At 63.6% G+C, this 52,126-nt stretch carries 69 protein-coding genes (1 of these 69 only partly in view); 42 read left to right on the top strand and 27 right to left on the bottom strand.

Annotated elements, in window-relative coordinates; genetic code table 11:
- Window positions 1-23, bottom strand: partial view of an IS5 family transposase gene (locus H8F27_RS11300; protein ID WP_197148175.1) — the start only. It extends 1,483 nt beyond the left edge of the window; only the first 23 of its 1,506 coding nucleotides appear in the window; its start codon is at window positions 21-23; its stop codon lies off the left edge, out of view.
- 188 nt (window positions 24-211) lie between these two features.
- Between H8F27_RS11300 and H8F27_RS11295 the strand changes: the two genes are divergently transcribed.
- The 3 genes from H8F27_RS11295 (at window position 212) to H8F27_RS11285 (ending at window position 2,520) form a co-directional block, all read left to right on the top strand.
- Window positions 212-466 (top strand): type II toxin-antitoxin system HicA family toxin, encoded by a 255-nt coding sequence (locus H8F27_RS11295; protein ID WP_197148174.1) that lies wholly within the window; start codon window positions 212-214, stop codon window positions 464-466.
- The gene (locus H8F27_RS11290; RefSeq protein WP_197148173.1) at window positions 463-795 is read left to right on the top strand and encodes a type II toxin-antitoxin system HicB family antitoxin; all 333 of its coding nucleotides are present in this window, start codon (window positions 463-465) and stop codon (window positions 793-795) included. The genes H8F27_RS11295 and H8F27_RS11290 overlap by 4 nt, the downstream gene beginning before the upstream one ends.
- A gap of 426 nt (window positions 796-1,221) precedes the next feature.
- Window positions 1,222-2,520, top strand: coding sequence for an IS110 family transposase (locus H8F27_RS11285; protein ID WP_231596222.1), 1,299 nt, complete (start codon window positions 1,222-1,224; stop codon window positions 2,518-2,520).
- A gap of 62 nt (window positions 2,521-2,582) precedes the next feature.
- On the opposite strand, the gene H8F27_RS11280 is transcribed toward H8F27_RS11285, so the two are convergent.
- Together H8F27_RS11280 and H8F27_RS17630 are read right to left on the bottom strand one after the other, a co-directional pair.
- On the bottom strand, window positions 2,583-3,620 hold the full coding sequence (locus H8F27_RS11280; RefSeq protein ID WP_231596221.1) for an IS3 family transposase: 1,038 nt from the start codon (window positions 3,618-3,620) through the stop codon (window positions 2,583-2,585).
- Window positions 3,621-3,667: 47 nt separating this feature from the next.
- Window positions 3,668-4,105 carry a hypothetical protein gene (locus H8F27_RS17630; protein WP_231596220.1) on the bottom strand — a complete coding sequence of 146 codons (438 nt, stop codon included), beginning with the start codon at window positions 4,103-4,105 and terminating at the stop codon, window positions 3,668-3,670.
- 197 nt (window positions 4,106-4,302) lie between these two features.
- On the opposite strand from H8F27_RS17630, the gene H8F27_RS11275 reads away from it, so the two are divergent.
- From H8F27_RS11275 to H8F27_RS18295, 6 genes are all read left to right on the top strand, one after another.
- Entirely contained in the window at window positions 4,303-4,536 is a 234-nt protein-coding gene (locus tag H8F27_RS11275; protein ID WP_197148172.1) for a DUF4160 domain-containing protein, read from the top strand.
- A complete protein-coding gene (locus H8F27_RS11270; RefSeq protein WP_197148171.1) occupies window positions 4,529-4,789 on the top strand; it encodes a DUF2442 domain-containing protein in 261 nt (86 codons plus the stop codon). Before H8F27_RS11275 ends, H8F27_RS11270 begins: the two co-directional genes overlap by 8 nt.
- Before the next feature lie 164 nt (window positions 4,790-4,953).
- On the top strand, window positions 4,954-5,799 hold the full coding sequence (locus tag H8F27_RS11265) for a GIY-YIG nuclease family protein (protein WP_197148170.1): 846 nt from the start codon (window positions 4,954-4,956) through the stop codon (window positions 5,797-5,799).
- A gap of 144 nt (window positions 5,800-5,943) precedes the next feature.
- Window positions 5,944-6,192, top strand: a complete 249-nt coding sequence (locus H8F27_RS11260; RefSeq protein WP_231596219.1) for an AbrB/MazE/SpoVT family DNA-binding domain-containing protein — start codon at window positions 5,944-5,946, stop codon at window positions 6,190-6,192.
- A complete protein-coding gene (locus H8F27_RS11255; RefSeq protein WP_197148169.1) occupies window positions 6,186-6,521 on the top strand; it encodes a type II toxin-antitoxin system PemK/MazF family toxin in 336 nt (111 codons plus the stop codon). The genes H8F27_RS11260 and H8F27_RS11255 overlap by 7 nt, the downstream gene beginning before the upstream one ends.
- Window positions 6,522-6,647: 126 nt before the next feature.
- A complete protein-coding gene (locus tag H8F27_RS18295) occupies window positions 6,648-6,740 on the top strand; it encodes a VOC family protein (RefSeq protein WP_370594408.1) in 93 nt (30 codons plus the stop codon).
- Between the two features lie 51 nt (window positions 6,741-6,791).
- Here the strand turns inward: H8F27_RS18295 and H8F27_RS18040 are convergent, their stop codons facing one another.
- Window positions 6,792-6,926 (bottom strand): hypothetical protein, encoded by a 135-nt coding sequence (locus H8F27_RS18040; RefSeq protein WP_255517692.1) that lies wholly within the window; start codon window positions 6,924-6,926, stop codon window positions 6,792-6,794.
- Window positions 6,927-7,131: 205 nt separating this feature from the next.
- Window positions 7,132-7,284, bottom strand: a complete 153-nt coding sequence (locus tag H8F27_RS11245) for a hypothetical protein (RefSeq protein WP_197148168.1) — start codon at window positions 7,282-7,284, stop codon at window positions 7,132-7,134.
- A 177-nt stretch (window positions 7,285-7,461) separates the two neighbouring features.
- Between H8F27_RS11245 and H8F27_RS11240 the strand changes: the two genes are divergently transcribed.
- From H8F27_RS11240 to H8F27_RS11210, 7 genes are all read left to right on the top strand, one after another.
- Complete coding sequence (locus H8F27_RS11240) at window positions 7,462-7,896, top strand: hydrogenase maturation protease (RefSeq protein ID WP_197148167.1); 435 nt, start codon at window positions 7,462-7,464, stop codon at window positions 7,894-7,896.
- A 178-nt stretch (window positions 7,897-8,074) separates the two neighbouring features.
- The gene (locus H8F27_RS11235) at window positions 8,075-8,812 is read left to right on the top strand and encodes a carbonic anhydrase (RefSeq protein WP_231596218.1); all 738 of its coding nucleotides are present in this window, start codon (window positions 8,075-8,077) and stop codon (window positions 8,810-8,812) included.
- Between the two features lie 151 nt (window positions 8,813-8,963).
- On the top strand, window positions 8,964-9,269 hold the full coding sequence (locus H8F27_RS11230) for a hypothetical protein (RefSeq protein WP_197148165.1): 306 nt from the start codon (window positions 8,964-8,966) through the stop codon (window positions 9,267-9,269).
- Between the two features lie 41 nt (window positions 9,270-9,310).
- Entirely contained in the window at window positions 9,311-11,107 is a 1,797-nt protein-coding gene (locus H8F27_RS11225) for an adenylate/guanylate cyclase domain-containing protein (protein WP_197148164.1), read from the top strand.
- Between the two features lie 2 nt (window positions 11,108-11,109).
- On the top strand, window positions 11,110-11,745 hold the full coding sequence (locus H8F27_RS11220; protein WP_197148163.1) for a mechanosensitive ion channel family protein: 636 nt from the start codon (window positions 11,110-11,112) through the stop codon (window positions 11,743-11,745).
- Between the two features lie 27 nt (window positions 11,746-11,772).
- Window positions 11,773-12,057: a mechanosensitive ion channel gene (locus tag H8F27_RS18290; protein ID WP_197148162.1), complete on the top strand. Its 285-nt coding sequence runs from the start codon at window positions 11,773-11,775 to the stop codon at window positions 12,055-12,057.
- 12 nt (window positions 12,058-12,069) lie between these two features.
- The gene (locus H8F27_RS11210; RefSeq protein WP_197148161.1) at window positions 12,070-12,264 is read left to right on the top strand and encodes a hypothetical protein; all 195 of its coding nucleotides are present in this window, start codon (window positions 12,070-12,072) and stop codon (window positions 12,262-12,264) included.
- A 104-nt stretch (window positions 12,265-12,368) separates the two neighbouring features.
- Here the strand turns inward: H8F27_RS11210 and H8F27_RS11205 are convergent, their stop codons facing one another.
- A complete protein-coding gene (locus H8F27_RS11205) occupies window positions 12,369-13,907 on the bottom strand; it encodes an IS5 family transposase (RefSeq protein ID WP_197148160.1) in 1,539 nt (512 codons plus the stop codon).
- Between the two features lie 88 nt (window positions 13,908-13,995).
- Here H8F27_RS11205 and H8F27_RS11200 point away from each other — a divergent pair, with 88 nt between their 5' ends.
- From H8F27_RS11200 to H8F27_RS11185, 4 genes are all read left to right on the top strand, one after another.
- Window positions 13,996-14,373, top strand: a complete 378-nt coding sequence (locus tag H8F27_RS11200; RefSeq protein WP_197148159.1) for a Crp/Fnr family transcriptional regulator — start codon at window positions 13,996-13,998, stop codon at window positions 14,371-14,373.
- Window positions 14,374-14,416: 43 nt separating this feature from the next.
- On the top strand, window positions 14,417-14,758 hold the full coding sequence (gene hypA / locus H8F27_RS11195; RefSeq protein WP_197148158.1) for a hydrogenase maturation nickel metallochaperone HypA: 342 nt from the start codon (window positions 14,417-14,419) through the stop codon (window positions 14,756-14,758).
- 90 nt (window positions 14,759-14,848) lie between these two features.
- Entirely contained in the window at window positions 14,849-15,046 is a 198-nt protein-coding gene (locus tag H8F27_RS11190; RefSeq protein ID WP_197153524.1) for a hypothetical protein, read from the top strand.
- Complete coding sequence (locus H8F27_RS11185; protein ID WP_197148157.1) at window positions 15,043-15,447, top strand: PIN domain-containing protein; 405 nt, start codon at window positions 15,043-15,045, stop codon at window positions 15,445-15,447. Before H8F27_RS11190 ends, H8F27_RS11185 begins: the two co-directional genes overlap by 4 nt.
- A 97-nt stretch (window positions 15,448-15,544) precedes the next feature.
- Here H8F27_RS11185 and H8F27_RS11180 read toward each other — a convergent pair whose 3' ends face one another.
- Window positions 15,545-15,712, bottom strand: a complete 168-nt coding sequence (locus H8F27_RS11180) for a hypothetical protein (RefSeq protein WP_231596217.1) — start codon at window positions 15,710-15,712, stop codon at window positions 15,545-15,547.
- 76 nt (window positions 15,713-15,788) lie between these two features.
- Between H8F27_RS11180 and hypB the strand changes: the two genes are divergently transcribed.
- The 8 genes from hypB (at window position 15,789) to H8F27_RS11140 (ending at window position 26,129) form a co-directional block, all read left to right on the top strand.
- Window positions 15,789-16,508 (top strand): hydrogenase nickel incorporation protein HypB, encoded by a 720-nt coding sequence (hypB, locus tag H8F27_RS11175; protein WP_197148156.1) that lies wholly within the window; start codon window positions 15,789-15,791, stop codon window positions 16,506-16,508.
- Window positions 16,505-18,865 carry a carbamoyltransferase HypF gene (hypF, locus tag H8F27_RS11170; RefSeq protein WP_197148155.1) on the top strand — a complete coding sequence of 787 codons (2,361 nt, stop codon included), beginning with the start codon at window positions 16,505-16,507 and terminating at the stop codon, window positions 18,863-18,865. The genes hypB and hypF overlap by 4 nt, the downstream gene beginning before the upstream one ends.
- A complete protein-coding gene (locus tag H8F27_RS11165; protein WP_197148154.1) occupies window positions 18,865-19,092 on the top strand; it encodes a HypC/HybG/HupF family hydrogenase formation chaperone in 228 nt (75 codons plus the stop codon). The genes hypF and H8F27_RS11165 overlap by 1 nt, the downstream gene beginning before the upstream one ends.
- Window positions 19,089-22,691, top strand: a complete 3,603-nt coding sequence (gene nifJ / locus H8F27_RS11160; protein WP_197148153.1) for a pyruvate:ferredoxin (flavodoxin) oxidoreductase — start codon at window positions 19,089-19,091, stop codon at window positions 22,689-22,691. Before H8F27_RS11165 ends, nifJ begins: the two co-directional genes overlap by 4 nt.
- The gene (locus H8F27_RS11155; RefSeq protein ID WP_197148152.1) at window positions 22,688-23,719 is read left to right on the top strand and encodes a dihydroorotate dehydrogenase-like protein; all 1,032 of its coding nucleotides are present in this window, start codon (window positions 22,688-22,690) and stop codon (window positions 23,717-23,719) included. Before nifJ ends, H8F27_RS11155 begins: the two co-directional genes overlap by 4 nt.
- 53 nt (window positions 23,720-23,772) lie before the next feature.
- The gene (gene hypD / locus H8F27_RS11150; RefSeq protein WP_231596669.1) at window positions 23,773-24,786 is read left to right on the top strand and encodes a hydrogenase formation protein HypD; all 1,014 of its coding nucleotides are present in this window, start codon (window positions 23,773-23,775) and stop codon (window positions 24,784-24,786) included.
- A gap of 9 nt (window positions 24,787-24,795) precedes the next feature.
- Entirely contained in the window at window positions 24,796-25,791 is a 996-nt protein-coding gene (gene hypE / locus H8F27_RS11145; RefSeq protein ID WP_197148150.1) for a hydrogenase expression/formation protein HypE, read from the top strand.
- 104 nt (window positions 25,792-25,895) lie between these two features.
- The gene (locus H8F27_RS11140; RefSeq protein ID WP_197148149.1) at window positions 25,896-26,129 is read left to right on the top strand and encodes a DUF3136 domain-containing protein; all 234 of its coding nucleotides are present in this window, start codon (window positions 25,896-25,898) and stop codon (window positions 26,127-26,129) included.
- On the opposite strand, the gene H8F27_RS11135 is transcribed toward H8F27_RS11140, so the two are convergent.
- The 11 genes from H8F27_RS11135 to H8F27_RS11085 all read right to left on the bottom strand — a co-directional run bounded on the left by H8F27_RS11135 (window position 26,126) and on the right by H8F27_RS11085 (window position 36,926).
- Window positions 26,126-26,635 (bottom strand): hypothetical protein, encoded by a 510-nt coding sequence (locus H8F27_RS11135; RefSeq protein ID WP_197148148.1) that lies wholly within the window; start codon window positions 26,633-26,635, stop codon window positions 26,126-26,128. The two genes, H8F27_RS11140 and H8F27_RS11135, sit on opposite strands and share 4 nt — an antisense overlap.
- A gap of 48 nt (window positions 26,636-26,683) precedes the next feature.
- Complete coding sequence (locus H8F27_RS11130) at window positions 26,684-28,150, bottom strand: methyl-accepting chemotaxis protein (protein WP_197148147.1); 1,467 nt, start codon at window positions 28,148-28,150, stop codon at window positions 26,684-26,686.
- A 607-nt stretch (window positions 28,151-28,757) separates the two neighbouring features.
- Entirely contained in the window at window positions 28,758-29,153 is a 396-nt protein-coding gene (locus tag H8F27_RS11125) for a cupin domain-containing protein (RefSeq protein WP_197148146.1), read from the bottom strand.
- Window positions 29,154-29,372: 219 nt separating this feature from the next.
- Entirely contained in the window at window positions 29,373-30,047 is a 675-nt protein-coding gene (locus H8F27_RS11120; RefSeq protein ID WP_197153523.1) for a cupin domain-containing protein, read from the bottom strand.
- A 116-nt stretch (window positions 30,048-30,163) separates the two neighbouring features.
- Window positions 30,164-31,042 (bottom strand): DDE-type integrase/transposase/recombinase, encoded by an 879-nt coding sequence (locus tag H8F27_RS11115; RefSeq protein ID WP_231596216.1) that lies wholly within the window; start codon window positions 31,040-31,042, stop codon window positions 30,164-30,166.
- The gene (locus H8F27_RS11110) at window positions 30,988-31,947 is read right to left on the bottom strand and encodes an IS1595 family transposase (protein ID WP_197148145.1); all 960 of its coding nucleotides are present in this window, start codon (window positions 31,945-31,947) and stop codon (window positions 30,988-30,990) included. Before H8F27_RS11110 ends, H8F27_RS11115 begins: the two co-directional genes overlap by 55 nt.
- Before the next feature lie 71 nt (window positions 31,948-32,018).
- Entirely contained in the window at window positions 32,019-32,540 is a 522-nt protein-coding gene (locus tag H8F27_RS11105) for a hypothetical protein (RefSeq protein ID WP_197148144.1), read from the bottom strand.
- 4 nt (window positions 32,541-32,544) lie between these two features.
- Window positions 32,545-32,925: a hypothetical protein gene (locus tag H8F27_RS11100; protein WP_231596215.1), complete on the bottom strand. Its 381-nt coding sequence runs from the start codon at window positions 32,923-32,925 to the stop codon at window positions 32,545-32,547.
- A 122-nt stretch (window positions 32,926-33,047) separates the two neighbouring features.
- The gene (locus tag H8F27_RS11095) at window positions 33,048-33,734 is read right to left on the bottom strand and encodes a hypothetical protein (protein ID WP_197148143.1); all 687 of its coding nucleotides are present in this window, start codon (window positions 33,732-33,734) and stop codon (window positions 33,048-33,050) included.
- Window positions 33,735-34,025: 291 nt separating this feature from the next.
- On the bottom strand, window positions 34,026-36,716 hold the full coding sequence (locus tag H8F27_RS11090) for a primase-helicase zinc-binding domain-containing protein (protein ID WP_197148142.1): 2,691 nt from the start codon (window positions 36,714-36,716) through the stop codon (window positions 34,026-34,028).
- A 15-nt stretch (window positions 36,717-36,731) separates the two neighbouring features.
- On the bottom strand, window positions 36,732-36,926 hold the full coding sequence (locus tag H8F27_RS11085) for a hypothetical protein (RefSeq protein WP_197148141.1): 195 nt from the start codon (window positions 36,924-36,926) through the stop codon (window positions 36,732-36,734).
- A 102-nt stretch (window positions 36,927-37,028) separates the two neighbouring features.
- On the opposite strand from H8F27_RS11085, the gene H8F27_RS11080 reads away from it, so the two are divergent.
- Entirely contained in the window at window positions 37,029-38,447 is a 1,419-nt protein-coding gene (locus H8F27_RS11080; protein WP_197148140.1) for a DEAD/DEAH box helicase, read from the top strand.
- Here H8F27_RS11080 and H8F27_RS11075 read toward each other — a convergent pair.
- Both H8F27_RS11075 and H8F27_RS11070 read right to left on the bottom strand, forming a co-directional pair.
- Window positions 38,444-38,890 carry a type II toxin-antitoxin system VapC family toxin gene (locus tag H8F27_RS11075; protein WP_197148139.1) on the bottom strand — a complete coding sequence of 149 codons (447 nt, stop codon included), beginning with the start codon at window positions 38,888-38,890 and terminating at the stop codon, window positions 38,444-38,446. The genes H8F27_RS11080 and H8F27_RS11075 overlap by 4 nt on opposite strands.
- Entirely contained in the window at window positions 38,890-39,126 is a 237-nt protein-coding gene (locus H8F27_RS11070) for a type II toxin-antitoxin system Phd/YefM family antitoxin (protein ID WP_197148138.1), read from the bottom strand. Before H8F27_RS11070 ends, H8F27_RS11075 begins: the two co-directional genes overlap by 1 nt.
- Before the next feature lie 203 nt (window positions 39,127-39,329).
- On the opposite strand from H8F27_RS11070, the gene H8F27_RS11065 reads away from it, so the two are divergent.
- Window positions 39,330-39,569 carry a plasmid stabilization protein gene (locus H8F27_RS11065; protein ID WP_197148137.1) on the top strand — a complete coding sequence of 80 codons (240 nt, stop codon included), beginning with the start codon at window positions 39,330-39,332 and terminating at the stop codon, window positions 39,567-39,569.
- Here H8F27_RS11065 and H8F27_RS11060 read toward each other — a convergent pair.
- Together H8F27_RS11060 and H8F27_RS11055 are read right to left on the bottom strand one after the other, a co-directional pair.
- Window positions 39,566-40,066 carry a GNAT family N-acetyltransferase gene (locus H8F27_RS11060; protein ID WP_197148136.1) on the bottom strand — a complete coding sequence of 167 codons (501 nt, stop codon included), beginning with the start codon at window positions 40,064-40,066 and terminating at the stop codon, window positions 39,566-39,568. The two genes, H8F27_RS11065 and H8F27_RS11060, sit on opposite strands and share 4 nt — an antisense overlap.
- On the bottom strand, window positions 40,063-40,377 hold the full coding sequence (locus H8F27_RS11055) for a DUF1778 domain-containing protein (protein ID WP_197148135.1): 315 nt from the start codon (window positions 40,375-40,377) through the stop codon (window positions 40,063-40,065). Before H8F27_RS11055 ends, H8F27_RS11060 begins: the two co-directional genes overlap by 4 nt.
- A 107-nt stretch (window positions 40,378-40,484) precedes the next feature.
- Between H8F27_RS11055 and H8F27_RS11050 the strand changes: the two genes are divergently transcribed.
- The 10 genes from H8F27_RS11050 to H8F27_RS11005 all read left to right on the top strand — a co-directional run bounded on the left by H8F27_RS11050 (window position 40,485) and on the right by H8F27_RS11005 (window position 45,220).
- Window positions 40,485-40,727, top strand: a complete 243-nt coding sequence (locus H8F27_RS11050; RefSeq protein WP_197148134.1) for a type II toxin-antitoxin system Phd/YefM family antitoxin — start codon at window positions 40,485-40,487, stop codon at window positions 40,725-40,727.
- A 130-nt stretch (window positions 40,728-40,857) separates the two neighbouring features.
- On the top strand, window positions 40,858-41,238 hold the full coding sequence (locus H8F27_RS11045) for a VRR-NUC domain-containing protein (protein ID WP_197148133.1): 381 nt from the start codon (window positions 40,858-40,860) through the stop codon (window positions 41,236-41,238).
- Entirely contained in the window at window positions 41,238-41,402 is a 165-nt protein-coding gene (locus H8F27_RS11040) for a hypothetical protein (protein WP_197148132.1), read from the top strand. The genes H8F27_RS11045 and H8F27_RS11040 overlap by 1 nt, the downstream gene beginning before the upstream one ends.
- 80 nt (window positions 41,403-41,482) lie before the next feature.
- On the top strand, window positions 41,483-42,202 hold the full coding sequence (locus H8F27_RS11035) for an XRE family transcriptional regulator (RefSeq protein WP_197148131.1): 720 nt from the start codon (window positions 41,483-41,485) through the stop codon (window positions 42,200-42,202).
- Between the two features lie 90 nt (window positions 42,203-42,292).
- A complete protein-coding gene (locus tag H8F27_RS11030) occupies window positions 42,293-43,057 on the top strand; it encodes a hypothetical protein (RefSeq protein WP_197148130.1) in 765 nt (254 codons plus the stop codon).
- Complete coding sequence (locus H8F27_RS11025; RefSeq protein ID WP_197148129.1) at window positions 43,054-43,299, top strand: hypothetical protein; 246 nt, start codon at window positions 43,054-43,056, stop codon at window positions 43,297-43,299. Before H8F27_RS11030 ends, H8F27_RS11025 begins: the two co-directional genes overlap by 4 nt.
- On the top strand, window positions 43,292-43,879 hold the full coding sequence (locus H8F27_RS11020) for a hypothetical protein (RefSeq protein WP_197148128.1): 588 nt from the start codon (window positions 43,292-43,294) through the stop codon (window positions 43,877-43,879). Before H8F27_RS11025 ends, H8F27_RS11020 begins: the two co-directional genes overlap by 8 nt.
- Window positions 43,879-44,187, top strand: a complete 309-nt coding sequence (locus H8F27_RS11015; RefSeq protein ID WP_197148127.1) for a hypothetical protein — start codon at window positions 43,879-43,881, stop codon at window positions 44,185-44,187. Before H8F27_RS11020 ends, H8F27_RS11015 begins: the two co-directional genes overlap by 1 nt.
- Window positions 44,184-44,984, top strand: a complete 801-nt coding sequence (locus tag H8F27_RS11010; RefSeq protein WP_370594407.1) for a KilA-N domain-containing protein — start codon at window positions 44,184-44,186, stop codon at window positions 44,982-44,984. The genes H8F27_RS11015 and H8F27_RS11010 overlap by 4 nt, the downstream gene beginning before the upstream one ends.
- The gene (locus H8F27_RS11005; RefSeq protein WP_255517691.1) at window positions 44,984-45,220 is read left to right on the top strand and encodes a helix-turn-helix domain-containing protein; all 237 of its coding nucleotides are present in this window, start codon (window positions 44,984-44,986) and stop codon (window positions 45,218-45,220) included. The genes H8F27_RS11010 and H8F27_RS11005 overlap by 1 nt, the downstream gene beginning before the upstream one ends.
- Window positions 45,221-45,224: 4 nt before the next feature.
- On the opposite strand, the gene H8F27_RS11000 is transcribed toward H8F27_RS11005, so the two are convergent.
- From H8F27_RS11000 to H8F27_RS10985, 4 genes are all read right to left on the bottom strand, one after another.
- On the bottom strand, window positions 45,225-45,770 hold the full coding sequence (locus tag H8F27_RS11000) for a GNAT family N-acetyltransferase (RefSeq protein ID WP_197148124.1): 546 nt from the start codon (window positions 45,768-45,770) through the stop codon (window positions 45,225-45,227).
- A 4-nt stretch (window positions 45,771-45,774) separates the two neighbouring features.
- The gene (locus tag H8F27_RS10995) at window positions 45,775-46,095 is read right to left on the bottom strand and encodes a DUF1778 domain-containing protein (RefSeq protein ID WP_197148123.1); all 321 of its coding nucleotides are present in this window, start codon (window positions 46,093-46,095) and stop codon (window positions 45,775-45,777) included.
- Between the two features lie 109 nt (window positions 46,096-46,204).
- Window positions 46,205-47,158: an IS1595 family transposase gene (locus tag H8F27_RS10990; protein ID WP_197147974.1), complete on the bottom strand. Its 954-nt coding sequence runs from the start codon at window positions 47,156-47,158 to the stop codon at window positions 46,205-46,207.
- A 66-nt stretch (window positions 47,159-47,224) separates the two neighbouring features.
- Window positions 47,225-49,567, bottom strand: coding sequence for a DEAD/DEAH box helicase family protein (locus H8F27_RS10985; RefSeq protein ID WP_231596214.1), 2,343 nt, complete (start codon window positions 49,565-49,567; stop codon window positions 47,225-47,227).
- Between the two features lie 276 nt (window positions 49,568-49,843).
- On the opposite strand from H8F27_RS10985, the gene H8F27_RS10980 reads away from it, so the two are divergent.
- Window positions 49,844-50,317 carry a helix-turn-helix domain-containing protein gene (locus tag H8F27_RS10980; protein WP_197148122.1) on the top strand — a complete coding sequence of 158 codons (474 nt, stop codon included), beginning with the start codon at window positions 49,844-49,846 and terminating at the stop codon, window positions 50,315-50,317.
- Window position 50,318: 1 nt separating this feature from the next.
- Window positions 50,319-50,888: a PIN domain-containing protein gene (locus H8F27_RS10975; RefSeq protein ID WP_197148121.1), complete on the top strand. Its 570-nt coding sequence runs from the start codon at window positions 50,319-50,321 to the stop codon at window positions 50,886-50,888.
- Here H8F27_RS10975 and H8F27_RS10970 read toward each other — a convergent pair.
- A complete protein-coding gene (locus H8F27_RS10970; RefSeq protein ID WP_197148120.1) occupies window positions 50,870-52,015 on the bottom strand; it encodes a hypothetical protein in 1,146 nt (381 codons plus the stop codon). The genes H8F27_RS10975 and H8F27_RS10970 overlap by 19 nt on opposite strands.
- Between the last annotated feature and the right edge of the window lie 111 nt (window positions 52,016-52,126).

Genomic DNA, 52,126 nt, shown 5'->3' with positions numbered 1-52,126 from the left:
CCTGCGTGCTGAAAAACGTACATTGGCGTGTCAGCAGATTGTTCTAAGCCAGGAATGGCTACATTTGGCTCATTTTAACGTTAGACCATTCCTGGAATCAACTGCAGCGCAATGGATATTGGTTCCTCAGCAAGCCCTAATAAGTTATCCGTATCCTGCAAATATCTGAACGGAAGTCGCACCTGGTACCATTAGGCAGTACTATGCCGGGATGAAGCGAAAGCGCCAGCGAACCCTTGAGCTGATCTTCTCCCGACCTGCAAGCGGCAGTTTGCCGTGGAGGGACATCGAAGCCCTGTTTCAGGAGCTTGGTGGGAATGTCAGTGAGAGGGCGGGCAGCCGAGTCGCGGTCGTTCTGTTTGGCGAAGTCAGGGTCTTTCACAGACCCCACCCATCGCCTGATACAGACAAGGGTGCTGTTGCTTCAATCCGCAAATGGTTTGAAGAACACGGAGTGACACCATGAACCTGATGAATGTGGATGGCTACCACGCCAGAATTGAGTACGACGAAGAAACGAATCAGTTTCGCGGGGAAATTCTTGGCCTTTCTGGAGGAGCGGACTTCTATGGATCCAGTCCAGATGAGCTTCGCCGAGAGTTCAAAAAGTCATTGGATGTCTTTCTTGAGGTCTGCAAGGAGCAAGGAATCGAGCCGCGCAGACAATTTTCAGGCAAATTCAATCTTCGGATTCCGCCTGAACTACACGAGAAATTGGCGATGACTGCGGAGGTGCAGGGAAAGAGTCTCAATACGCTCGCTCAAGAAGCACTCCAGAGAAGTGTCACGGCATAAAGGAACGGATAACAAGCCCCTGGAGTGGACAGGCCACCCCCGATTCCCTGCTTGCGCTCTAAAGTCCTTGCCTGCCACTCAGGGACGGTAACTTTCAGGAAACGTACCAGTACCCCTGAGCACGCCCTCGCGTCCGAAACACCCACGGCCAAGTCCAAAGGCCTCTGCCAGACTGGTCATGGGGACGTCAGGCCATGACCGATGACATCTTTGGAGGCTTGTTCCCGAAAGGAAACGTGGTCTGGATTCCCACAGCGCTCCCTGCCCTGGCGACGACACTTCTGGAGAAATCCAGGTGCTGATCCCGATTAGGAAACTGTTCATTTTTTAGCGCGGAATCTGCCTGGCCTCCCTCCTCAGACCCATTGCAGCGGATGTATGCCAGGAAGTTCTTCCCCCTCGCGCCGCCGACGTGCGCGCCTCAGAGTGGTCAATCCACGCTCCGCAGGAATAGACATCGGTAGTCGGTTCCATGTTGTAGCGGTACCAGCAGAGCTTGACGATGACCCAGTGCTGAAATTCTCAAGCTTTACTAATGATCTGAAGTCTATAGCTGAATGGTTGCTCGCCATCGACATCAAGACGGTAGCCATGGAGTCAACTGGAATCTACTGGGTTCCACTCTACGAAATACTCGTGGGTCGAGGCATCGAAGTCTTTCTGGTTAATGCTCGGCACGCAAAGAATGTCCCCGGTCGCAAGACTGATATCAGTGATTCTCAGTGGTTGCAGCAACTTCACAGCCATGGTCTTGTTCGCGCGAGCTTCCAGCCCGATCCCTGCATCGCCAAGCTGAGAGCCTACTTTCGGCAGCGTGACATTTTAGTGCGTTACCGCTCCTCGCATCAGCAGCACATGCAGAAAGCCCTCATGCAAATGAACCTACAGCTACATCATGTTGTGAAAGACATCACTGGTCAGACTGCTCGCAGAGTCATTGATGCCATCCTTTCAGGAGAACGAAATCCAGAGAAGCTGGCTACACTGCGCGATCGCCGCTGCAAGGAGACAGAAGCAACGATCGCTGCCGCTCTCGATGGCAACTATCAAGAAGAACATCTCTTTGAACTTAAGGTTGCAGTAGAGATGTTCGATGCTTATTCAGAAAAGATTCGAGAATGCGAATTGGCCGGCCAAGTCGTCCTGAATGAGTTAGCTGGGGGCGACTATGTTGAGCCTGAAAAACAAGCAAGCGACTGCCAAATCAGGAGCAATGGCTTTTCGTTCAATCCTCAGGCCCTGATCACATCGTTGGCAGGCCATGACCTATTAAGCCTGCCTGGTCTCGGGCCTGCAACGGTGATCACCTTGATCAGTGAGTGTGGGCTCGACATGAGCCGCTGGCCTAGCGCCAAGCATTTTGTCTCATGGCTTGGGTTGAGCCCGCAGAATAAGATCTCTGGTGGCCGAGTGCTTTCCTCGCGGACACGACAGGGGGCTACCAGGGCCGGCAGTTCTTTTTGGATGGCAGCAGTGCCAATCAGCAGAACTAACACTGCCTTGGGTGCATTCCAGCGGCGACTATCTGCAAGGGTTGGTAAAGGGAAGGCATTGATAGCCACAGCTCGCAAGATTGCCATTCTTTACTATAAAATGCTGAGATATGGCATGGCTTTTCAAGAGCCGGGCGCTTCTGCTTACCAGAAGGCATCACAAGAGCGACACGTGCGTGGGCTGGAACGGCGTGCAAAAGCGCTTGGTTACCAGCTGGTCCCAACCGGATGACTGGCCGAGATCCCTGTAGGCCGTGGGTGTTTCTTAGGAAGATGTCGCCGGTCGGCGCCTATTCAGGCCACCTGTCGAAAGAGTAACTCTTCCTCGGCTGTTATGTCATCTGGTGGTTCATTGATCCAGACAACGTCGGGTTGTTGCCAGCAGCGGATGGACCTTGACCAACGCTTTGGATGGCGCTGGCGGGCTTGCTCATAGACCAGCGTGCGCTGCTGGCAGATGTCAGGGGCCTGGCCGCTGTGCCGCTGCTGCGGCGTCACGAATTTGATCGCGCTGTGGCGGTGCTCGTGGCAGTACCAGTGCACGAATGCCGCTGCCCACTGGCAGGCCTCCTCCTTGCCGGCAAAGGGTCTGCTGGGGTAGTCGGGCCGGTATTTGGCAGTGCGGAACAGCGCCTCGGAGTAGGGATTGTCGTTGGACACCCGTGGCCTGGAGAAGGAGCGCAGCACCCCGAGTTCTTCCAGCCGCACCTCCAGCGTGGCGGCGCGCATGGCGCTGCCGTTGTCGGCGTGCAGGACCAGCCGGCGCTGGCGGCGCTTGCTGACCCGCTCCCGGATGCAGGCTCTGCTGATCAGATCAGCGGCCACCTGGGCCTCCTCCCGCTCGGCGATGTCCCAGGCCACGATTTTGCGGCTCCAGACGTCCACCACCAGGTAGAGGTATAGCCACACGCCCCGCACGCTGGTGGGCAGGTAGGTGATGTCCCAGCTCCAGAGCTGGTTGGGGCCATCAGCACGTCGCCGGGGCACCGGCCTTGGCTCCTGCGGCGGTCTGGCCCGTCCGCGGCGCTGCACCTGCTGGTGGGCGTGGAGCACGCGGTAGAAGCTGCTCTCGGAGGCCACGAACTCGCCCTGATCGGCCAGATCGGGCACGATCTGGGCCGGTGGCAGCGAGGCGTACTGCGGCTCATTGCAGACCACCAGGATCTGCTGGCGCTCCTGGTGGCTCAGCCGATGTCCCACGTGGCGGGCGCTGCCTTTACGGCGGTCCCCACCGTCCCCATCACCCGCAAACTGGCGCCTCCAGCGCTGCAGGGTGCGCAGGCTGATGGCCATGCGCTCCGCAACCCGCGCCGCCGTGGCACCGGCGGCCACGGCGCCGTCGAGGATCTCCAGTGCCCTCCGGCGATCAGCCGCGGAGGTCAGTCCTCCTCGGCCTCTCCCCAGAGGGCCTGCATCTTTTTTGTGACCAGCAGCAGCGCCGCCGCTTCTGCCAGGGCTTTCTCTTTCTTGCGCAGTTCCTTCTGCAGCCGTTTGATCTCCCGCTGGTCCTGGGCGCGGAGCTTCTCCAGCTCCCTCTGTTCTTTCAGGGTCAGCACCGGCTTCTCGTTGGCATCCTGCGATGCCTGCCGCCAGCGCTGCACCTGCTCCGGGTAAAGGCCCCGCTCGCGGCAGTAGACGCTGAGCTCGGTGGCGTTCAATCCGGCGGTCTCCAGCACCACCGTGAACTTGTCGGCAGCGCTCCAGCCCTCAGGGTCCTTCTGCGATGCCGGCACCACCTCACCCTCCAAGCGCCAGCCCTTGCGCCAAGCGTAGAGAGTGGCGATGTGTATGCCTGTGTCCTCAGAAATCCTCGCCACGCTCTGCCGAGCAGGCGGACTCATCCGCTTCCTGATATCAGCTTTGACAGCCTCGCTGTAACACCGCACTGGTCATCTCCTTGAGCCCCCGCGTGGTCAAAAGCACGGGCGACAACTTTCCTGACGGCGGGGGGGACAGCGTTAGCTGCACAGGAAAGCCGTGGTTGGTATCGTGGGTGTGATGGTGGTGGCTTCGGATGCCGACAATTCTAAGGAGCGGACCTTACAGGGTCTACTTCTACAGTCACGAACCAAATGGGCCTCCACATGTTCATGTTGATAGAGATAAAACGTCATGCAAAGTCTCGCTTATTCCTGTTGCGCTAGCCTCAAGCCTTGGTTTTCGCGCCGGAGAGCTGCGTGAAATTGAACGGCTGATCAGCATGAACAGAGCTATCCTGCTGAAGGCATGGGAGGAGTTTCATGGCTAACCCTGGTGAGCAGGTCACTGACGTTGCCCTAACAGAGGACAGGCTGATCGTCGACCTGGCTGACGGTCGATCGATCTCGATCCCTTTGGCTTGGTTTCCAGGGCTTCTGCATGCAACTTCCCAGGAGCGTGAAAACTGGGTGATTGCTGGGGCAGGCTATGGAATCCGATGGCCAGATGTTGATGAGGATTTAAGTGTGGAAGGCCTGCTTCGTGGTGCGCCAGCGCCCCAGCTAAGGGCACTGGTCAGCTAACACCGCCATTCACCTGAGCCGCCACCGCAAGGATATCTTCTCTGCTGGGTATACCTGCGGCCAAGTGATGGCCAGCGTTATACGGATGGGACGGGCCGATCAAACCAGCTGCATGCTGCTCTGATGGGCAGTAAAGTCTGCTGTGGGCAGTGCCAGATGACTAGTTGACCAGCGCCACCATAAAAATCTTCTTGGTACACGGCGATCCAAAGAGGCTGCGTACTGCGGAGTTGTCGAATTGGACTGGCAAGGCTGTTGCCGGTCCCAGGAGTGAATTTGATGGAATCATTTCGCGAGATGAGGCTGAAGGCTCTGGAATTTACTTTTTATCGGGTTCAGATCCAGATAGTGGACAGCCCGCGATCTACATCGGTGAGGCCGAGTGTATACGAGATAGGCTCAAAGCGCATCTGCAGAAGGACTTTTGGAATCACCTTGTTTTCTTTGTAAGCAAGGACGAGAATCTCACGAAGTCACATATCAGGTATCTTGAGGGCAAGCTCATTGAGCAGGCGCGTGCCGCTGGCCGAGCACAGTTGGTTAATGGTCAGGGTAGTGGCGCTCGGCTTCCCGAATCTGATCGAGCTGATTTAGAGACTTATCTGGAGAAGGTTAATCAGCTGCTACCAGTGCTTGGTATTGAGCTGCTAGTTCCCACCGCTGTCAAGGCCGAGGCCGGGCGTGAAATTCAGATTCTTTTGTGTGAGATTAAGGGACTCCAGTCGAAGGGGCATCTGACGCCGAATGGATTTCTTATACTAGCTGGTTCACAAGCTGTGCTTGTAGAGAGGCCCTCGGCTCACAAGTATCCCTGGGCTATGAATATGAGGCAAAAGTTGAAAGCAGAAGGTGCGCTCTCTGTTGAAAACAACTTCCTTGTCTTCACGAGAGATGTTGAGTTCTCTAGCCCAAGCGCGGCTGCAGCTGTGGTGCATGGCGGGCATGCCAACGGTCTCACCGCATGGAAGGACCGCCAAGGACAAACGTTGAAGCAGCTGGAAGCCGTATAACATCGCCGTTCACTAGACCTGCCCTCACCCACTTCTTAATTCACCGTATGGCTTCCTGCGGGCTGGTGATGGCAGCGTTGGGCAGAGCAAGCGGGATGCGCTGAAGTCGCAAGCGTGGCTACAATGTGAGCACGTCTGCAGGGTGTGGCCGTGGTTCGAGCGAAGCTGGTCAAAATCGGCAATTCGAGAGGCATCCGTCTCGCTAAGCCGCTGCTTGAGGTTGCGGGGCTGACTGACGAAGTCGAGATCGAGGCTGCTCCAGGGGTTCTGACCATCAAGCCATCGGCACATCCGAGGGCTGGCTGGGCAGAGGCGGCATCGTCTTTCGAGGCGGAGGGACTTCTCGATGAGATGAGCGCCACTCGGTTTGATGATGAAGAGTGGTCATGGTGACTCAAGAATGCGTCTCAAGAGGGGATATCTACTTTGTTGCATTGAATCCCACGCGAGGATCTGAAATCAGGAAGACAAGGCCTTGTGTCGTAGTGTCACCGGATGAGCTCAATGCTCATCTTCGTACTTTCATTGTCGCGCCTCTTACCACTGGTGGACATCCATACCCTTTTCGTGTGCGATGCAGTTTTGATGGCAAAGACGGTCACGTTGTGGCTGATCAGCTAAGGGCTGTAGATCGGGAACGTCTCGTCAGGCGATTGGGGAGTCTGTCGGAGACTACGCTGAATGAGCTACTGGCTGTTCTGCAGGCGATGTTCGCTGTGTAGAGTTCTGGCTACACAGCCATGTACCTGTCCCGCCACTGCAATTCACTCTGTCTTCCGAGGATCTTCTCTTGAGGCCCTCTGCGGGCAGGTGATGGCAAGCGTTCGCCGCCTCAAGGAGACGAATCCGTGATCCACATACGTGAGCTCGATCACATAGTCCTTCGCGTCGTCGACTTGGACAAAATGCTTCGGTTCTATTGCGGAGCACTCGGTTGCTAAGTCGAGCTTCGGCAAGAAGAGATTGGCCTAATACAGCTTCGTGCTGGCCGTTCACTTATCGATCTCGTCCCTGTAACTGGCAAGCTCGGCAGTGCCGGTGGCGCGGCCCCTGGAGTCGAAGGCAGAAATCTCGACCACTTCTGCCTCCGTGTAGAGCCGTTTGATGCCGAGGCCATTCGTGGCCACCTTCAGGCGAATGGTGCAACAGTCAGCCCAGTGCAGTCACGCTACGGAGCAGAAGGTGAAGGCCCATCCATCTATGTCAGTGATCCCGAAGGCATTGTTTCCCGCAGGGGCTTGGGTTCGCCGATGCCACCGAAGGGATCGCGTAGGTAAGCCTGGCTTTGCCAGTGTTCGTAATACCTCCGGGATGGTGCTACACGGACCCATCTCAGTGCGCCTCGATGACGGCATCGAGGCAAGGCTCGACAGCCTCTGCCAGGCCCTCAGCCTCAGCCAAATCGAGGTCGTCAAGCCTGGCAGCCCTTGCGGAGAGCTTCGGCCTGGTCGGCAGCTTCTCCAGCAACACTCCGGAAAGCGGCACCACCAGCAGGGGAAGGGACCATGCCGTTCTCCGCAGCCGTGAGTCGTTCCCTGGTGGCGAGAGCCTTGAAAACCTCCTGAATCCCTGAGCCTGAATTCCTGAAATGGGTTCGGCGATCTGACCATCAGTAGCTCGAGGTCAGCCATCGCCACACTGAGGTGTCCTTCCCCCCTGCCCATGCCCGCCCGTCCCCAGCACACCCGCCTGGTGATCGGCATCGGCAATCCCCTCCGCGGTGACGATGGCGTCGGCGCTTTGCTGGCTGAGCAGGCTGGTGGCCGCAGCGTCCAGCAGCTCACTCCAGAGCTGGCAGCGGAGCTGGGTGAGCTGGAGGCGGTGCTGTTTATCGATGCCTGGCTAGCTCCGGCAGGTGGTGCCCCCCAGCTGGTGGAGGTGATCCCGGCCGGGGCGGGAGCGCCGGACACCCACCGGCTCGAGCCCGCCCAGTTGCTGGCCATCAGTCAGGCGCTCTATGGCCGCGCCCCTGCAGCCTGCCTGCTCCAGGTGCCGGCCCATGCTTTTGAGCACGGCAACACTCTCTCGGCCCAGCTCCAGGCAGCCCTGCCCCAGGCCCAGGCGCTCATGCAGGGCTGGCTGGCGCACCATGCATGAGCTGGGCCTCATACCTGCGTCCATTGGAGTGGCACTGGCCCCGTAATTTGTTCTCTTTAATGCGGAAAGGTGGTCTGTTAGGCCCTGCTTTCCAAATTTTTTGCTGCTTTGTTTGCGCTTTTAGTGTTGTCTGAGGGTTGTTGTTTAGCCTGCCTGCAGCCGGCTGGGTTTTATGGGGATGAACCGTCGCGATCTTCTAGCGGGCACGGCGTTCGGTGTGGCAACGGCTGCCTGGTCGATGATCGGGGCCCGACGTGCCTGGGCCTCCGATCCGATCGATGGCGAGTTGCTCGCCAGCCTTCAGGTATGCACCCCAAAAGATGCCTTGAGTCGCCTGATGAGCGGCAATGGGCGCTTCGCCAAGGCTTGGGCCGCTGCGAGTGCTATCGCCACACCGGTTGAGCGCATGCAGGCGCTCAACACCATCTGGCAGAACGAATGCCAGATTGATCCTGTGGCGCTTGCCCAGGGGCAGAAGCCGTTTGCGGCCACACTGTCCTGCTCGGATTCCCGGGTAGATCCCAGCTGGTTGTTTGCCTGTGCTTCCGGTGAGCTCTTCGAAGTGCGATGTGCCGGCAACACAGCTTTTGATGACGCCATTGCTTCCTTGGAATATGCCGTGTCCGTTCTCGGCACTCCATTGATCCTGGTGATTGGTCATAGTGGCTGTGGTGCTGTAAAGGCGGCCATGGAGAAGGCACCGCTGACGCCTTTGCTCGACCAGCTAGTGGCACCGATCAAGGCCAGTCTTCAAAGTGGTGACGATCTGAGCAAAGCTGTGCAGGCCAACGCTCGCTATTCAGCCACCGAGCTCACCAGACGCAGCGATGTACTGAAATCCGCAGAAGCAGAAGGGAAGCTGACAATTCACAGTTCCTATTGTGATATTGGCACAGGAGTTGTCAGCTTGGTGTGATGTTCTGGATCTATAAAGTGAGGAGTTGAAAGTATCAACCTCTGCTGGTTCAAGATGCTCATTTCTGGTTTTGCCCGACCCGGATCGCCCTACTCAGCAAATCCTAGCTTGTCGATTTACCGCATAAATTATGCCCCATGGATCAGTGCCGATGATCAAGTTTCGCCCTAGCCTGCGATCCCAGCTGATGCTGATGCTGCTTAGTGTCGGCGTTTCTGCAATGTTGGCCATTGCCTATTTCGGTTACCACAGTGGCGAGGTCCATCTCACGCAAAGGATCTTCGAGCAATTGACCAGCGTGCGTGCCTCGAAGGCCTATCAGATGCAGTCATACTTTGATACCTTGAATCATCAGGCTGAAGCGCTAAGTGAAGATCTGATGGTGGTGAATGCCATGAAGGATTTCAAGAGAGCTTATCGGGGCTTGATGCCAAAGCCATTCCAGAGGCCTGGTTAAATTCCATAGATAGCTATTATAAAGATCAGTTCCTCCCCCGCTTGGCTGATCTTCACGAAGGGGCACCAATCGCTGGCCTTTATGAGCCCCATAACAGCGCCGGCCAATATCTGCAGTATCACTATATTGCCAGCAATTCAAATCCTGCTGGTAGCAAGCAGCGTCTTGCCGATGCCGGAGATGGCAGCGAATACAGCAAGGCTCGCGCCTTATGCCACCCACGCTCGTCAAAATACCATGATCTATTTGGCTACAATGACCTGTTCCTAGTGGATCCCGATAGCGGGGTAATTATTTACTCAATTGGCAAGGAAGTTGACTTTGGCATGAGTCTGGCGACTGGGCTCTATCGCGATAGTAACCTTGCAGATGCAGTCAATGCGGCTATTAATGCAAAAGCAAAGGGGTTTGTAAAAATTGTAGATTTTGCCCACTACAAGCCTTCCTATGGTGCGCCGGCTGCCTTTATTACGTCGCCAATATTTGATGGAGATGAATTTATAGGCGTGCTTGGCCTGCAGGTGCCTGTTGACGAAATCAATAGGGTGATGACCGGCAACAACAACTGGGCAAAGGACGGTCTTGGTCGTTCTGGTGAAGCCTATTTGGTGGGAGCTGATAGCGCCATGCGTTCGGTTTCCAAATTTTTAGTGGAGGATCCTGCTGGCTATCTTGAAACGTTGAGTGCTCTCAACGTCAAATCGCAAACGATTGATGATATTGAACACTATGGCACATCCATCCTTGAGCAGCAGATGGACACTGAGGCCACCAGGAATGCCTTGGAGCGGCGCGAAGGCACCATGATTGTCGATGATTATCGGGGGGTCAAAGTTTTGAGTTCCTACTCACCCTTGAATCTCAATGGTCTGGATTGGGCCGTGCTCTCGGAAATGGATCTTGATGAGGCTTATGCACCCATAAATGAGTTTAAGCGCAATATCCTTTTCTGGGGATCCCTGATTATTCTCTTTATTACGGTTGCATCCTTGCTCCTCTCTTCAGTATTTATTCAACCGGTCATGCGCTTGATCGGTTGTGCCAAAGATATTAGTAGTGGTGAGATCAACGCTCTTGCTGCCTCCGAAAACCCAGGAGAGTTTTGGGAGCTAGCCACGGCTTTAGCAGGGATGGTTGATGGGCTCGATACACAAACAAAGACTATTGAGATGCTGAGCCTTGAGCGCTGGAATCTGTTGCAGAAGTTGCTCCCGTCTTCAGTGGCTCAGCGCTTGCTTAGTGGGGAAAATATCATCGCTGACCCTGTTGAGAATGCCTCAGTCATGTTAACTGAGGTGATCGGATTAGATGCATTTGCGCATTCTATTAGCACTGAGCAGAGAGTGCGCTTGGTCAATGACTTGGTCTGCCGTTTCGACTCTGCTGCAGATGAATGTGGTGTAGATAAGATTAAGTTTGTAGCAGATTGCTATGTATCTGCTTCGGGGCTTGTGGGCGGACGCCTGGATCACATGGGTCGAATGGTCAGGTTTGCCCTGGAGCTCCAGAAGCAGGTGAAGCATTTCAACCATGATCATGGCACCGACTTTGATGTTATCAGTAGTATCCATTCTGGTGATGTTGTTATTGGAACTGTTGGCTCAAGCAAGATGACCTATGACATTTGGGGTGATACAGTATCTACTGCGAATAGTATTCTGGCCCAAGGCAAGCCCTCTAGGGGTTCAATTCTGGTGTCGCAGCCGGTGTTTGAATTCCTTCAGGACGTCTACTATTTTGACAAGTTAAATCCCGACCCATATTCGGGATCACTCCAGTCATTGATTCCGATGTGGCGTCTCGTCGGTGCCGCTAAGCAACAGTCTGAGGTGGCCTGAGTATGGAATTTGGCAACGATACGTTTACCAAATCAGCTCTGCTGCTGGCCATTGGGTTTCCTGTCACGGAGCTGCTGCTCAGTGAGGCCATTCAATATCTTCACCAGCAGGGCCGGCCTCTCTCGGGAACACTGCAGATTCTTCGCAACCTGCTGATCCCCTCCCTGGCGTCGTTGATTTTTCTCACCTATATCGGGCATCTCGATCCGGAAAGTTGGGTTATTCGCTTTAACGAGACTGTGCTGTGGATCTGCACGCTTGTTGCAGCATTATCTCTTTTCGACATCCTACTTTTCTTTGATTCTGATGTAACCCGGCAGTCTCCTGTCGGCACCACCGTTGATCAGGTTGATGTCAGCGAACGTTGGCAGGCGCGTATTCCCAAACTTTTTCGGGACCTAGCACGGGTTGTTCTGATCCTTGTTGGTGCGGCGATAATTCTATCGGCCACCTGGAAGATTGATCTTGGTGGGCTGGTGACAGCTCTGGGTATTGGCTCTGTGGTGATTGGTCTAGCGCTCCAGGACACTCTGGGGAGCATTGCTGCCGGAATCACCCTGCTGTTTGAGCAGCCTTTCAAGAAAGGTGATTGGTTAAGAGTGGGTGACTTGGAGGGGAAGGTGACCGATATCAATTGACGTTCGGTTCGCATCGAAACGATTGACATGGTGCAGATCACTATTCCCCATCTCATCATTGGTAAGCAGATTATCAGCAATTACAGCCAGCCGATCAGGGCCCATAGAGAGGAAGTCTTCCTCGCTTATGCCTATGCCCACCTTCCTAACCTCGTGAAGCAGGTGCTGAGGGAGACGGCCCTTTCTACTCCAGGCATTTTGGAGCAGCCTGGCATCAAAGTTGGCACCTATAAGTATGAAGATTCGGGTATTTCCTACAGGGTTACATTTTTTGTTGATGGCTACCAAGATCGTCCCGCTGTGCGTGATTAGTTTCAAGCCAGAGTGTGGTATGCCAACCAGCGTTATCGATTGAAAATTGCCTATCCCGTTCGAGAGGTTTATCAGGCCGAAGCAGCTTCGACGGATCTGGCGCGAGTCAGCAAATTTTCCAAGGACCTGCAGCAGATGCCCGTGTTGGAGGCGATTGAGGTGGAGTCGTTTGGGGATTTGGCCAAGGATGCGGTTCTCAATACGTAGGGCTTGCTGAATTTCGTTTTCGGGATTTTCGGGCGCGCAAATGGCCGCGATCTCAGCCTGCAGCGCCAAGCGCTGGTGACCTCAGTTTTACTCCCAGAAGCTGACTAAGCAGCCCACAGAGGCGCTGGACGGCGCCAGGATGCAAACAAATAGAGCATCAGGATGTACACAGAAACAAGAATAGAGAACGAGAAGCGCAGTAGCCTCAGAATCTTCTCGGCATTCATCACAAAGAACGCCATAGTGATCACCGTTCTTGATGTTTCAATCAGCTTGGTCATTATCCGATCCAGTCCATATTTCCGTTTGCTCGTTCCGATTCTTCCCTCGATCACGGAACGCTTTCTCAAGTCTGATTTAAAAAGCTCTTGTTGCTCTGCTGTCTGCACCTCGGCCTCGACCTGCTTCTTGCGTGGACGGCCACTGAGTCTGATGTTATTTTCTGCGCAGAACTTCTTGTTGCCTAATGTCATATAGATTGAATCGGCACAGATTCGCGCTGGATAGTACCCTCGCTCTTCCTTGTATTGCTTGGCACGTGCGATTAGGTCGTTGGCTTCATTGTAGTTGTCCCAGCTTATGCGATCAACATCTACAAAACCATTATCATCTGATATTGAGATCTTCGCACCGAACTCTGTTCGCCTTCCCGCCTTGCCCCTCACGATCGGCCGCACGTGTGGTTTTGACAAATTGACAATCCGATCGTCGATGCGCCGGCTATCAGCCTCATACATCTCCTGCTGCTGCCGGTACAGTTCACTGGTGATCAGCAGCTTGCGGTAGAGCTGGGTTCCAAGCTCCAAAAGCATGGCACCGCAATGGATCATCTGATAAATTGCTCTGAGGTTTCTCCGGATCTCGTTGAGCTGAAAGCGCTTGACTTCACGGATCTCGGCGGATTTGGGCTTTTTCTTCTTGATGATCGCCAGAAACCGATTCCGAGCTTTATCCCGGTTGCAGCGGGGTTTACGATTGATCTTTCCCTGCAACTGCTTGAACAGTTCGTCGATGATCTTCTCAGTGGCCTCTCTCGCTTCGTTGAGCAACCTCAGATCTACTGGGTAGGGAATGTCATCAGGCACGCAGGTTGCATCAAGAATCAGAGTACCCCAGTTACTTTCAGGATCCAACGTTGCAGGCTTCACCCCTAGCGCTTCGTCGATGGCAGCAAGCTGTTGCTCCTCTTCTTCTTCGCTAGCATCTTCCTCAGCCGAAACCAGCATCTCTTTAATCATCGCAATGCCATTGGCCTTGGTCATGTCATTGCAGATCTTGATCAGATCAGGGCCAATGCGCTTACGAAAATGCACCATCATTGATGGATCAAACGGCGGCATTGCCTGGTACGCACTCAAGCCAATGAAAAATTGTAGATACGGTGATTCCGTGATCAGCTGAACCGTTTCGCGGTCTGTCACTCCCAGGCGTTGCTGGATGTACAGCGCACCGAACGCCATCTGAAACGGCTTGGCCGGTGCTCCTGTCTTGGCACTGAATCGGGGTGCATACTGGCTTTCCAGTGGCATCCATGGAATCAGGTTACGAAGCAGAACCCAGCGATTATTGGCATCCAGCTTGCCGCCGAAGGGCGTGTAAAACTCCTCGATCGATAGCTGACCTGCGTGCTGAAAAACGTACATTGGCGTGTCAGCAGATTGTTCTAAGCCAGGAATGGCTACATTTGGCTCATTTTAACGTGAGACCACCCCTGGAATCAACTGCAGCGCAATGGATATTGGTTCCTCAGCAAGCCCTACGTATGCGGCTGGTGAGAAGGTTTACGCAGAGGGAGATAGGGTAATGGGTCTTTATTTCATGATCGCGGGCAAGGCTGATGCCTCGCTTCTCGATGGTTCAGGGAATAGGCGTATTGCCTATTCCCTATCGAAGGGGGATTGTTTTGGCGAGATTTCCCTGTTCAATGATCGGCCCAGCCCTGTGGCGATCCATGCCACTGAAGATCTCGAGGTCATCTTGATCATCCCTGAAGCGGCTAAGGAGTTGGTGGAGCGCCGTCCAAGTATTGCCCGAGAGCTGGGCCTTACGATCGAAGCACGGACCCGTATGGTCGATGAATTGAGGCAGACTTCCAACCTGGAGTTTTGATCGTCAGTGCGTGCCCCGGCGCAATACCTGACCCTGCTGGGCCATGCATGAACTCAGCCTGATGGAGGCGGTGCGCGATCAGGTGTTGGCGGCGGCCCACGCCGACGGTGCCAGCCGGATCACGGCGATAAGCCTGCGCATCGGCAGCCTGGCAGGGGTGGAGCCTGAGGCGCTGCACTTCGCCCACACGGTGGTGATGGCCGGCACGATCGCCGCTGGCGCGGAGCTGCGCATCGAGATCGAAGCGGCCGAATGCCATTGCTCCGCCTGCGACGCCCCTTTCCCCGCCCTGGATGGCTGCTGCGACTGTCCCCGTTGTGGTGCGATTAGCCGTCAGTTGCTGCGTGGCCGCGACCTGCGGCTGCTGAGCCTGGAGGTGGTGTGAGGGTGCTTGATTCCCTGCTATGTCCATGTCAAAATCTGATTATTAAAAGACAAAACAATGAAAGTGACGGTTGAGCTTTCCGAGGAGGAGATGGCTGAAGTCCTCGAGCTCACGGGTGAGCGCAAAAAAGGTCCGGCCATTCGTCTGCTGATGGAGGAGGCTCTGCAGCGGCATCGACGCGCCCGCATCGCCCAGCGTTTCCTCAGCGGCGAGTGGGGGGTGGAGCTGGATAGTTTTGAGGCTGATCGACAGCGCGACCGCGACCGGGACCAGGCTCTGGCCCGATGACGCTGTTGCTCGATAGCAGTCTCTGGATCGACTTCACCCGGGCCCGGAGCCCGTTGGCCTTGAAGCAGTTCATCGCCCCGTTTGTGCTCGATCCAGCGGCCCATCTCGCCGAGCCGGTCCGCTTTGAGCTGCTGCGCTCGGCCCGACCGGACGAGGCCCAGCGGCTAGAGGCCCAGTTCGCCACATTGCCATCCTTGTCCACGCCGCCAGACCTCTGGAGGCAGGCGACTGTGCTGGGCCAGGACTGCCGTGCCATCGGCCGCACGGTGCTGAGCCTCGACCTGCTGGTGGCCGCCGTGGCTCTGCATCACAATGCCGTGCTGGTGAGCTTTGATGCCGACTTTGAGGCCGTGGCCTTGGTGAGTTCGCTGCGTCTGCAGCGGTTGCATCGTCCTAGCTGAAGCCGCCGCCATCTCCGCCAGGCCTCGGCCATGGGTCTAGAGGGGCATTTGCTGCAGGCGAGTTCGCCGATCACCTACCCGGAGGTGTCGATGAGGATCAAAGGGTGCTCCTCCGCCGGGGAATCGGCTCCAGGCTGGGCTCACTGCCGCCGAGGGCGGCGAGGCGCATGGCATTTTCCCGTTGCACCAGGGCCTGCAGGGCTTGTTTGAGCTGCATGAAGGTGGTGCGCATCGGGGAACCTTTCAGGGCAACACGTTCAGGCATTTTGATCATCAAATGATGCCGCTGCCTGCACCGCTCTGCGCTTCTAGCCTGGAGATGGCCCCAGCCCCGTGTCCCCATGTGCCGCGACTGCTCCTGCGGACAGCCGGCGCCTGAGCCGCTGCCAGAACCAACCCGCCAGCTGCCCCTGCACACGACCCTGCTGCAGCGCAACGATGCCCAGGCGGCCGGCCTGCGTCAGCGCTTCGAAACTGCAGGCGTCACGGTGGTGAACCTGCTCTCCTCGCCTGGCTCGGGTAAAACCGCCCTGCTCGAAGCCCTGGCCCAGCGCCTGGCCAGCGCCGCGGGCGTGGCGCCGCGCCTGGCGGTGATCGTTGGCGATCTGGCCACCGACAACGACGCCCGCCGCCTGCAGGCGGCCGGGCTTACGGCGGTGCAGATCACCACCGGCCAGGCTTGCCACCTGGAGGCGCCGATGGTGGCGGAGGGCCTGCATCGCCTCCACCACCAGGGCATCAGCCTTGAGCAGCTCGAGCTGCTGGTGATCGAGAACGTGGGCAACCTGGTGTGCCCTGGCGCCTATGACCTGGGCGAGAGCCTGCGGGTTGTGCTGCTCTCCACCACCGAAGGCGAAGACAAGCCGCTCAAATACGCGCCGATCTTCCACGGCGCCGATCTGGTGCTGATCACCAAGATCGACCTGGCCGCAGCGGTGGGCTTCGATCGCGCCGCCGCCCACGCCGCCATCGCCCGGGTCGCCCCCCACGCCCGCGTGCTGGAAACCTCGGCCCGCAGCGGCGCCGGCCTCGACGCCCTGATCAACGCCCTGGCGCGATGAGCGCGGCCCGGCTGCGCCTCTGGTGCCGTGGCGTAGTGCAGGGGGTGGGTTTTCGGCCCCTGGTGCACCGCCTGGCAACCGAGCTGCAGCTGGTGGGCGAGGTGGAAAACGTCGCTGGCGCCGTAAGGCTGGAGTTGCAGGGGGAGCGCCGCTCGCTGGAGCTGCTGGTGCGGCGGTTGCCCGAGGCGTTGCAGCCCCCCGGCGCTCTTGAGCCACTGGCGCCCGAGTGGCTCCCGCCCCTCGTTCCGGCGCCGCCTGGCCTGCGCATCGCCGCCGCCACCGCCCAACCCCTGGGCGCCGGCCTGATCGCCCCGGCCCTCGCCGCCGATCTGGCCCCCTGCCCCACCTGTCTGGCCGAACTCCACCACCCTGGCAACCGCCGTTACGGCTACCCCTTCATCAGCTGCAGCCGCTGCGGGCCGCGCTACTCAATCGCCAGCGCCGAGCCCTACGCCCGCGCCCACACCACCCTGGCCGACTTTCCGCTCTGCCCTGCCTGCCAGCAGGAGTTTGACGACCCAGGCGATCGCCGCTTCCACGCCGAAACGATCGGCTGCCCCGCCTGTGGGCCCCAGTTGCAGTGGCAGGGGCCTAGCCCCGGCTGCGGGGATCCCCTGGCGGCAGCCCTCGCCCTGCTGGCGGCGGGCGGGATTCTGGCCCTGCAGGGGGTGGGCGGCTTCCAGCTGCTGGTGGCTGCCAGCAACGGCGCGGCGGTGGCCCGGCTGCGCAGGCGCAAGCAGCGCCCGGCCAAACCCCTGGCCCTGCTGGTGGCCGATCTGGAGGCCATCGCTCCCCTGGTGGAGCTATCGGAGCCTGAAAGGCTCCAGCTGCAGCGCCCGGCCGCGCCGATCGTGCTGCTGCGGCTCCGGCCAGGCCAGCGCCAACCCTTCGACGGGGTGGCCCCCGGCAGCGCCGCTTTGGGGGTGATGTTGCCGGCTTCGCCATTGCACCAGCTGCTGGCGGTGGGTTTTGGCCGCCCCCTGGTGGCCACCAGCGGCAACCGCAGCGGCGAGCCCCTCTGCCTCGATCCGGCCGAGGCCCTCGATCGCCTCGCCGGCATCGCCGATGGCTTCCTGCTGCACAACCGCCCGATCGCCCGCCGCCTCGACGACTCGGTGCTGCAGTTGATCGAAGGGCGGCCGGTGCTGCTGCGCCGGGCCCGCGGCTATGCCCCCCAGGCCCTGGCTCTGCAGGCCCCGCCCGGCAACGCCCTGGCCCTTGGCGGTGATCTCAAAAGTGCGCCGGCCCTGGCCCGCGGCGGCCGCGTTTGGCTGGCGCCGCTGCTGGGTGATCTGGCTGGGCCCTTGCCCCAGCAGCTGCTGGGCGAGGGGCTCGAGCAGCTGCTGGCGCGACCTGGCCCCGGGCTCGCTGCCCTGGCCTGCGATGGCCATCCCGGCTACGCCAGCCACCAGCTGGCCGCGGCGGCGGCCCGGCGGCTGGGGCTGCCGTTGCAGCTGGTGCAGCACCACCGCGCCCACGGCCTGGCGGTGGCGGCCGAGCACGGCCTGCCGCTGCCCCTGCTGGTGTGGGCCTGCGACGGCCTCGGCTATGGCGAGCCGGTCGGGGCGAGCGGCCACCGGCTCTGGGGCGGCGAGCTGCTCTGGCTCACGGCCAGCGGGGCTGAGCGCTGGGCCTGCCTGCGCCCCTTTCCCCTGCCCGGCGGCGAGCGGGCCATGGCCGAACCCCGCCGCGCCGCCCTGGGGCTGCTCGCCGCGGCCGGCCCGGAGGCCCTGGGCCATCCCGGGGCCGCTGCCTGCCGGGCTGCTTTCAGCCCCGGCGACTGGCAGCTGCTGCTGCAGGCCATCGCCAGCGGCTGCCATAGCCCGCTTTGCTCCAGCACTGGCCGCCTGTTTGATGCGGCGGCCTCCCTGCTGGATCTTTGCCAGCGCAGCAGCTTCGAGGGGGAGGCGGGTCTGCTGCTGGAGGGCCTAGCTCTGCAGGCCCCCCTGCCGCTGCCACTGTCCCTGCCCCAGCCCATGCCGCTGCTGCCGGCTGCTGGGCTGGAGCTTGGCTGGCTCGATTGGCAGCCCCTGTTGCAGAGCTTGTTGAACGCGGGCGTGGCTGGGGTGGCGCCGCAGGAGAGCGCTGCCTGCTTCCACGCTTCCCTGGCGGCCGGCTTGGCCAGTGCGGCAGCTCAGGCGGCTGGGCGCCTTGGTGCCACCACCGTGCTGCTAGCCGGTGGCTGCTTCCAGAACCGCTTGCTGCTGGAGAGCAGCGCCGCTGCCCTGCGCGCGGCGGGCTTGGTGCCCCGCTGGGCCGAGCAGCTGCCCAGCAACGACGGCGGCTTGGCCCTAGGCCAGCTTTGGGCAGCTCTGGTTGATCAGCCTATAACGAAGGAAAGCGCGGCGGTCTGCTGATGTGCCTGGCGACCCCTGGGGTGATCCTGGTGATCACTGACTCGGCCCCAGAGGCAGGCGCCGGCGATGGGGCCCTTTGGCGCCAGGCCGAGGTGGATTTCGGTGGCGTGCGCCAGGTTGTGAGCCTGGCCTGTTTGCCGGAGGCGGCGGTGGGCGATCGGGTACTGGTGCATGTGGGGATGGCCCTGAGCGTCGTGCTCGATGACGATCCCGCCGAGGAGCCATGAGCAGCCCCCAGCTCACTACCACCAAGAACACGATTGACGGCAACGAGGCCGTGGCTCGGGTGGCCTACCGCCTCAATGAGGTGATCGCCATCTACCCGATCACGCCGGCCTCGCCGATGGGTGAGTTGGCTGATGCCTGGGCGGCGGAAGGGCGGCCCAACCTCTGGGGCAGCGTGCCGGCGGTGGTGGAGCTGCAGAGCGAAGCGGGTGCTGCTGGCACGGTGCATGGCGCCCTGCAGGCCGGGGCGCTCACCACCACCTTCACGGCCAGCCAGGGGCTGCTGTTGATGATCCCCAACCTCTACAAGCTGGCGGGGGAGCTCACCCCGGCGGTGCTGCACGTGGCGGCCCGCTCGCTGGCGGCCCAGGGCCTGTCGATCTTTGGTGACCACAGCGATGTGATGGCCACCCGCGGCAGCGGTTGCGGGATTCTCTGCTCGGCGTCGGTGCAGGAGGCCGGCGACTTTGCCGCCATTGCTGCCCGGCTCAGCCTGCTCAGCCGGCTGCCGTTCCTGCATGTGTTCGATGGCTTTCGCACCTCCCACGAGATCCAGAAGATTGAGCCGATCAGCGACAGCCAGCTGCTCGAGCTGATGCCCGCGGCGGAGATCAGCGCCCACCGCGCCCGCGCCCTCAGCCCCAATCGGCCGGTGATCCGCGGCACCAGCCAAAACCCCGACGTCTACTTCCAGGCGCGCGAATCGGTAAATCGCTTCTACGACGCGGCCCCGGACCATCTGATCGAGGCGATGGCGCGCTTTGGCGAGCTCAGCGGTCGCCCCTACCGCCCCTACGACTACGTCGGCCCCGCCGCTGCCGAGCGGGTGCTGGTGCTGATGGGTTCCGGCTGCGAAACCGCCGTGGAAACGGCTGAGGCGCTACAGGCCGCCGGCGAGCGGGTGGGGGTGCTGAAGGTGCGCCTGTTTCGGCCCTTTGCGGCCCGGCTGCTGGTGGAGGCCCTGCCGGCCACCATCCAGGCGATTGCCGTGCTCGATCGCTGCAAGGAGCCCGGCGCCCCCGGCGAACCCCTCTACCTAGATGTGGTGGCAGCCCTGGCCGAGGAGTGGGCGGCGGTGCATGGCGCCACTGCGCTGCCGGCGGTGCTGGGCGGCCGCTACGGGCTGTCGTCGAAGGAGTTCACCCCGGCGATGGTGAAGGCGGTATTTGACCATTTGCGGCCCCTGCTGGCAGCTGGCCAGCCCCGCCCGCTCAACCACTTCACGGTGGGCATCGACGATGACCTCACCCACCGCTCCCTGCCCCTCGACAACAGGTTCCATACCGACGCAGCTGAGGTGCGGGCCGTGTTTTATGGCCTGGGCTCCGATGGCACGGTGGGGGCCAACAAGGCGGCGATCAAGATCATTGGCGAGGGCACCGATTTGTGTGCCCAGGGCTATTTCGTTTACGACTCCAAGAAGTCGGGTTCGGTCACGGTGTCGCACCTGCGCTTTGGGCCCCAGCCGATCCGCTCCACTTACCTGATCCAGCGGCCCACGTTTGTGGCCTGCCACCAGTGGGATTTTGTGGAGCGCTTCGATCTGCTGGCCGGCATCGAGCCAGGGGGGGTGCTGCTGCTCAATAGTCCCTTTGCGCCAGCAGACACCTGGGCGCGGCTGCCGGAAGCCCTGCGCGCTCAGATCCGCAGCAAGGGGATTCAGGTGCAGCAGATCAATGCCTACCAAGTGGCGCGCCAGGCGGGCATGGGGCCCCACATCAACACGGTGATGCAGGCCTGCTTCTTTGCCCTCAGCGGCGTGCTGCCACGCCAGGAGGCCCTCGCCCGGATTCGCCACTCGATCGAAACCAGCTACCGCCGCAAGGGTGAGGCGGTGGTGGCGATGAATCTGGCGGCCCTCGACGCCAGCCTCGAGCACCTGGTGCCCCTCGATTGGTCGAGCCTCGACGGGCCCGCCTGCCTGCCAGCGCCCGAAGACCGTCTCGCCGCGGCCCCGGAGTTTGTGCGCGAGGTGATCGGGCCGATGCTGGAGCGCCGCGGCGACGCCCTGCCGGTGAGCGCCCTGCCCTGCGACGGCACCTGGCCGGTGGGCACGGCCCGCTGGGAGAAGCGCAACATCGCCGCCGAGGTGCCGGTGTGGGAAACGGACCTGTGCGTGCAGTGCGGCAAGTGCGTGCTGGTGTGCCCCCATGCGGTGATCCGCGCCAAGGTGGGCGCTCCGGAGGTTTTCGCCGCAGCCCCCGAGGGCTTCCGCACCGCCCCCGCCCGCGACCCCGCCTTCGCCGGCCAAACCTTCACCATCCAGGTGGCCGCCGAAGACTGCACCGGCTGCGCCCTGTGCGTGGAGGTGTGCCCCGCCCGCGACCGCAGCGAGCCGAAGCGCAAGGCGATCAACATGGCGCCGCAGCGGCCGTTGCGCGAGCAGGCCCGCGGCCACTGGGACTTCTTCCTGCAGCTGAGCGAGGTGCCCCGGGCTGATCTCAACCTGCACAAGATCGGCCAGCAACAGCTGCAGCAGCCGTTGTTTGAGTTTTCCGGCGCCTGCGGCGGCTGCGGTGAAACGCCCTACCTCAAGCTCGCCTCCCAGCTGTTCGGCGATCGGATGCTGATCGCCAACGCCACCGGTTGCAGCTCGATCTATGGCGGCAACCTGCCCACCACCCCCTGGAGCGCCAATGGCGAGGGGCGCGGGCCGGCCTGGAGCAATTCCCTGTTTGAAGACAACGCCGAATTCGGCTATGGCATGCGGGTGGCGCGCGACCAGCAGCGCCAGATGGCGCTCGATCTGCTGGAGCGGTTGGCAGGCCAGCTGCAGCCGGAACAACTCCCGCCCCCCCTGGCCGCGGCGATCCGCAACGCCGACCAGAGCGATGAAGCGGGCATCGTCGAGCAGCGCCAGCGGGTGGCTGAGCTCAAGGCGCGTTTGGCCGTCCTGGAGCAGCCCGAGGCCCGCCAGCTGCTGGAGCTAGCCGATGCCCTGGTGAAAACCAGTGTCTGGCTGGTGGGCGGCGATGGCTGGGCCTACGACATCGGCTTCGGTGGCCTCGACCACGTGCTCGCCAGTGGCCGCGATGTGAATGCCCTGGTGCTCGACACCGAGGTGTACTCCAACACCGGTGGCCAGGCCTCCAAGAGCACCCCCCGCGGTGCGGTGGCCAAGTTTGCCGCCGCGGGCAAGGCGGCCCCCAAAAAGGACCTGGGCCTGATGGCGATGACCTACGGCACCGTCTATGTGGCCAGCGTGGCCATGGGGGCCCGCGATGAGCACACCATCCGCGTCTTCTTGGAGGCCGAGAGCTACCCGGGCCCTTCTCTGATCCTTGCCTACTCCCACTGCATCGCCCATGGCATCGACATGGCCCAGGGCATGGCGCACCAGAAGCTGGCGGTGGATTCGGGTCGCTGGCTGCTCTACCGCTACGACCCGCGCCGGGCCGAGCGCGGCGAGACTCCCCTGCAACTCGACAGCCCGGCGCCAAAGCGCTCGCTCAAGGAGGCGATGGAGCAGGAAAACCGCTTCCGCATGCTGCGCTACAGCCAGCCGGAGCGGGCCCAGGCCCTGGTGCGCCAGGCCCAGAAAGAGCTCGAATGCCGCTGGGCCACCTATCGCGCCCTCGCCCACCCCCAATCCCAGCCATGATCCCCGACCTCTCCACCACCTACCTCGGCCTGGCCCTGCGCAGCCCCCTGGTGGTGGGTGCGGCCGCGCCCCTCAGCGAGGAGTTGGCCCAGCTGCAGGCCCTGGAGCGGGCCGGGGCGGCGGCGATCGTGCTGCATTCGCTGTTTGAGGAGCAGATCGAGCAGGAGCAGCTCGATCTGCACCGCCATGCCACAGCCGGAGCCGATAGCTATGGCGAGGCGCTCACCTACGTGCCGGAGCCATCGATCTTCCATGGCGGGGAAGACCTCTACCTGCGCCATCTCGAGCAGGCCAGCGGCTGCCTTGGGGTGCCCGTGATCGCCAGCCTCAACGGCACCAGTCCGGGCCGCTGGGTGGAGTCGGCGCGGCGAATCGAGGCGGCGGGCGCCTCGGCCCTCGAGCTCAACATCTATGCGATTCCCACCGACCCCGAGCTCTCCAGCGCAGCCATCGAAGCCGAGGTGGAGGAGATCGTGCGCCAGGTGCGCGCCGAGGTGCGCCTTCCCCTGGCCGTGAAGCTCAGCCCCTTCTTCACCAACCTCAGCGCCATGGCCCGGCGCCTGGCCGCGGCGGGCGCCGATGGGCTGGTGCTGTTCAACCGCTTCTACCAGCCCGATATCGACATCGAGACCATGGAGGTGCGGCCCAACCTGCTGCTTTCCACCCCCCACGACCTGCGCCTGCCGCTGCGCTGGATCGCCCTACTCCACGGCCGCCAGCCGGTGGATCTGGCCGCCAGTGGCGGCGTGCACCGGGGCACCGACGTGGTGCGGCTGTTGATGGCGGGGGCTGCGGTGACCCAGGTGGTGGGGGCATTGCTGCGCCACGGCCCCGATCGCCTGGCGGGCCTGGAGCAGGAGCTCTCCATCTGGCTGATGGAGCACGAGGTGGCCAGCGTGGCCGAGCTGATCGGCTGTATGAGCCAGCAGCGCTGCCCCAATCCGGCCGAATACGAGCGGGCCCAATACATGCGCGCCATCCAGGGTTACCGCCCGGCCGATGCCCGCCAGGCGCCGGGCCCCTGGTGAGCGCAGATCTGTCAGCCGAGCTGGCTGCCAGCGCCAGCCGCCCCTGGACGGTGATGGAGGTGTGTGGCGGGCAAACCCACGCCATCCTGCGCTGGGGGCTCGACCAGTTGCTGCCGCCAGGGCTGCGGCTGATCCATGGGCCCGGCTGTCCGGTGTGTGTGACACCGGCTGAGCTCATCGATGGGGCCCTGGAGTTGGCGGCCAGGCCGGAGGTGATCCTCTGCTCCTACGGCGACATGCTGCGGGTGCCAGGCAGCGCCGCCGGCGCTGATCTGCTCGGCGTGCGGGCCTCCGGCGGCGATGTGCGCCTGCTCACTTCGCCCCTGCAGGCCATCGCCCTGGCCCAGGGCTCGCCCGCTTGCCAGGTGGTGTTCCTGGCGGTGGGTTTTGAAACCACGGCACCGGCCACGGCCCTGCTGTTGCGCCAGGCGCGGCAGCTGGGGCTGGCCAATCTCAGTGTGCTGCTGGCCCATGTGCGGGTGGCGCCAGCGATGGTGGCGCTGCTGCAGGATCCTGCCAACCAGGTGCAGGGCTTCCTGGCGGCCGGCCACGTGGCTGCGGTGATGGGCACCGCCGAGCTCAGCGAGTTAGTGGCACGCCAGCGGGTGCCGGTGGTGGTGACGGGCTTTGGGCCGGCCGATGTGATGGCGGGCCTGGTGCAGCTGGTGCAATTGCTCGAGGCCGGTACCCCGGCCCTCGCCAACGCCTACGGCCGGGTGGTGCGGGAGCGGGGTAACGGTTCGGCCCAGGCCTTGCTGAAGGAGGTGTTTGTGGTGGTGGATCGGCCCTGGCGGGGCCTGGGCACCATCGCCGGCGGCGGGTTTGGTTTTGCCCCGGCCTACCGGGGCTTCGACGCCCTGGAGCGCTTTGGCCTGGCCCCGGCCCAGGGCGGGCCCCAGCCTGAGACCCCCTGCATCAGCGGCCCGATCCTGCAGGGTCGCGCCATCCCCACCGACTGCCCGGCCTTTGGCTCGGCCTGCACCCCGGAGCAGCCGCTGGGGGCTCCGATGGTGTCGAGCGAAGGGGCCTGCGCCGCCTACTACCGCTACCGGCGCCAGGCCCCATGAGGGATCGCCATGGGTGAACGCATCCAGCTGGCCCATGGCGGTGGCGGCACCCTGATGCAGCAGCTGATCGACCAGGAGCTGCGGCTCCTCTACGCCGATCACGCCCAGGTGCTCCACGATGCGGCCCGGCTGGATTTGCCCCCGGGTCCGCTTGCTTTCAGCACCGATGGCTATGTGGTGCAGCCGCTGGAATTTCCCGGTGGCGACATCGGCAGCCTGGCGGTGATCGGCACCGCCAATGATCTGGCGATGGCAGGGGCCCGGCCCCTGCACCTCAGCGTGGCGATGATCCTGGAGGAGGGGCTGCCGCTGGAGCTGCTGCGGCGCGTTGTGGCTTCGATGGCGGCGGCAGCCCGGGCCTGCGAGCTCACGATCGTGACGGGCGACACCAAGGTGGTGGAGCGGGGCAAGGCCGATGGCATCTTCCTCACCACCAGTGGCATCGGCGTGGTGGAGGCGCCGGCGCCGATCGATCCCACGGCGATCCAGCCAGGCGACCAGCTGCTGGTGAGCGGCGACCTGGGCCGCCATGGGGTGGCGATCCTGGCGGCGCGCCACGGCCTGGCGCTGCAGCCGCCCTTGCTCAGCGACTGCGCGCCCCTCTGGCCCCAGGTGAGGGCCCTGCTGGAGGCAGGCGTGGCGATCCACTGCCTGCGTGACCTCACCCGCGGCGGCCTGGCCAGTGCCCTGCAGGAACTGGCGGAGGCGGCCGGGGTGGAGCTGGCACTCGAGGAGGGGCGCCTGCCGGTGCTGGAAGCCGTGGCGCGCACCTGTGAGCTGCTGGGCTTTGAGCCCTTGCATCTGGCCAATGAAGGTCGCTTTGTGGTGGTGGTGCCGCCATCGGCCCGCGATCAGGCCCAGGCCCTACTGGCGGCCAGAGGCGGTGCCTGGATCGGCAGCGTGCGGCCGGCCACCAAGGGAGCGCGGGTGCTGCTCACCACGGCCCTGGGCACCGAACGACTGTTGGTGCCCCTCAGCGGTGAGCTACTGCCCCGCATCTGTTGAAGCTGAATTGTCCCCGGATGGGGGGATCGGTAAACCGGTAGTTGGGCAGAGAGTAAAGCCTGTGTTCACAAGGGATCTGCCTGGATCCCAAGGTTGCCTTCTCCATGACCGCATCCCCAACCGCACCCGGGCTCACCATCGGTGAACTGGAAGCCAACTACTCCCTTTATTGCAAGGCCATGCGTCTTTTGATTCGGGAGGGTAAAACAATCGCCAAGGTGCGTCGCACCGTCTGCTGGCAGCGGCTTGAGATTCTGCACAACTGTCTGCCGAGCCAATACCGCGAGCCTGACTATCTCTTTGCCCTGCTGCAGCGGGAGTTGAAGGCCCCTCTTTAGCTGGCACTCCGCAGCCAGAGGGCCAAGCCCCCGCCCCGTCCGCGGGCGGCCAGCCAGTTGGGCTGACTGGCGATCAGGGCAAAAAAGGGTCGCCGCCTTGGCTGGGGCTGGCGCTGGATCGCTTGCCGCCAGATGCTGCGCGGGCCGAGCCGCAACTCCAGCTCCTCAAACCAGAATTCCAACAGGGGCCGCTTGCCCCGCAGGCTTCCATGGCCGCGAAAGCGCAGCTGGATCGGTCCCAATTGCACGCTGTTTTGCACCGAAAAAAGTGGGCCCCTTTCCGCCGCCGGGCTCTCGTCAACCACGGCGATCGTCAGGCTGGCCTGAAGTTGGCGCAGCAGGGCAGCGGTTGCGCCCAGGGGCTTGGCCTCCGCCTTACTCCAGAGTTGTTCCAGCCGCCAGCAGCCCACCAGCTCGGCCAGGCCAACTCCGCTGCCGCCAGCGCGACTTTGGCGCTCCAGGGCCAGGAGTTCAGCGCCGCTGGGCAGGGCAGTGGGGAATTCCATTCAGGAGTGCAAGAGGAGTGCAAATAGAGCTATTGGGGGTGTGATGCTTCAGCGGAGTGGGCGAGGACGGGATTCCACCATCATCTCGAGGATGCTGACAACGTCGCGAAGCCCCTTGGCCTGGGCTGTCAACTCCTCTGCCGCCGCCGAGCCCTCAACGGCCCCTGAGGCCGATTGCTTGGTCACCCGTTCGATCTGGTCAATGGCCGCACCGATCCGTTCGATCGCCTGCAGCTGGTCACGGCTTCCCAGCCGTACATCCTCAACAAGGGAACGCACCTCAGCCGATTGGCCAGCGAGTTCGCGAATCGAGCCGGCCACCTGATCCACCTTCGTCCTGCCGAGCCGCGTGCGGGCACTCGATTCCTCGATTAGAGCTGCAGTTTCGCGGGCCGCCTTGGTGCTCCGCTGGGAAAGGTTCCGCACCTCCTCGGCCACTACTGCGAAGCCGAGGCCAGCCTCACCGGCCCGGGCCGCTTCGACCGCCGCATTGAGGGCCAGGATGTTCGTCTGAAAGGCGATCTCATCAATCACCTTGTTGATCCTGGAGATGCGGTCACTGGCCGCGTCTATTTCTTCCATGGCACCCACCATTTCGGCCAGTTGCCCTGTGGCTTCCTGGAATTTCTGCTGCTCGCGTGACACCAGCTCACTTGCGTTCTGGGTGCGCCCGGCGTTGCTGGTCGCCATGCTTCCCATCTCCCTTGCCGAACCAGAGATTTCCTCGAGGGCCGCCACCTGTTCCGAGGCCCCATCGGCCAGGTAGCGGCTGGAAGAGGCAACCTGGGAGGCGCCTGTGGCTACAAATCCTGAAGTGGAGGAGAGCTCCTCAATGGCGCCGTGGAGTTTGTTTCCGTGGTGACGCAGGCTGAACCAAGTTGAGATGGCGGCGGTGGAGGCAATCAACATGCCTACAATCATCACAGAATCGCCTAGCCGACGGGCATTCTCGGCGGCTGTTTCCGTTCGTCTATCGAGAAGGTTCTCAAACTCACCTATGGGGTCCATGATGAGTTTCTTGTCGGAGTGATATTTAGGATCGTGCATTATGCGGCGGGCTAAATCTGGATTGGGCGCCGCCTGGCGCGTGTAGCCTCCCATGCCATCGGCAAATCTGCCTTTGATGGCATTCATCGCGATGGTTTTGGTTGTCACTAAAGCGTTTGAATTATCTTCGGCCTGTTTCAGCTTGGCAAACTCTTCGGCGCTAAACCCCTGCTCCTGCATCAGCTTTCGCAGCGGAACCGTCCTGCCATCTGGCCGCGCTTTTCTACCATTGCGCACATCAAGTATGTGCCAGTACTGATCTTCATAGGCCTTGCTGCCGGTCACTACATAGGTTCGGGCCAGTCTGGTGAGTTCGTCTGAGCTGGCCCGCAATTCGTACGCTAACTTCAGCGATTCGTAGCGATTTGCCTGGGCTTGGTTGACGGATCGTTGGTTGAAGAATGCCAGTATCGAAAGAATGACGAGCCCAGAGAGTGGTCCCAGCGTGCTCAAACGGAGCAATCGCATCGTGTTCATCAGGGGCTTTCCGCAAGGGCTATGGGCGTGGAATCTCTGCAGACGGCACGCGATAGGCAAATGGCATTCTAATTAATCTTGTGCCTATTGCAAGAGACAATTTCGCCAGTTTTGCTGTCCCCAGGCCCGTGCCCGGGAGCCCGCCCGGGAGTGCACTAGAAATTCCGCAGTGTGCCATCCCCGCGCATTTGCTGGTGGCAATAAAAGTCCTGCCAGGCATTCGGATCACTTGGCGGTAGCAACGGGTTTGTTGAAACAGCCCCTTCACCCCCAGCTGCTCCCGTCCCCCTTGGGGCGGGCACCACGGCAGAGCACCACAGCCGAGCACCGGGGCCTTTACCTTTAGCCGTGAATCTGGGCTGAACAAAATGGGCAGATGGGGGTCAAAGTATGGCGCCGCCGCGGATGCCCCCATGAGTAGGCCCCAGTAGCTATTCATGGGTTAGTGCCGCACAGGTTGTCGCACCCACTGAGCTCCCGACCTTGCCTGCAGGGGCGTGCAGCGCCACGTGCTCTTGTTCGCTGGCGCTGAGATTCACCACCCTGTTCATCGACAGGCCACGGGAGCCGCGGTCGCTGTTGACGGTTGTCAGCCCCATCAAGGTGACGCTGGCACCGTGATGGGGCTGCCCTTTGGTGCAACGTAAACCACCACGACCACCGCTGGCTCAGGACCCAGGCTGACGCCTCGGTGCACTTTGTTCACCATTTCGATTATGGCCTGGCCTGGTTGCAGGGATTGGCTGGAGCCATCGTCGCTTTCGACTCGCAACCTTCCCTGCAGCAACACGCCGGCATTGATCACTGGATGGGAATGGCGAGGCAGGGTTACCCCGGCAGGCACCGTGATGCGCAGCACGGTTACTTCGGCTTGGACATCGTTAAGCTTGGGCAATAGGTCCCCATTCCAGGAGCGATCGCTGCGGCTCAGGGTTTCCACCTTCAGGCCTAGGGCGGCAGCGCCGGGGCCCTCATCGGCGCGGACATTTTCCATTCCCGTGCCACCAGCCCAAGCCGCCAAGAACGCCAGGGCCAGCAGCACCGGTTTGGATTTTCTCTTCATTAAGTCTGATTTCCGCCCACAACTGAAGACCCTGTGACCACACGATTCTCACAACCCATTTCACAATCCATTGCACTATCCAAGGCTGTTTCCTGAGAACAGCTCCTGGATGACAAGCGGAACTTGCTGCGGCTGCCGGCCTCAGGCTTCTCAGCCATCGGGCCCCTGGGTAGCCGGCAGATGGCCTGTCTTGACCCAGATGGTGCAGCCCGCATCACTCCAGGGCTGGTGCACGCTGGCGGGCGGGTTGCGCAGCCAGCTGCCTGCCGAATAGGTGCCGTGCTCGTCCTGGAACACACCAGTGAGCACCAGGATTTCCTCGCCGCCTGGGTGGCCGTGGGGTTGAAACATCGTGCCCGGTGCCCAGCGCACCAGGGCCACGTGCTCCGATCCGTAGGCGTGCAGGGGCAGCACCTCCAGCCCACTCACCAGGCCCGGCAACCAGACGGATTGGGTGGTGTCGATCACCAGCGGCTGCTGATCGGACGGGTGCATCTGCTGCAGTTTCACCAGGATCGTGCAGCCGCCAGTGCTGAAGGGGGCGTGGCTGGAGCCCACGGGATTGCGCAGGTAGGTGCCGGCGCCGTAATCGCCGTGCTCATCCGAGAAGGTGCCATCCAGCACCAGTATCTCCTCGCCGCCGCGATGGGTGTGGCGCTCAAAGCAGCTACCGGGGCTATAGCGCACGATTGAGGTGGCCCGGGCCACTTCCCCTCCGCGGCGATCGAGCAGGCGTCGCTCCACCCCCGGCAGGGGCGATGGGGTCCACTCCAACGCTTTGCTGTCCAGAACGGCGCGTTGGTTGAGGTCGGCATGGAGCTCCATGGCAGCGATTCTGCTTCTGCGGGTGTTCGCCAAGCCCGATGCCCGCAAGGGGCACCCATCAACTTTCGCCCCGGGGCCGGTGACTTTCAGGAAAGTTGTCACTCCTTGGCTGCCATTCAGGCGGCCTTGATTAAGGGTAGCGCCAGGACCGGATCGGGCTCTTCTGTTGGCTTGTTTATCCACACTTCTGCCGGTTGATTCCAGCAGCGGGTGGCACCGCTCCAGCGCGTTGGATTGGCACGGCGGGCGGCCTCGTAGACATCAGTGCGCTGCTGGCAAATTGCCGCGACAGCCCCACTGTGGCGCTGGTGGGGCGTCACGAATTTGATCGCGCTGTGGTGGTGCCGGTGGTTGTACCAATCCACAAATGCTGCCACCCATTCACAGGCCTCGCCCTTGCTGGCAAAGGGCCGGCTCGGGTAATCAGGCCGGTATTTGACCGTACGGAACAGGGATTCCGAGTACGGGTTGTCGTTTGAGACCCTTGGCCGGGAGAAGGATCTGAGCACGCCCATCTCCTCGAGCCGTGATTCCAGCGTGGCCCCACGCATTGCATTGCCGTTGTCGGCGTGGAGTATTAGGGGCTGCTGCTGGCACTGGCGGCTGCCAAAGCCGCTGGGGCGGTGGTAGCGCTCCTTGAGGCAGGCCCGCTGCACCAGATCCGCTGCGATCTGGGCCGATTCCACCTCGGCCACATCCCATGCCACCACTTTGCGGCTCCAGACATCGACCACCAAATAGAGGTAGAGCCACACACCTCGCACCGTGGTCGGCAGAAAGGTGATGTCCCAGCTCCAAACCTGGTTCGGGCCATCCGCCCTGAGGCGCGGCACCGAGCGCGGTTCTTGAGGCAGCCTGGCCCTCCCCCGGCGGTGGCACTGACCCGCCTGGTGCAGCACCCGATAGAAGCTGCTCTCTGAACCAATAAAGAGCTTCTTGATTACCCATAAGCCTCCGCAACCCTGAGATCCCGCTCCGTGCAGGGCATGCAGCAACAGACCGCATTGGCAATGCGATCAGTCATCGCAACCATCGAGAAGCGCCGGTTGAACCGGAAGCAGAAGCCGCCCAGGTAGCGCCTGGCGTACTTGTCGAAATTGAAATTGAAAGCGTGGAAGGTGCCGTTGAAGCCGGTCTTGAGGTTGCCCAGCACGGTGTTGATCCAACGGAACTGCGGCAAGTCGTTTGGGTGCTTCCCACCGGTGACGATGGCGTGATGGCTGCAGCCTGCCGTGGTCACGGCACGAAAGCAGGCCAGGCCATCGGAGAGCACCTGACTGCCGGGCGCCAGATGGCGCTTGGCCCACTCAGCGATGGCCTCTGAGCTGAAGCCACTCACGGCTGTGATCCTGGCGTGAATCAGCCGGCCCGCCTCATTCAAGGAGACGGCCGCGACGATGGGGATCTTGTTCTCTGAACCCCGACCTGCCTTGCCGCCCGGCAGTTCTCCGCCGAGGTAGGAATCATCGATCTGGACTTTTCCCCGCAGCAGGTAAGCCTCCTCCCGATCAGCCATCGCCCGCAGAATCTTGTGGTGCAGCAGCCAGGCGGTGTCGTAGTTCACGCCCAGGTGGCGGCTGAGCTCCAGCGAGGAGATCCCTGTTTTGGCCTGCCCGATCATGTAAAAGGCCAGAAACCAGGTGGTCAGAGGCAATTTCGTGGCCTGCATGATCGTGCCAGCCGTGAGCGTGGCCTGATGGCCGCAGCTGCGGCACTGATAGCGCTTGAGCCTGCGGCCATAGACCAGCCCATGCTCATGGCCATTGCAGCGGGGACAGCGGAACCCACCGGGCCAGCGCGCCTTCTCCAAAGCAGCCTCACATTGCACCTCGGTGCCGTAGAGCCGCTGGAAGTCAGGCAGTGAAAGGCCTTTCTGGAACTGGATGACGTTGCGCGCCATGACTGAACTGGTATGTGCGTACCAGTCTACGGCCCAGGCTCGCGGTGCGCGGAGCGAGCTGGGTAATCAAGTCAGCTTTTCGCCTCAGGTGGCTTGATCGGCGCCCGCAGCAGGCCGCCGATCTCGGCGATCACCCGGAAGGCACCCACAGCAGCACTGAACTGCTCGGCGTCCATGGCGCGGCGGGCGCAGTCGTTGAGGGCAAAGATCTGCTCGGCCTGGTGACGGCGACGATCGGAGATCAGCTCCTCCACCATGCGCATGCGCGCCAGGTCGAGATAGCGATTGATCGTCTTGACGTTGCTGACCCCCCAGCTTTCGCCCGCTTTTGCCCTGATCTCCAGCAGCGGCAGCCGCTGAGCGATCCACAGCTGGGCCTCAGCAATCCGTCGTTCGACTTCGCCAGCGGTTGCCCTGGGTGTCTGGACGTGGTGGGGAGCACGCCGCGGTGGATTGGTCTGGCTGATCGGCCGGCTGGGGTCCACCGCCACCGGCTCCCAGAGCGCGTCCCCGTCGGCGTCCTGCTGATCGGGTGCGGAGCGCAGCTCCTCCACTGGATCGGCAGCGGCCTGGTGGTGGGCACGTGGGGGCATCGGCTCAGAACGGCTGGTCCTGGGCCTTCGGGGGGCGGATGGTCCAGAAGGGCTTGCCGCGCTTCTCGGTGGCGCTGCCCTGCTGGATCGCCGTTTCCTTTGCGGCCTTGAGCTGCTGCTCGATCTCCTGCACCGGCGCCGGGAACTCGTAGCTCAGCCGGCCAAGGCTGTGGGAGAAGGCCCAGTCGTTGTGGGAGAAGGAGGGATCCAGCTGGCCGGCAGCCATCGCCGCGTTGAGCGCCTCCAGCAGCGGTTCGAGCTGCTGCTCCAGTTGTTTCTGCTGCGCCTTGATCTCGGTGACTGCATCGAGCAGGGCATCGATGGCGCCCGCTGAATCCGGCACTGCAGATGACGCCGAGGCAGCTTCAACAGGGGCAGCAGGCATCACCAGGAACAGAGCAGCAACAGGCCAGCAGGACAGAGCCCGCCAGGACTTCACTGTATGGGCTCTGTCCTGAGAGCCGCAATCACAGCGGCTGTTAATTCCTAATCAGGCTCTCGCTGTGCTCAGAAGGGCCTGCATGCGGAGCAGTAGCGGCTCCAGGCGGCGGCCCAGGCGCTCAGGCACTGCTCACGGCTGTAGAAGATGCTGGCGAACGCCTCGCCGGGCTTGCTCCAGATCGTCTGGCCCAGCTCGTAGTGGTTCCCCTGGGCAGCCTCCAGCACCATGTAGCCGCCGAGCTGCGCAGCCGTGGAATAGGGCCGTCCATGGGCCGAGAGGGTCTTGAGGTCGTAGAGCACCCGCACCTCACGCCCGCGCCGCTCACTCAGGGCGGGTGAGATGTAGGCGCCATCGAAGGCCCCGGCCACGTTGCGTGTCATGCAGCAGGTGAGCCGCTCGCTGGCGATCACCTGCACTTCATCCCAGAGCGGCAGCTGCAGCAGCGGCAGGATCCAGTCCCGGTATCGGTGATGGCCCGGCAGGGTCTCGGTTTCCAGCAGGGCCTCGGCTGCACTCTTGCCCACCAGGAAGCGGGCCTGGCTGTAGCGCTCCAGGGCTGCATGCACCGTGGTGCCGCGCGGCTCCCAGATCGGCCGCTTGGCCTCGATCGAGCGTCTGGCGGTCTCGCTCAGCCCGTGGGCCAGCACACCGGTGATCGACACGGGGAACAGGTGGTCGCCCAACCAGTACCGGTGCGCTGCCTCATCCCGCCAGAGGCCGGGGATGGGATCCAGCCAGGTCGCCGTCAGCATGGCCGTTTCCCTTGCAACGGGCCGTGACAGCAGGCGTCACAGCCGAAATCCCGCTCCAGAGCAGGGTTTGAGCAGACCCCGTGACGTTGTAACCCTCTTTCTATAAATAGAAGCATTAGCAAGCAGCAGTGTGTCCTTACGCAGGTGTGCATGGGTGTCTATGTGTGTGTGAGGGTGTCTCCCCCCGGCGAAAAGCGTTACAGCGTTACAGCGGCTGGGATCGCCTGCGCCGCAGTCGATCTGGGCATAACGGTGGGGTGTTGCGGGGTGTCATGACTGTGACGTTGAACCTCAGAGAACCGCCAGTGGAATCGCCACCGCCCGCGTGACCATGCCGGCGCCGCAGAAGCGCACTGGCCCGCGGCGTTGAGCACCAGACAGGCGCAACAGCACCACCGCCCAGCCGTGAGCCCAGGCCGTCTCCCGCAAGATCTGGGCGATCGGTTCGGCCGTGTTGCTCACCAGCAGATGGGGCGACTCCAGCCGCAATCCCTGGCGGGCCAGGGCCTGCCCAGCCAGCTCGGCGCTGATCTCCAGGTCATGGGTCTGGTGGGCAGCCAGCTCCACCAGTTCGCCAATCGTGCGGGTGACGCTGCGATCGGGGCACTCCACCCGCAACTGGTGCTGGAGGATCGTCTGGATGCAGCGCTGCTCATCGCTGAGCTCGGTGCTCTGGCTGTAGCTCTCCCAGTCGTGGCAGGCGATGCACTGCTCGGCCTCCTCCTGGGTGGGGACGACATCGCTGAGCAGCGACCAGGCGCCGGCCATCAAGGTGCCGTACTGATCGCCCAGGCGCTGGGAGTCGAAGTGCCGCGCCGCCGCGCGGGTGAACACGCCTTCCGCCTGACGGATCATCGGGATCAGGCCCACGGTGCGGGCGATCAGGCGGCGCCCCAACTCGGGTGAGATGTGGCGGTCCAGGTCTCGATCCAGCAAGGCCCAGTGCACCTCCCGCTCGCCCTTGGGCAGCTCGGCGGGGTTGCGCAGGGTGAGCTGGGCAAAGCGGCTGCGGTCCGCCCCCTGCTTGAGGGCGGTGGCGATGGAGCTGAGCAGAAACATCGAGCGCACCCGGTAGCGACTCACCTCACCGCTCGGAGAGCCCTTGAGCAGGGCCGCCCCGCTCTCGCTGCTGGCCACCCGCGCCAGCGCCAGGATCCCCTGCATCCGCTGCTGATCCGGCCGCTCGTTGCTCTCAGCCTCGTCAAACACCACCGGCATGGCGTCGGAGCAGATCGACTGGCGCACCGCGGCTTCTGTGGTCGAGCCACTCACCGGCAGGGCAAAGTCGCCCAGCAGGGGGGTGATGTAGCGCTCGAGGATCGCGCTCTTGCCGGAGCCCGCACCGCCGGTGAGCCACACATGGGGCCGCCAGCGCAGCGAGCCGCAGATCGGCCCCAGCACCACCCAGCCCACGAGCAGGGTGCCGGAGGCGGGCACATCCCAGTGGAAGCGGTTGGCGATGCTCACGATCACCGCCGCCTCCTTCACCGAGAGGGGTTCCACATCGCCTGGCCCATCGAGGCGCGGCATGCGCTGGTAGACGTAGCGGGAGCGAAAGGGCGTGGTGATCAGGTGCTCCCCCTCGGGGGTGACGAGCCGATCACCCAGGTGCAGCAGCGGGCGGCCGTCATCCCACCAAGCCCCGCGGCCGCGGATGCGATCGGGCGTGAACAGGCCGGCAGCGATCGAGCGCTCGTAGAGGTCACTGGCCACCGCCGACCAGTTCACGCCGGTGCGGCTGGGGTAGAGGGTCTCCCAGTGGGCCAGGGGCGCCAGGGCCACCAGATGGGTGGCGGTGTGGGCCGAACGGCTCAACCGCAGCACCTGCCCGGTGCGTCCGGAGCGGTAGTAGCTGGCCTCGCCGTCGTAGCCGAGGCACTGGAACGGCGCCCCGCCACCACCACCTGCCGGTGACTCAGCGGACGTGGGCGCCTGGTCTTCCGGGTCTGCTGCCCCTCCCGGCCTTGCTTCATCTGCCGGCAGGGGCTGCAGCCACTGCTGCAGAAGATCGGCAGCTTCCGCTGTGCTCCAGTCGGCATCGGCCAGATCCCATCCCTGCGGCAGGTCTGCCGGAGGGTCTACCAGCTGCACAGAGCAGTCCTGCTCGCGCAACAGTGCAGCCAGCCGCCCCATGGCCTTGCGGCCTGGCGCGTCGGCATCGGGCCAGAGCGTCACCGACCGCCCCGCAATCGGCTGCCAATCGGCCTTGGCGATGGCATTGGTGCCGTTGGCCCAGCTGATCACCACGTGATCGGGGAACAGCAGCGCGGCCGCATCCGCCGTGCCCTCCCCCTCCACCACCAACACCTGAGCCTCTGGGAGTTGGGCCAGCCCCGGCAGGCCATAGAGGGGCCGAGGCGCCGGCCACTCGCAGGAGAAGGGATCGCGGCGGCTGGGGCGGTGCCAGCCGCCATCGAGCCAGACCCGATGCAGAAAGCCCTTGCGGCCGCTGCGGCCAGGGCAGAGCCGCTGAATCCAGAACAGCTGGGCGCCGCTGGCGTCGCGATAGCACCACTGGGCGATCGCACCCCGCTCCAGCTCTGGTGGCGCGGCGTCAGCAGGCGGCACCTCAGGCTGACGCCAGGGCCGACTGGCGTGGCCGGGAAGTCCTAGGGCCGCAGGGACCTTGCCTCCGCTGCCGTTGCCGCTGGACACCGGCTGGGGCCGATGCCGGCCATTCCCTTGCGCCTCCAGACCGAGATAGCGCTCCACCTCCTCGCAGGCCTGGCGGAAGCTCCAGCGGCGCACCCGCATCAGCAGGTCTATGCCTGTCCCACCACCGCCGAGGTGGTCCTTGCCGCCGCACTGGTTGCAGAACCAGGAGCCGTTGCCATCCCGGTCGTCAAAGCGGTACCGGTCCCTCCCCCCGCAGGCGGGGCAGGGCTGGTGGCGGTTGCTGAGCTGCTCGACAGGCAGCCCTGCCAACACCTCGAGGATGTCCCGCCAGCGGCCATTGGCCGCAGTCATCACGTCGGTTGTCATGGCTGTCGCTGCGGCTCAACGACGCTCAGCGGTTGCCACAAGCGCAGGCCCCGGCACGGCCGAGCCGGCCTGTTCTGCCGCGATCGCCGCGTCGATCACCTGGCGGAGCACCGCCGAGCGACTGAGGGTTCCGTGCAAGCGGCGCTGGTCAAGCCAAGCCAGCTGCGCCTCGGTGATGGAGACGCTCAGCGGCGGCGCGAAGGAGGCCATGGATGCCTGACGTTCTGAGCACAGCCTAAGCACACCCGGCAAGGCTTGATAAGTTGAACATTGCTGAGACCTCCAGCTCAGTGCAAAGCCGCCGCCTTGTCCATGGCCCCGATCGTCCTGCGCGACTACCAGCAGCAGCTGCTGGCCGACCTCCGCGCCGCCCTCAAGGTCCACCGCCGGGTCTGCGCCGTTATGCCCACCGGTGCGGGCAAGGGACAGACGATCGGCGCGATCGTGCAGGGGGCAGCCGGCAAGGGCCGGCGCGTGCTGGTGCTGGCCCACCGGGCCGAGCTGATCGACCAGCTCACCGGCACGGTGCGGGCCTGGGGCCTGGAGCCCGACGTGATTGCCCCCGGCCACCAGCTGCAGGGCCGCCAGGTTGCTGTGGGCTCAGTGCAGACCGTGGTCCGGCGGCTCGCGCTGCTGGCGGCGCCGGATCTGATCATTCAGGACGAGGCCCACCACCTGGTGGCCGGCAATGTCTGGGGCCGGGTCATCAACGCCTGGCCCCAGGCCCACCTGATCGGCAAGAGCGCCACCCCGGAACGCCTCGACGGCAAGGGTCTGGGCGTGGAAGCCGGCGGCTATTTCGAGGCCCTGGTGCTGGGGCCTTCAGCAGCCTGGCTGGTGGAGCAGGGCTGGCTGGCCAGGCCACGGGTCTTCTCCTGGCCAGGAGCGCGCAACAGCAAACTCCGGCGCCGCATGGGCGACTTCGATCTGGAGGAGGCAGCACGCGCCTTTGGGGACCGGGCCGCAATCGGCGATGCCGTCTCCCACTACCGCCGCCGGCTGCGCCCTGGCACAGCGATCTGCTTTTGCTGCACGACCTGTCACGCCGAGCAGATGGCCGCGGCTTTCCGCAGTGCAGGAATTCGCGCTGCGTCAGTGAGCGGCAGCACCCCTGCTGAGGAGCGCAAACGCCTGATCGCTGGCCTCGGCACCGGCGAGGTGGAGGTCCTCAGCAGCTGCATGATCATTTCCGAGGGCACCGACATCCCCTCCGTCGGCGGCGCGATCCTGATGCGCCCCACCGCCAGCCTGTCGCTGTACTTGCAGATGGTCGGCCGGGCCCTGCGGCCTGCACCGGGAAAGAGCGAGGCGGTGATCCTCGATCACGTCGGCAACGCCCACCGCCACGGCCTACCGACCGATGAGCGCGAGTGGAACCTGGCCGGCCGCCGCAGGCGCGAGGGGGTCTCGATTCCGATCAAGGATTGCCCGGTCTGCTTCTGCAGCTGTACCAGCGCGGCTCAGGTTTGCCCCGACTGCGGCCATCTGTTCCTGACCGACGAGCGCGATGAGCAACGCCGCGGGCTCCAGCACGTCGAGGGCGAACTGGTGGAAGTCACAGGTGCAGCTCGCCACCGGCCCAAGCCCAAGCAGCAACAGCAACGACCGCGGCGCACGCACCCGGCCGCTGGCTGCCGCACCTTCGAGGAGCTGCTGCAGCGCGAGCATGAGCGGGGCTACAAGCCCGGCTGGGCCCGGCACGTGTGGGCGGCACGGCAGCGCAGCGCTTAATCCCTGACTGGCCTGCCACCTGCTCCCAGGAGTTCAGCCTCCAGGCCCAGCTGTTGGGCCGCCGCGACAAACGGTGCGTCCAGGCTGCAGAGGGTGGCGCCACGGCCACTGGCGATCGCCAGGTGCAGAGCATCCGCAGCGCGCAAGCTCGTGCTCCAGCCGCGCAGGCAGGCGTTGGCATTGCGGAAGTCCTGCGGCTCCAGCTCCAGCACCAGCAGACCCGGCGCCAGGCTGCGCTCAAAGCCCTGCAGCACCGTTTCGGCCTGCGCGTGGCTCAGGGCTTTGGTTCGCACCTTCAGGCCGAGGGCGGAATGGAGCTCGGTGACGCTCCAGGAGCTGATCGCCAGCGGTGCACTGGCCTCCTCCAGAAACGCCGCCGCGACGGAGGAGTGCACTTCTGGCATCAGCACCGCCAGCAGTACGCAGGTGTCGATGTAGAGCATCAGGGGCGGGAGTCGTCCCGGAGTGCCCGCATGGTCTCCACACCGCTGGCCTGCTGCTCTGGCAACGCTTCTCGCAGAGCGGCGAGCTGGGGCAGCAGATCGCGCACGCTGCAGCGCGGCACCAGCTCGGCGATGGGCTTGCCGCGGCGGGTGATCACCACGGCCTCGCCGGCCTCCACCGCATCCAGCAGGCTGGAGAGCTGGGTCTTGGCTTCCGCCACCGTCACCTCCACCATGGCCGTTGACCATCTAGATGACCAACTCTAGGCCGGGTGTGCGGCACAGAGGCAGGGGGCGCGGCCTCCTCCCAGCGAGCACGACAACCAGCCATCGACTCAGCCGCTCGTCAGCACAGCACTTGATCCGTACTGGGATGGCTACGCGCGGTCAGAGGCCTTAGCACTGACAGCATTGCCGTAAGCGCAAGCGAGAGTCATCCATGACCAGGCTCACGATCCGCAACCTCAACGAGCACACCAAGGAGCAACTGCGCATTCAGGCCACCCGCCATGGACGATCCATGGAGGAGGAAGCCCGCACGATCCTCCGCTCCGCCCTCGAAGCCCGGCAGCCCGTTGCTGGTGGCCAGGGCCTGGGCAGTCGCATCCATGCACACTTCGCCCTGCTCGGCGGCGTGGAGCTGGAGCTGACTGAGCCCTCCTCCTCGCCAACCCTTTAACCGCCGGCGATGCCCTGCAGATCCTTGAGCAGCACGAACAGGTGCAGCGGGTCAGTGGGCGAGGGCCGGAAGCCGAAATGCTCGTAGAACGCTCGGGCCCGTTCATCTTTGGCATGCACCGCCAAGGCGCGGATGCCGGCGATCTCGGCCGCCGCCAGCGTCCGACCGATCGCGTCTTTCAGCAGGGCGGCCCCATGGCCCTTCCCCTGGTGCGCAACCGCCACGGCCAGCCGGGCCAGCACCATCAGCGGGATCGGATGCCGCGCCAACCCCTTGCCAATCCGCTCGGGTGCCTGCTCTGGGCTCACCTCACCCACCACCAGGGTATGGAAGCCAACGACGACGTCGCCATCCAGCGCCACGTAGCTCCGGCTGGCCCGCGCTCGTTGATTTGCCAGAGCGAAGCGGACCAGGAAGCGGTTCAGGGGTTCCTCGCCACAATCAAAAGCCTCCACGGCATGGCTGGCCTGGAGCGGTTCAATCCGGTAGCCGCTCACCCGGCGCCACCGGCAGGCGGCTGTTCCGCAACACACCGCTCCAGCACGCTCGGCTCCTGCAGCAGCCGCACCAGCCGCGGATGCACCCGGGGTGGAGCGTCCAGGGCAGCCACGAAGGCCTGCCACTGCTCCCCATCCAGCTGGAAGCTCTGGCGATCGGCCAGGGTTTCAGCCGCGCTGGCCAGGGCGCTCTCCAACACAAACTCGCTCACGCTGCGCTGGGCTGCCGCGGCTGCCCGCTGCAGGGTCTGCTTGGCACCTGGCGTCAGCCGCAGGTCGAGCTTCTCGCTTCTCGAAGGGGATGACGTCATCACGGCACCGTCTTTCGCCACCTTAGCCCCACCTGCCAGACAATGTCATGACAGCTCTGCAGGTCGTCAGCAGCAATACGCTTTCACGGATTGGCAGCAGGAGCGCCATGGCCTGCGTTTCAGCCACTGAAGCCCGCAAGCGGCTCCACGCCCTGATTGACGAGGTGGGGCAGTCCCATGAGCCGGTGCTGATCATTGGGAAGCAGGGCAACGCTGTTCTGCTGGGGGAAGATCACTGGCGCGCAATCTGGGAGACCCTGCATCTGGTCTCGATTCCTGGGATGCGCACGTCGATCCTCGATGGCATGGCCACCGAGGTGACTGAGTTGAGCCCAGAAGCGCTCTGGTGAGCACTGCCTACAGCAGCTGGCTGGCTGACCGAGCTATTGCCCGCCGAAGCAATTCAGCGAATACCTGTCACGTATTGGCAAAACAGCCAATACCTACCAGTCGCTGACAACCAGCCCGGCAACAGGAGGCATGGCCTCCTCCTCCCCCAGCGAACACGAGATCCAGCAGCGCATCCGCCTGGCCTGCGGCCGCGGAGCGGTGCGGCTCTGGCGCAACAACACCGGCGCCCTGGTTGACCAGCAGGGGCGCTTCGTGCGCTTCGGGCTGTGCAAGGGCAGCAGCGACCTGATCGGTCTGCGCTCCCTGGAAATCACCCCCGAGCTGGTCGGCCAGCGGCTGGCACAGTTCGTGGCCCTTGAGGTCAAGGCAGCCCAGGGCGTGCTCAGCCCGGAGCAGCGGGCCTTCCTGCGGCTGGTGCAGCAGCTCGGCGGCGTGGCCGCGGCCTGCCGCTCTGTGGAGGAAGCCGAGCAGTTGCTTGCCGTGCCGAGGCAAGTGCCGCTGGGACACTGATGGATCCGGCAGAAGTGCAGCAGCGGCTGAAGCGTCTCGCGCAGGCCCACCCCGGCGAGCACCCCTACACGCTTGCTCTGAGATTGCAGGCAGAGACAGGGAAGATCATCACTGGGCAGCTTGCCAAGCAGATCCTGCAGAGGCTCGGACAAGGTCAGACCTGATATGCCAGTACGTGTCAGGAGGTGACTAGGAGTGCCAAGTTTGCCGTATGGTTCGGGAAATCCCATTCAGGATCCTGAACGTGGCCATCACCTACGCGGAGCTGCTTGAGCGCCAGAAGGAGAACCGCGCAGCGTTCGGTCGGATGCTGCTGAATTGGCGAAGAACCAACGGCTGGACCCAGTACACCGCCTGCAGCTGGGCGGAGGAGGCCGGGTTCGAGGCGATCTCCTACGGCAACCTCTCGGTGATCGAGCAGGGCAAGGCCGGCGAGCTGCGCCAGAAAGCCTTCTGGCAGCTGGGTGAGATCAATCGCCGCATCGCCGAGAAGGACTGGGGCCCGGTCAAGAGCCAGGCGATCAAGGAAAAGCTCGAGGGCGCCATCCCGCTGGGTGACGACGACTGCCCGGCCTGGACGCCGCTGGAGCTCTGGGCCTGCTACTGCGGCCTGAGGGAGGTGCCGGAGGCCTTCCGCACCACTCCGGCGCCGACCGTTGGTCAGCGCAAGGCCACGGAGCTCTCCACCAAGTGGCGCAACCAGATGCGCCGGGTTGTCGACGAATACGGCCTTGAGCCCAGCGACGCCCTCAACTCCCTGGCGGTCGAGGCCAGCGAAGAGCACCGCAAGCGCTTCTTCGCCGTGCTCACAGGCTTCGGGGACTACAAGCCGGAGGAGCTGGCCCCGCTGTGGATCGAGGGCGACCTGTACCTGCCCAAGCGCTGGCTGGACCAGTGGGAGGCGGCCAACAGGAAGGGCAGCAAGCCCAGCGGGCGCAAAGGCAAGAAGCCAGTCACAGCGTGATGATTAGGAATTAACAGCCGCTGTGAGTGTGGCTATCAGTGAACAGTGCTAATTTTCGGATCAGCGGGCAACCGCCCGATTCGATCCGCCATGGTTCCACCATCCAGGCCCGCGATCGCCGAGCCCCTGCCGGCTGACCTGGGCCACGCCACCCCCGAGCAACAGCTCACCCATGCCCTGGCCAGCTTCCAGGCCGAGGTGTCCCCCATCACCGCTGCTGATCTGGCGGAGGTAGTGCACTCAGCCCGCCCCGCCTTCCGCAGCGGCATCGGCTGGTCCGCCCAACTGCGTGAGCAGCAAGGGCGCTCCAGGCTGCAGGTCACGGTGATGCATGTCGCCGGGGCCGAGCTCTGCAGTGAGTCCTGGGCAGATGAGGCCAGCGATCTGGCCGAAACCACCGGCCTGATGCTGGCGATGCTGCTGGGCATTCCTGTGTCTTCACAGGCTCGGGCTGTACAGCCCAATGCAGACACGGAAGAGCAGGCAACTGGAGAGCCTGATGTGGCTCTTGCACAGCAGGCTTGCCCAGATCGGCAAGCCAACGATCCGTCTCCACAGGAGCCAGTCCCCCTGGCTGACTCCAGTGCTGATGGCAGTCCCGCAGACGGTGATCCAGGCCTCGCTCCCCTCACCCCTGAGGAGGTCAGCGAGGTTCACCGCCGCGTCCTCGAGCTGCCCCAGGCAAGCCGTCAGGAGCTGACCAAAGCCTTCCGCGAGCACTTCCAGGTGCCGCGCAATGCCCGCTCCATCGGTGATCGCATCACCCAGCGGCAGCACAGCGTCTTCATCGAGCTCTTTCTCGCAGAAGCGCAGGGCCAGGTGCAGGCGACAGCTCCAGCGCAGCCAGGCCCATGAGCGAGAGCCATCGCCCCCGGCCGCCACGTCGCTACGGAGAGCAGCCCCGCTCTCAGGCTGGTCGCCACTTCATCCAGACCCAGGTGCGCACCGATGTGTACCTGCGGATCCGCGAGGTGATGGAGCGCCACAACATCTCAGCCAGCGGAGCGGTGCATCACCTGCTGCGCGAGCGCTTTGGCCTGCCGCCCCTGCCTCCCTTCGATCAACACAAGATTTCCACCGATTCATCCCATGGCTAAGGACATCTTCCGCAAGCCCCTCGCTGAAGTGCGTTGGGCTCACCTGATCACCCCCAGGCATCAGCTCGACAAGAGCAAACCCAAGGCCTGGACGACCGACCTGCTGCTCCCCAACGGAGACGAGAAGGCCCAATCCTTCCTGCTGGCGATGGAGGATCAGTTCATCGCCCTGCACGGCAGCCGCAAGCGCCGCGCCGAGAAGGGCTTCCCCTGGAAGCCCGACAAGGAGAAGCCCAGCGAGATCACCGTGGTGCGCTTCAAGGTGCCGCAGTTTCAGCGGCGCGATGGCTCGCTGTCCGAGGGACCCCGCATTGTCGATGCCAAGAAGCAGCCCTGGGATGGCGCCGCCATCGGCAACGGCTCCAAGGTTGTGGTGGCCTTCGACATCTACGACTGGGACGGCGAGAACGGCTGCGGCATGACCTTCCAGCCGCGCGCCGTCCAGGTGGTCGAGTTCGTGCCCTACGAGCAGGTCGACCCCACCGACGGGTTTGAGGAGGTCGAGGGCTACACCACCTCCGGCGCTGGTGCCGGTGATTGGAGCACTGGCGCTGCCGACGAGGTCGAGGAGCTGTTCTGATGCCACTCGATCGCCAGGACCAGAACGCCGGGGCCTGGAGGGGCAGGCCCCTTCATCGGCCCGGTCCACAGCTGCCTGCCTTCTGCCGCACCCGCCGGCCCACCACCGTGGCCGTCACGGCCAGCAGCCTCGCCTCACTGCGCGCTCTGGTGCTGCTGGGGCTGGCATTTCAGCTCAGCACCCTGCTTCTCGTGCTCGCCGGCCCCGTGCCGCCGCGGCCCATGGCCAGCACCAACACCGTTTTCCGACCCGATGCCGGCGCTGACGCCGGTGAGGTTCCCCCCGTGACACCGCTTTCAGACCGATGAACACCACAACCACGTCGTCAAATCCCTTTTCTCCTCTCGTTTCGATGGACCACCCTGCTCTGGTCTCCCGCTCCTGGAACGGAACGCCAATCTCTCGGCGAACTGTCGACGGCTACGTCAATGCCACGGCCATGTGCAAGGCGAACAAGAAGAGGTGGTCTGACTACCGGGAATCGGACCGCTGCCAGCTCTACTTGGACGCTCTGTCCCAAACAACGGAAATTCCGGTGTTTGATCTGATCCAGTCCCGCCAGGGGCACGGTGGTGGTACCTGGGTCCATCCCCAGGTCGCGGTGGATCTGGCCCGCTGGATCAGCGCGCCGTTCGCGGTGTGGATGGACGGCTGGTTTCTGGAGAGCCTCCAGCAGGCTCACCCGGCGCCGGTGGAATCGCCCCCGCCCCGGCTGCGAGAGGTCGAGGTGATCGCGCTGGTGGAACGCAGCATCGGCCTGTTTGAGCAGCTGGGCGGCCTCGATCAACGCGACCAGCTCCTGTTCAAGGACATCGTGCGCAGCAACGTGCTCACCGCGAGCTCGGGACTGCTGCCCGGCGCCCCGACTGACCAAGAGCTCACCCTGGGAGATGCCTGGAGGGAGGTGTTCCAGCAAGCGCTGCCGCGCAACCAGTTCTGCGCTGCCGGCAAGCTCGTGGCCAGGGCCTACCGCGAAGAGTTCGGCGAAGAGCCCCCTTGCCGCCAGCAGTTCGTTGATGGGGCCCCGCGACAGGTCAAGAGCTACCGGCGCTCCTGGCTGATTGAGACCCTCAAGCGCTTCCGCGCCCAGCTGGCAGGGGGCTGATGGAGACGCCGACAACTTCATCGCGCCAGCGGGTCTGGGTCACAACGGCAGAAGCGTGCACAGCTCTGGGGATGAGCCGCGAAACCCTCCGCCAGCTGCGGCTGCGCGGGGTGCTCACCCCGGGCAAGCACTACCGCCGCTGGGGCTGCACTCAGGGCCGAGGCCCACTGCAGTGGCACCTCGAGAACGTCGAGGCCACCATCACAGGCTGGAGCAGGAAACATCTGCGCCTTTGATGCCTTATCTGCCCGATCGCGGGGGTGGCAGAGCACTCAGAGAGAGGAACAACCGCTCTGCTCGACCTGGCAGGGGCCGGAACCCCATCGACGCGTAGAAGCTGTGGAGGCGTGCGCGTTCCGCGTCTCCAGCGGCGCCCGCCACATCGAGCAACATCAGCCGCACCCCGAGGATCTGCCCCGCCCGCTGGCACTGCTGCATCGCATCCACCAGCAGGATGCGCCCCAACCCCTGGCCTTGGTGTCTCCCGTCGACAGCGAGGTGACTGAGAAAAACGCCTGGAATCAGATTCGAGCGTGGTGCCCGCGGGACAGCATCGGCAGGCACATCGGCCACGCCGATGGCATGGGCATTGATGGCGTAGAAGCCGAGACAGGCCCGAGGTTCTCCTGCCTGGGCGGTGTCAGTGGCGACGTAGAGCCGGGTGTAGCCATCACGCTGCTGGCGCTTGGCGGTGCGGCGCAGAAAGTTGTCCTGGCTGTCGCTGCCGCAGCGGAAGTCTTTGGTGTCGTGCAGGCCAGGGTCAAAGGCTTCGATCCGGTAAGCCACCGGTTCAGGAGCGCACGACCTGGTCCTGGTGCAGCCGCCAGGCTTCTAGCAGAGCGGGCGTTGGCGCGGTCTCTTCGTCGAGGGCGGCGAGCAGAGCCTGGTGATCGCCCTGGCTGAGCAGGGTCTGCTGCCTGCCACTGAGCAGCTCCTGGGCACGCGCATACGCCGACATGACCACGAAGGCGGAGGCCTCGATGCCCATCAGGTCAGCCGCGGCCTCAATGCTGGCCTTCACCGAGGGCTTGGTGCGCTGGTCCATCCGAGCCGAGCGGGGCTCGTCGATCGCTTCGATCGCCGCATGGAGCGCGGTCTCGACCGGTGACATGGCACCACAGAGAGCGACTTCATCATTGTACGGGGCATGGCCGTACATGTCCTCCATCTGGGATGGGCAGCCGCGTCGAGGTCAGCTCATACCCCATCGCCCGACTTGATTACCCATAAGCCTCCGCAACCCTGAGATCCCGCTCCGTGCAGGGCATGCAGCAACAGACCGCATTGGCAATGCGATCAGTCATCGCAACCATCGAGAAGCGCCGGTTGAACCGGAAGCAGAAGCCGCCCAGGTAGCGCCTGGCGTACTTGTCGAAATTGAAAGCGTGGAAGGTGCCGTTGAAGCCGGTCTTGAGGTTGCCCAGCACGGTGTTGATCCAACGGAACTGCGGCAAGTCGTTTGGGTGCTTCCCACCGGTGACGATGGCGTGATGGCTGCAGCCTGCCGTGGTCACGGCACGAAAGCAGGCCAGGCCATCGGAGAGCACCTGACTGCCGGGCGCCAGATGGCGCTTGGCCCACTCAGCGATGGCCTCTGAGCTGAAGCCACTCACGGCTGTGATCCTGGCGTGAATCAGCCGGCCCGCCTCATTCAAGGAGACGGCCGCGACGATGGGGATCTTGTTCTCTGAACCCCGACCTGCCTTGCCGCCCGGCAGTTCTCCGCCGAGGTAGGAATCATCGATCTGGACTTTTCCCCGCAGCAGGTAAGCCTCCTCCCGATCAGCCATCGCCCGCAGAATCTTGTGGTGCAGCAGCCAGGCGGTGTCGTAGTTCACGCCCAGGTGGCGGCTGAGCTCCAGCGAGGAGATCCCTGTTTTGGCCTGCCCGATCATGTAAAAGGCCAGAAACCAGGTGGTCAGAGGCAATTTCGTGGCCTGCATGATCGTGCCAGCCGTGAGCGTGGCCTGATGGCCGCAGCTGCGGCACTGATAGCGCTTGAGCCTGCGGCCATAGACCAGCCCATGCTCATGGCCATTGCAGCGGGGACAGCGGAACCCACCGGGCCAGCGCGCCTTCTCCAAAGCAGCCTCACATTGCACCTCGGTGCCGTAGAGCCGCTGGAAGTCAGGCAGTGAAAGGCCTTTCTGGAACTGGATGACGTTGCGCGCCATGACTGAACTGGTATGTGCGTACCAGTCTACGGCCCAGGCTCGCGGTGCGCGGAGCGAGCTGGGTAATCAAGTCGCCCGATAGCCCCGCAGCCTCCGCTCCCACATGCGTTGCGGCACCGGATGGCCGAGATCGAGCCAGTCGATGATGCGGACGCTGGTCTTGCCGCTCTGCTGCCGGTGCAGCCGGCCGGCGTATTGCTGCAGCGTGCCTTTCCACGACACGGGCATCGCCAGCAGCAGGGTGTCGAGCGGCGGATGGTCGAACCCTTCCCCCACCAGTCGCCCGGTGGCCAGCACGATGCGGGGCGCATCAGGAGCCAGCTGCTCCAGCGCGGCCAGGGTGGCGCTGCGCAGGCGTGCGCTCAGGCGACCATGCAGCAGAAACAGGTTTGGCACCTGCTCGGCCAGCGCGCGGGCGATCCCTGTGATGTGGTCCGTCCGCTCACTCAGCAGCAGCAGCTTGCGACCATCGCCCCAGCAAGTCAGCGCCGCCGCCACAATCTGATCGGTTCGGTGTTGGTCTTCCGCCAGCCGGCGCATCAGCTCCTGGATCGGCAGATCGGCCGGTAGTGCTGGGAGCTGATGGGTGCGGCTTACCAGTTCCAGGGTCTGGGGCGCCCCGGCAGGTCGCTGGGCGGTGTGGCGAATGGGGCCGCACTGCATGAACAGGATCGGCTGCAGGCCGTCGCGGCGCACCAGGGTGGCCGACAGGCCCAGCACGTGGCGGGCCTTCACCTGCCTGAGGATCGTTTCAAAGGAGGAGGCGGCGATGTGGTGGCACTCGTCGACGATCACCTGCCCGTAGCCCTGCACCACAGGGTTCACCTCTCCCTTCCGCACCAGCGACTGCATCACGGCGATGTCGAGCTGGCCGGTGGGCTTGGCTTTGCCTCCACCGATGCAACCGATCGCCTCAGGAGTGACATCCAGAAAGGATTGGAGCCGCTCCTGCCATTGGCGCAGCAACTCCGCCCGATGCACCAGCACCAGGGTGTTGACCCTGCGGCGCGCCAGGATCGCTGCTGCCACCACCGTTTTCCCGAAAGCCGTCGGTGCCTGCAGCACTCCGATGTCATGGCGCAGCATCGCTTCGACGGCGGCCTCCTGGTCAGCGCGCAGCTGGCCCGTGAACGCCATCTCCATCGGTGAGCCGTCCTGGCGTTCATCCACCAGCTCCCAGTTGATCCCCAACTCCTGCAGCAGGGTCTGCACGGGTTCGAGGCAGCCCCGCGGCAGGGCAATGTGCTGGGGAAAGTTCTCGGCGCAGCCGATCACCCGCGGTTTGTCCCACACCGACAGGCGCATCGCCTGGGCCTTGTAGAAGGCAGGGTTGGCGAAGGCGGCGAGGCGGATCAGGCGATTGAGCAGTGGCTGCGGCAGGCTCGAGCGCTCCACATAGAGGCGATCAGCCAGGGTGAGCGTGAGTGAGGTGGGCAGCGGTCCCCTGATCGCTGGAGCCGCCTGATGCGGTTTCCATGGGGTCGCCAGGTCCTCCTCGTCGATGAACGCCAGATCGAGAGGATGGGCACCGCCCGTGGCGCTCTGGATCAAGGTCTGCAGCCCTGCCACCGACAGCCTCTGCAGGGTTGCCAGATAGGCCCACTGATCGGGATAGGGCTTCAGGTCGTCATCCACAAACACGCTGCAACCCCGCTGCCGGGCTTCCTTCTGCAGCGGCAGGGCGATCAGGTTGCCGAAGCCCCCCTTCGGCATGGTGTCCTGATTGGGGAACAGCCGGTCGTAGGAGCTCAGCTGCAATTGGCGTGACGCAGCGCAGGTGTGACTGATCAGGGCGGCCCCGAGCTGGCGGGCCTCACGGGCCGGAACAGCCTCCTCAAAGAACACCCACACATGTGCCCCCTCCCCGGAGCGGGAGATCTCCAGGGCCGCCGGCACATCCAGATCCCGGCAGGAGCGCAGAAAGGCCCGGGCATCGTCACGCCAGTCCTGCTCGTCCAAGTCGACGGCCAGCAGGTGGCAGTGGTCGTTCTCCAGCAGGGGGTAGAGGCCGATGGTGTGGTCTCCGGCCAGATGGCCGTAGATCGCCGCATCGCTGAGCGGCAACAGCTCCCGGTGGCTGCAGTCGCGGCACGCCACACGAGGCTTCTCGCAGAGGCCTGGGCGCCACTCATTGGCGCAGGCCGGCGCATAGCCCGATCGCCCGCTGGTCCTGCTCTCCCAGCGCAGGGCGTAGATGTCATCACGACCGCGGAACAGACGCCGGTACAGGGCCACCTTCTGCTGCACTGAACCGGGGGCACTGCCAGCAGGCTGGGCTGAGTCCGGGGTTGGCTCCGATCTGGGTTGTTCGGTGGAGCGCCAGGCAATGCCGTGAGCCTCCAGCAGGGCAATCAGCCTGCTGTTCTCCAGGCGGAGCTGATCCAGCTCGGATGGCTTGGAGTCGGCCATGAGGAGAGGTCTCAGCGCTGGTCAACCTGGAGGTAGACAGCATTACGCCACTGCTGACCCACCGCCACGAAAAGGACCGGCACCTCGTGTGACCCGCACCTCGACCACCAGGAGGAAGCCCGCGGTGCGGAGCTTGATCCTGGTGCGATCACTGCAGCCCGGGATCCTGCCGGCGGGAATCAGCTGCTCGATCAGCCGTTCGGCCCACCCTCTTGCAGATGCTGCGGATGCTGCGATTATTTCGATTACTGTGCGAGTGGCCCTCCCCCGTTGCCCATGGCCGTCGCTCTCCCAAGCTCCATTGAGCCCGTGATCCCCACGGCTGAGGCGGCTGAGGCCGCAGGGGCGAGCTTGCGAGATCTCGCCGGCTTCCGTGCCAGCCACGGTCTGCGCCAAGCCAGCCTCTCCCTGGACCTGGACGATGGACAGCGCGCATCTGTCCCAATCCCGGCCGCAGTGCTGGAATTGCTCCAGGGAATCCTGGTGCAGATGGCCCAGGGCAATGCCGTCACCCTGGTGCCGGTGCATGCCGAGCTCACGACCCAGCAGGCCGCCGATCTGCTGAATGTGTCGCGGCCCTTCCTGATCGAGCGGCTGGAGCAAGGGGAGATCCCCTTCCGCAAGGTCGGCACCCACCGGCGGATCCGCCTGGCCGACCTGATGGCCTACAAGCACGACATCGACCAGCAGCGCGGAGCGGCACTGGATGAGCTGGCGGCCCAGGCCCAGGAGCTGGGCATGGGCTACTGAGGTGAATCGCTTCACGGTCGTCTACGACGCCTGCGTTCTATATCCAGCGCCACTTCGCGACCTGCTGATGCGCCTGGCGCTCACGGATCTCTACCGGGCTCGATGGAGCGATCAGATTCATGAGGAGTGGATCACGGCCGTGCTGCGGAACCGGCCTGATCTCTCCAGAGAACAGCTGGAGCGCACCCGCTCGCTGATGAATGCTCACGTGCGTGATGCGCTGGTGGATGGCCATCAGAGCCTGATTCCAGCCCTGGAGTTACCGGACCCGGATGACCGCCATGTTCTGGCAGCCGCCATCAAGTGTGGAGCCGATCTGATCCTCACCTTCAACCTGGATGATTTCCCGGAGCACGTCCTGGCGAGCTACGGCCTTGGTGCCTGCCATCCCGATCTGTTTCTGGTGGACCAGCTGAACCTGGATGCCGAGCGGGTGTGCATGGCGATGCGGCAGCACCGAGCCAGCCTCAGGAACCCACCCAAGTCAGTTGAGCAGTACCTGGTCACCCTGGAGGAACAGGGTCTGAGCAAGTTCTCGGAGGCCGTGCGGCACTACGCCGCTGAGCTCTGAGCGCGTAGCCCCTGGCCCAGCCGTAGTTCTGCCTTGGCGAAGGCGTCATCCACCACGTCATCCCCGCACCAGCGGCTGTAGGCCGCCAGATGGGTCTGCACGCTGTGGCCCATGGCCGCGGCCACCACCTTGGGCGGCAGGTCGCAGATCACGTGGGCTCGGTGGGCGTAGCCGTGCCGGCAGGAGTAGGGAACCAGCTTCTCCCCCTTCGCCTCGTACTCCCGGCGAAGCTCTTTCCAGAGGGGCCGGTTCATCAGGTAGTGGCCCACGTAGCCGCCACCCAGGCCAGGCTGCATCGGCGGCAGCTCCTGGGTTGGGAAGCGTTCCTCAAGGCGCCAGCCATCTGCCCAGTCATCACAGGGCAGCATCCGCAGCACCCGCGGACGGGTCTTGCCGCGGGAGGCGACCTTTTCATACGTGCACCAGAGCCGGCCCTGGCGGATCTGCAGGTGCTGCAGCTCTTCTGGCCTCAGCCCATAAGCCGCCATCAGCTGAAAGGCAAAACGCCAGCGGGCATCAGGGATGGCCCGCACCAACGCAAGAGTGTGTTCCACCTCCAACGGCGTCGTGATGGCTTTCGCTGCACGCGATCGGCCCACGAACACCGACAGGTCTTGCGGCGGCTCCCAGTCCTCACCCAGCCGTCGCTCCGCCACGGCCCAACGCAACAGGGCAGCGGTCGACTGAATCTGGATCTGACGGGTGCGCCCGCCTGGCTTATCCGCCCAGATTCTGGCCAGGGCCTCCAGCAGCTGCTTGGCGTTCTGCGGCGGGGCCGCCACTGCCACGGCACCGAGCACGTGGTTCATGTGGTGCCGGTAGACCCGATGCCAGGTCGATGGCTTGATCTCGCCACTGATCAGCTTGTGCTCCCGGAAGGCTGCAATCAAGGCATCCCAGTCCCCAGGAGCGTGGAACGCCGCACCACCTCGATGCCTGGCGCGACCACCCTGGCTCGATGCCGATCGGAGCACTGCCGCCCCATCGGCGCCCTGCTCCTCCGCACGGGGCATCCGGGCAACGCAGGCATCAGGCTCGATGCCCTGCTGGAACTCGTCGTAGACCTGAACCACGGCGTCGCGGATCTGATCGACCTGATCGCACTCCCAGGGGATCGGCAGTAGCACCTGGCGGCGCTTGCCCCACCAGCACCAGCAGCGATGTTCAGGCGCGCATGACCACGGTGATTCAGCACCGTCCAGCCCCTGCGGCAGCCCCTTTGAGACAGCGCGTGAGAC

The organism is Synechococcus sp. CBW1108 (genome assembly GCF_015840335.1).
In the GTDB taxonomy this organism is placed as follows: domain Bacteria; phylum Cyanobacteriota; class Cyanobacteriia; order PCC-6307; family Cyanobiaceae; genus Cyanobium_A.
The sequence above is the reverse complement of the archived record's forward strand: the minus strand, read 5'-3'. Positions and strand labels throughout refer to the sequence as shown.

Excerpts from the sequence above, each read along its gene's own strand:
- H8F27_RS11070 (WP_197148138.1), bottom strand. The coding sequence starts at position 39,126 with ATGGTGGAGGTGACGGTGGCGGAAGCCAAGACCCAGCTCTCCAGCCTG.
- H8F27_RS11130 (WP_197148147.1), bottom strand. The coding sequence starts at position 28,150 with ATGCGATTGCTCCGTTTGAGCACGCTGGGACCACTCTCTGGGCTCGTC.
- H8F27_RS11270 (WP_197148171.1), top strand. The coding sequence starts at position 4,529 with ATGGCTAACCCTGGTGAGCAGGTCACTGACGTTGCCCTAACAGAGGAC.
- H8F27_RS11295 (WP_197148174.1), top strand. The coding sequence starts at position 212 with ATGAAGCGAAAGCGCCAGCGAACCCTTGAGCTGATCTTCTCCCGACCT.
- hypF (WP_197148155.1), top strand. The coding sequence starts at position 16,505 with ATGAGCGCGGCCCGGCTGCGCCTCTGGTGCCGTGGCGTAGTGCAGGGG.
- H8F27_RS11095 (WP_197148143.1), bottom strand. The coding sequence starts at position 33,734 with ATGCTGACGGCGACCTGGCTGGATCCCATCCCCGGCCTCTGGCGGGAT.
- H8F27_RS11075 (WP_197148139.1), bottom strand. The coding sequence starts at position 38,890 with ATGCTCTACATCGACACCTGCGTACTGCTGGCGGTGCTGATGCCAGAA.
- H8F27_RS11180 (WP_231596217.1), bottom strand. The coding sequence starts at position 15,712 with ATGCCTGAACGTGTTGCCCTGAAAGGTTCCCCGATGCGCACCACCTTC.
- H8F27_RS11135 (WP_197148148.1), bottom strand. The coding sequence starts at position 26,635 with ATGGAATTCCCCACTGCCCTGCCCAGCGGCGCTGAACTCCTGGCCCTG.
- H8F27_RS11120 (WP_197153523.1), bottom strand. The coding sequence starts at position 30,047 with ATGGAGCTCCATGCCGACCTCAACCAACGCGCCGTTCTGGACAGCAAA.
- H8F27_RS11090 (WP_197148142.1), bottom strand. The coding sequence starts at position 36,716 with ATGACAACCGACGTGATGACTGCGGCCAATGGCCGCTGGCGGGACATC.
- H8F27_RS11030 (WP_197148130.1), top strand. The coding sequence starts at position 42,293 with ATGGTTCCACCATCCAGGCCCGCGATCGCCGAGCCCCTGCCGGCTGAC.
- H8F27_RS11185 (WP_197148157.1), top strand. The coding sequence starts at position 15,043 with ATGACGCTGTTGCTCGATAGCAGTCTCTGGATCGACTTCACCCGGGCC.
- H8F27_RS11255 (WP_197148169.1), top strand. The coding sequence starts at position 6,186 with ATGGTGACTCAAGAATGCGTCTCAAGAGGGGATATCTACTTTGTTGCA.
- H8F27_RS11080 (WP_197148140.1), top strand. The coding sequence starts at position 37,029 with ATGGCCCCGATCGTCCTGCGCGACTACCAGCAGCAGCTGCTGGCCGAC.
- H8F27_RS11235 (WP_231596218.1), top strand. The coding sequence starts at position 8,075 with ATGAACCGTCGCGATCTTCTAGCGGGCACGGCGTTCGGTGTGGCAACG.
- H8F27_RS11105 (WP_197148144.1), bottom strand. The coding sequence starts at position 32,540 with ATGCCCCCACGTGCCCACCACCAGGCCGCTGCCGATCCAGTGGAGGAG.
- H8F27_RS11290 (WP_197148173.1), top strand. The coding sequence starts at position 463 with ATGAACCTGATGAATGTGGATGGCTACCACGCCAGAATTGAGTACGAC.
- H8F27_RS11055 (WP_197148135.1), bottom strand. The coding sequence starts at position 40,377 with ATGACGTCATCCCCTTCGAGAAGCGAGAAGCTCGACCTGCGGCTGACG.
- H8F27_RS18290 (WP_197148162.1), top strand. The coding sequence starts at position 11,773 with ATGGTGCAGATCACTATTCCCCATCTCATCATTGGTAAGCAGATTATC.
- nifJ (WP_197148153.1), top strand. The coding sequence starts at position 19,089 with ATGAGCAGCCCCCAGCTCACTACCACCAAGAACACGATTGACGGCAAC.
- H8F27_RS11275 (WP_197148172.1), top strand. The coding sequence starts at position 4,303 with ATGCCGACAATTCTAAGGAGCGGACCTTACAGGGTCTACTTCTACAGT.
- hypA (WP_197148158.1), top strand. The coding sequence starts at position 14,417 with ATGCATGAACTCAGCCTGATGGAGGCGGTGCGCGATCAGGTGTTGGCG.
- H8F27_RS11200 (WP_197148159.1), top strand. The coding sequence starts at position 13,996 with ATGGATATTGGTTCCTCAGCAAGCCCTACGTATGCGGCTGGTGAGAAG.
- H8F27_RS11110 (WP_197148145.1), bottom strand. The coding sequence starts at position 31,947 with ATGGCGCGCAACGTCATCCAGTTCCAGAAAGGCCTTTCACTGCCTGAC.
- hypB (WP_197148156.1), top strand. The coding sequence starts at position 15,789 with ATGTGCCGCGACTGCTCCTGCGGACAGCCGGCGCCTGAGCCGCTGCCA.
- H8F27_RS11125 (WP_197148146.1), bottom strand. The coding sequence starts at position 29,153 with ATGGAAAATGTCCGCGCCGATGAGGGCCCCGGCGCTGCCGCCCTAGGC.
- H8F27_RS10995 (WP_197148123.1), bottom strand. The coding sequence starts at position 46,095 with ATGTCACCGGTCGAGACCGCGCTCCATGCGGCGATCGAAGCGATCGAC.
- H8F27_RS11015 (WP_197148127.1), top strand. The coding sequence starts at position 43,879 with ATGCCACTCGATCGCCAGGACCAGAACGCCGGGGCCTGGAGGGGCAGG.
- H8F27_RS10985 (WP_231596214.1), bottom strand. The coding sequence starts at position 49,567 with ATGGCCGACTCCAAGCCATCCGAGCTGGATCAGCTCCGCCTGGAGAAC.
- H8F27_RS11020 (WP_197148128.1), top strand. The coding sequence starts at position 43,292 with ATGGCTAAGGACATCTTCCGCAAGCCCCTCGCTGAAGTGCGTTGGGCT.
- H8F27_RS11165 (WP_197148154.1), top strand. The coding sequence starts at position 18,865 with ATGTGCCTGGCGACCCCTGGGGTGATCCTGGTGATCACTGACTCGGCC.
- H8F27_RS11065 (WP_197148137.1), top strand. The coding sequence starts at position 39,330 with ATGACCAGGCTCACGATCCGCAACCTCAACGAGCACACCAAGGAGCAA.
- H8F27_RS10980 (WP_197148122.1), top strand. The coding sequence starts at position 49,844 with ATGGCCGTCGCTCTCCCAAGCTCCATTGAGCCCGTGATCCCCACGGCT.
- H8F27_RS11005 (WP_255517691.1), top strand. The coding sequence starts at position 44,984 with ATGGAGACGCCGACAACTTCATCGCGCCAGCGGGTCTGGGTCACAACG.
- hypE (WP_197148150.1), top strand. The coding sequence starts at position 24,796 with ATGGGTGAACGCATCCAGCTGGCCCATGGCGGTGGCGGCACCCTGATG.
- H8F27_RS11040 (WP_197148132.1), top strand. The coding sequence starts at position 41,238 with ATGGATCCGGCAGAAGTGCAGCAGCGGCTGAAGCGTCTCGCGCAGGCC.
- H8F27_RS11140 (WP_197148149.1), top strand. The coding sequence starts at position 25,896 with ATGACCGCATCCCCAACCGCACCCGGGCTCACCATCGGTGAACTGGAA.
- H8F27_RS11050 (WP_197148134.1), top strand. The coding sequence starts at position 40,485 with ATGGCCTGCGTTTCAGCCACTGAAGCCCGCAAGCGGCTCCACGCCCTG.
- H8F27_RS11155 (WP_197148152.1), top strand. The coding sequence starts at position 22,688 with ATGATCCCCGACCTCTCCACCACCTACCTCGGCCTGGCCCTGCGCAGC.
- H8F27_RS11220 (WP_197148163.1), top strand. The coding sequence starts at position 11,110 with ATGGAATTTGGCAACGATACGTTTACCAAATCAGCTCTGCTGCTGGCC.
- hypD (WP_231596669.1), top strand. The coding sequence starts at position 23,773 with ATGGAGGTGTGTGGCGGGCAAACCCACGCCATCCTGCGCTGGGGGCTC.
- H8F27_RS11205 (WP_197148160.1), bottom strand. The coding sequence starts at position 13,907 with ATGTACGTTTTTCAGCACGCAGGTCAGCTATCGATCGAGGAGTTTTAC.
- H8F27_RS11025 (WP_197148129.1), top strand. The coding sequence starts at position 43,054 with ATGAGCGAGAGCCATCGCCCCCGGCCGCCACGTCGCTACGGAGAGCAG.
- H8F27_RS11045 (WP_197148133.1), top strand. The coding sequence starts at position 40,858 with ATGGCCTCCTCCTCCCCCAGCGAACACGAGATCCAGCAGCGCATCCGC.
- H8F27_RS11240 (WP_197148167.1), top strand. The coding sequence starts at position 7,462 with ATGCCCGCCCGTCCCCAGCACACCCGCCTGGTGATCGGCATCGGCAAT.
- H8F27_RS11085 (WP_197148141.1), bottom strand. The coding sequence starts at position 36,926 with ATGGCCTCCTTCGCGCCGCCGCTGAGCGTCTCCATCACCGAGGCGCAG.
- H8F27_RS11100 (WP_231596215.1), bottom strand. The coding sequence starts at position 32,925 with ATGCCTGCTGCCCCTGTTGAAGCTGCCTCGGCGTCATCTGCAGTGCCG.
- H8F27_RS10990 (WP_197147974.1), bottom strand. The coding sequence starts at position 47,158 with ATGGCGCGCAACGTCATCCAGTTCCAGAAAGGCCTTTCACTGCCTGAC.
- H8F27_RS11010 (WP_370594407.1), top strand. The coding sequence starts at position 44,184 with ATGAACACCACAACCACGTCGTCAAATCCCTTTTCTCCTCTCGTTTCG.
- H8F27_RS11190 (WP_197153524.1), top strand. The coding sequence starts at position 14,849 with ATGGCTGAAGTCCTCGAGCTCACGGGTGAGCGCAAAAAAGGTCCGGCC.
- H8F27_RS11230 (WP_197148165.1), top strand. The coding sequence starts at position 8,964 with ATGATCAAGTTTCGCCCTAGCCTGCGATCCCAGCTGATGCTGATGCTG.